This is a genomic window from Cryobacterium tagatosivorans, assembly GCF_004402215.1.
Taxonomy (GTDB): domain Bacteria; phylum Actinomycetota; class Actinomycetes; order Actinomycetales; family Microbacteriaceae; genus Cryobacterium; species Cryobacterium tagatosivorans.
Genome location: NZ_SOEZ01000024.1, coordinates 1 through 57,671, shown reverse-complemented (window position 1 = coordinate 57,671; position 57,671 = coordinate 1). Strand labels below are relative to the sequence as shown.

Here is a 57,671-nt window from a genome sequence, read left to right as displayed (position 1 = left end):
GCGGTTCGCCGCCACCCGCCCGGAGCCGCGGCTCGCGGCAGGATGAGGAACAGGAAGAGCAGGGTGAGCAGCACGACGCCGGCCAGGCCCACGGCCCCGCCCAGCCACGGCAGCCGGCTCCCCGGCAGGGCGGCCGTCGTTCGTGCGACCGCCGCGATCCACGCGGCCGGCAGCCAGGCCGCGCCCAGGAATGCCCCGGCGAGCCAGGGAACCCCGGGCAGGAGCAGGCAGCCGAGGAGCCCCACGACCGTCGCCAGCGGCGCGGCGGGGGCGGCCAGCAGGTTGGCCGGCACGCCGTAGAGCGGCAGGCTGGGGCTGAGGAGCACGAGCACGGGCTGGCAGGCGAGCTGCGCGGCGAGCGGGATAGAGACGAGGGCGGCCAGGCCGGAAGGCATCCAGCGCGACAGCGCGCGGGTCAGCGGGCCGGCGAGCAGCAGGAGGCCTGCCGTCGCCAGCACCGACAGCGCGAAGCCGTAATTCCGGGACAGCCAGGGGTCGGCGGCCAGAAGCACGATCACGACCAGGGCGAGGGCCGGCACGCCGCCGCCGGGCCGCCCGATGCCGATCGAGAGCAGCACGACGGACGCCATCACCCCGGCCCGGAGCACGCTCGGCTCCGGGGTCACGAGAGTCACGAAGCCGGCGAGCACGGCCAGGGACAGGCCGATCCGGAGGCCCCGGCGCAGGCGAAGCGCGCCGCCGAGCAGCATGATCGACGCGATCACGACAGCGCAGTTGGCCCCAGACATAGATGATAAGAGAGGTGGGTGACTAGTTGTGAGGCGGATCGAGTCGCCCAAGAATTGGCGGACGTTGGCGTGGTGCAGGGCCGGTCAACGGTCGCCGTCGCTGGGGTCTTTGGCATGTGCTCGTCGCCGGGTGCAGGTTCTACGAGACCGCCACTGGAACGCTCGTTGTGGGCGGCATCGACAATGCAAAGGAGATCCTCGAGTCGGGGCCGATTTCGAGCAACTCGATGTCACGTGAGGTGAAACATCTTGCCTCCCACGAAGACCACGCCTGCTTAGCTAACTGCGCCGGATGCCCAGCCGAAGAACTGGTTCGCCAACTCCACGACGCCATCAGCCGCGATATTGCCGGCGACGCCGCCGGCAAGCGCCACCGCTCCTGCCTTGACGCTCTGTGCAAAGCTAGCGAGTCGGCCTCGCTTCTCGTCATCGTCGCCCGATTCCGTCAGGATTTTCGACAGCGCGGTGACCGCTTCGTCGGCCAAGAACGACTTCGCCGCAGTCAGTGCGCCGGCCAGATCACCGACCTTTACTGTCACCTTCTGCCGAACTTCGTTTCCTTGAGCTAGGCCAGTCACAGAGCCGTAGATGTTGTTCGTGATATGCGTAACCGCCGCCTCGACCGCGGGCTCTTCGACGGTGGGGCCGCCGACCTCACCGGCATTGGGAAACTCGGATTGGAGATCCAGCGCCATCTCAAGTGCTTTGGTGCGCACGATATCGACGATGCCCTTGAGCGTGGATGGCGGTACGGTCTTGGTCGCGCTGTAGACGCCCCAGTACTCCAAGAAAGGCACCTTCCCCGCGTCGATCCATCCGTTGTACATCCCAACCACTGCTGGATCCCAAGGCACGCCAACATTGTCCGATGCCTCGGCCAATGACTGAATGCCGGCCAGCGGGTCGAAGAAGGAGATCTTAAACAGGCCTTCGAATCCATCAGGCACGCCGTGTGAGCTAAGTGTGTTCGTGCCTTTGGAGCCCATGGGCCCGGTGATAAGGGCTTGGACATTGACGTGCATCGGTCCGCGGTATGACGGAAGGTCGTCCTTTGACTCGTAACCATTCAGTTCGTTCTTCACCCACGTGAGCAACGGAGCTGCCTTGAGACGGTGGGCCACGATCATGAGCTTGCGCAACATCGCTGTGGCCTCACCATCTGATGCTTGGCTGATCACGTCGTCAAGTAAGGTCATGCCCCCAAGCATCTCAGACGCTGATGACATACATATGAGCGATTCCATGCGAGACCTACATTCAATGGCCACGTCCTCCGGCACAGGTCATTCCTGAGTGCCTATCATCCAGTGGCACTACCACCGGCATTCGCCCAGGGCGCGAGAGGCACTGATCTCCAGAGCTCACTGCCAACGTGTTGGAGAGACAGTGGCTAACGTCAACGATCCGGCAATTCCCAGGCTTGCGTCGACTCGTCGGCAGCGCGGGTGTATCGCTCGTCCAACCGCGCTCGGCGACGCGATTGGGCATGGCCGAAGAGCATCGAACGACAGAACGCTGAAGCAGCATGTGACAGCCCTACTTCATGTTGTAATCTCTTGTTAGAAGCGCGGGCAATTGGTCTACCGATTCACATCCGGGGCGCTTCACAGAGTTGGGAGATCTAGGTTCGATCCCTAGCGACGCCACACGAGGCGCTGTAGCTCAATGGCAGAGCATCCCACTTTTACTTTCGTCGGTCGATCGCAGACTGCAGCTCATCATCAGTGAGAGCAAGTGGGGCAAATCCACCTTTCAAGTACCCTCTAAGCGCGCGAAGTGACGATGGGTCCTTCGGGCGTTTGGATCCAACGGAGAAGTACTCATCTGCAGCAATGTCAGCCCAGCTCTCTCGCGAGATCGCAGTTTGCAAACCCAGGTTGACGTCGTACGCAAGGCGTTTGCCTATAGCCAACGTGGCCACCAGACCGCCAACCCCCACCAGGGCTCGAGAGCCGACTGCCGGCACCGCAATTGACTCACCGGTCAGGTTTGACCAAAGGGATTGTTGGCCCGGGGTCATGCAATTGAACGCCTTGACTAGCCTGGTGTCGACCAGCCCACCTGCGTGAATGTGACAGTTCCGCGTGAGGCGGGTGACATGGAAAAGCGCTAGCGCATCCACGTCAAACGTGTGCCCACTGGCCTCGGCGAAATACTCGTGCGCGTTGACGGTCTTCGCGTTCGCCAGCTTCGTCTTCGAGAATTTCCCCGAGGGGATCAGCATTTCCAAGCAACTCTTCACGAAGTCTTCGTGGAGAGCGATTGCATGGGCCATGCCCATGGTGCACATCTCTATCTCTGCTTCGCCCAAGAGCGCCGCAGCTTTGTCCGATCGCATATCAAATCGCGCGACATGCTCAAGTGATGGAAACATCTCGGCCAGCGTGTGACTCGAACCCTTGGTGAGTTGCAGCGTAGAAGCAGCCATCTTCGATCCGACGATGATCGACCAAATACTGTTACTCGAGTCAACCCTCCGCTTTTCAAGCTCACGAAACCGAGCAAACTTCACCTGAGGGAGGGTGCGATACGAGGAGGACACGCCCCCAAGCGTATCGAGGTCAACTCGGGCCGATCCCACCTCGGCACAGTTACCGCATGACACAGTCAACCCATAGGGTCAGTAACGTGCTGGATGACCAAAACCTAATCGTGCGGGAGTATCTGCGCGTCTCACTCGACCGCTCGGGCACAGGTAAGAGCCCCGATCAACAACACGACGAAATCACCGCAGAAGCGCATAGGCGCGGCTGGCAAGTCCACTCCAGCTACTACCGCGATGACAACCGCAGTGCCAGTCGCTACGCGACCAGGCGGCGAGAGGGCTTCGCGCAACTAATCGCAGATCTCGAAGAGGGCAAATTCGAAGCCAATCTGCTGGCGATCTGGGAGTCGAGCCGAGGTTCTCGCAGGACGGGAGAATGGATTGATCTCATTGATCTCTGCCGCGACCACGGAGTGCAGATTTGGGTTCTCACGCACAATCGCGTGTACGACCCGAGTAACTCCCGAGACCGTCGCAGCCTACGCGAGGACGCCTCAGACGCGGAATACGAGTCCGACAAGACCAGCGAACGCCTTCAACGTGACATGCGCGCGGCTGCAAAGGGCGGCCGCCCTCACGGGAAGAACGTGTATGGCTATCAGCGCGTCTACTCGGTGAAGCCCAACGGCCTGCGGGTCCTCGAGAAGGTGGTTGAACACCCTGACCAAGCTTGGGTCGTCAAAGAAGCAGCAGCAATGGTTCTCGCGGGCCGCTCGTACTATGACATCGCAGCCACGCTAAACGAGAAAAACGTCCCGCCTCGACGGCCGGTGCGCGAGGAACACCGCAAAAACTTGGGTTGGACTGCCCCAGCAGTGAAGCAGATGTTGACCATGCCGGTATACACGGGCAAGCGCGTGCACAACCCCACGGAAGGCGAAACCGCGACATACGAAGGCATCTGGCCTCCCCTGATCAACCCGGAGGCTTGGGAGAAACTTCAGCTTGCTATGGGCTCACGGGGCTTTAAGTCCAACAACTGGCCGGCCAAGCATCTACTCTCCGGCATCGCGCTCTGTGGAGAGTGCGGCGCCCGCACGCGTGTCGGCCGGCAGAACGGCGGGGTTCAGAAGCATGACGAGAACGGCGAGCGACTCCCCCGACCTCGCTACCACGCATATCAGTGCATCGGCGTGCCGGGGCGCCCCGGCTTCCACGTTTCGATGCGCGAGGAGCACCTTGACCTGATCATCACGGAGCTCGTGCAGGCTCGCTTGGAGCGCCCTGATTTCCTGGCAACGTTGGGCGAACAGGACGAAGACGTCAATGCAGAGCGCAATGCGGTTCTGGAGGAGATCCGAGGTCACCAGGAGTGGCTCGACCAGGTTGCGATGGAGGCGGAGCGTCGCCGCGACCTGCGGATGCTCACAGAACAGCGCGATCTTGTGGAACCCAAGATCGAAGGTGCACGGAAGAAACTCGAATTGTTGGCAGCAGCTGACCCCCTCGTGCTAGAGCTGGCTCAGTCCGGACGGGTGCGCGAGATGTGGGCTGAACGGGAAGAGTCCGGTGACATCGTGTGGCAGCGCCACGTGATCAGGGAACTGATCGTGCCAAGGATTCACCGCGTACCGCCGGAGGCGGTGGGGCGAAAGGGCCCAAACCCTGGCAGAGTCACCTACGACTGGCGTTAGCTCGGAGCAGAAGCGTCAGAGCCGGCTCCACCTCGGTGCCGGCCCCACCTGGGCGGGGTACGCCGGAGTGGGGACGCCTCTCGCCCTCGATCAGGTCAGGCCGGCGGCCCGGGCCCGTGCGATCCAATTGGTGGCGGTGCGGGCCTGGAGACAAAACGTTTCGGCCACCGCCTTCGCTGGCGGATACCGCACAATCGCCGCGAGGCGATATACAGTTCCAACATCCGTCAGATCGATGCTCACCGATCCCCCGTTAGACGCCTTCCGATATGGCTTGAGCTCGGGTGCGACGAAGTCCACGACGGCAACACTGAGCGCCGAGGCGTCGAGCTGAAATGTACGCGGCAGTATCCAGCGCATGACGCCGAGGGGTGTGACCGTGCGCAGCAGCACTCCTGTCACTTCCTCGTCCTCTGGCGCAACGAGGGAAAACGAGCGCAGTGTGTAGTGGCCGAGCGGCCGACTGTACACAGCTTCAATCTCGAGCTGGAACCCCTCGCCGAGGGCCGCGCCACCCGCTTCGGCTGACGGCACACTGCTCAGCGGCCCCCCGGCGCGCACGAGGCGCGGTATCGCAATACCTGGGTGAACGTCGATCAGCCCGTGTGGCGCACTGACGTGCCAGTTGCGCTCCCGCAGTTCGGTCTCTGGAGTAATGGGCACGAATTGGATCCTTTCCTAGTGTTGACATCTATAGGAAACGCAACTAATGTAACGAACATAACAGAAAAGCAAGATCCGGCGGAGCCTTCACAAATACAATCCATGGCCGGAAAAACTCAATCTCGTTGCGGCGGCCTCTTCGGGACACGACCTTCTTAGGAGTGTTCCGTGATACCCAGTGATGCATCGACACCCACATACGACGACCTGCGTTGCGCGCTCACCGTACCGCAGGCGGAGGACACAAGCGGGCGATCGAGCTTCGTCCTTCGCGACGATATCCGCACCGGACGGCTGCCTGCCTACAAGGTGGGCGGGCGCTGGCGGATCCTTCCTACCGACCTCGATGCCTACCTGGAGGCGCTCGTCGCCCCCTCGCGGGGCACCCGATGACCGCCACGGTCCTTGAGCGAACCGAGACGTCGCCGCCGCCGCCGCTGACGGAACTTGAGGCGATTCGCGCATGGGCGCGCGCTGAGGCCGCTTCTGCCCCTGCTCTCTCTTCCCAGCAGTCGCTACGACTGCGCGGCCTCTTCTTGGGCGGCGGTAGTCACAAGTGAGCGCAATCGGCGGACGGCCCACAGGCCAAGGCCTCGGTGGAGGCCCCACGACCCACACACCCGTGCCAAGCCGCCCATTCGAGTATCCCGGTACACACCAGAACGACGACTCCGCACTTCCGCGAGTCCGATGGGGTCTCGGACAGTCTCCGATTTCGAGGATCGACTCGACCATGGCAACAACGCCCAGCCACTCGGGTGTCGCGCGTGGCCGGCGAGCGAAACGGGGCTCCGCTGTGCGAGCAAACGGAGAGCGGGAGAGCAAGCGGAGAGTAGCAGAATCACCCTTGCTCTCCGCCGAGATGCGCACCACGACTGGGAAGTGCATCACCTGGGAGAGCGGGAGAGCAGGAAAGGGAGATCTCTACGCGGGGAAGTGTGTGTGCATGCTTCTGTGCGTCCGTACGTGCGTTACGCACACGCACACACGTGATGGCCTGAGGAGCGCCTTCTTGCTCTCCTGCTCTCCCACAACGTGGAAAAGGCCGCTGCTAAGGGGCAACACTCGGAGAGCAAAACGGAGAGCGGTCACCGGCCGTGCTCTCCCGCTCTCCTCTGGAGCGTCTACCTCGCGCGCTCGCATGCGTTCGCGCGGCCACCGCGCCATTCAAAGGGCCTCAGCGAGCTTCCATCTATCAGTGCTTGAGCTTGCCCCGGGCTCTGCGCTCGAGTTGCTGCGACTGAAATGTCGCGTCGCGCCGACGTCATTCTGACGTCCCGTAACGCGCCGACTACCTAAACACATGTAGGGCCCCGCAGCAGCTGGAACTGCTCGGGGCCATGAAGGAAAGACGTCCTTAATGACCAATGTAGACGGAAACGACGAGAATCGCGCCGGATTTGGTGACTCTGCCACCGATGTCGACTCGCCCCTCGACAACTACCTGAATCTGACTCGGGAGCACGCGCAGGAGCTTCGCAACAGCGCGATCCCAGCGTCCGTGGCGGCCGAGCAAGGCGTCCGCAGCGCCTACGTGCGCGATGACCTGCCCAAGTATGCACAGTGGATCGCCAATCGTGGCGACGGCGTGTTCCCGACGCTTGTTTTCCCGATGACGCACCCGGACGGATCCGAAACCGGGCAGGTAAAGCCGGCCCCAGACAGCGTGATCACGCGCGAAGGGCTGTTCCGCAAGTACGTGTCCCCTAGCAAGGAGAGCAACCCTCCGACACTGCCGGAGCTTCGCGCCGTGAAGGACCCCGAGGTCGTCCTCATCGTCGAGGGGGTCAAGCAGGCTCTGGCTGCACTCGCTTGGGCCCCTGACACCTGGTCGATCTACCGCATTGCCGGCATCTGGGCTTGGCGAGTCGCTGGTGATGGCGTTGACGGGTCCGGCTCCCCCACGCCGTTCCTGGCCGTCGTCCGGGGATGCCCAGTAGTGATCATCCCCGACGCGGACGCGAAGACGAACATCCGCGTCTACGACGGCGCTGCGGCGCTCGGCGAGGCATGCGAGGGGTACGGCGCTGCGAGCGTCAAGTTCGCTCGGCTGCCCGGAGCCAACAAGGATGGGCTCGACGACCTGCTCGCCCGGCAGTCCAGTGACGATGCCCGTCACGAGCTGATGCAAGCCTGGGTTACGAACGCCAAGTCGCGACCTGCCGATCTGCCCCAGCGGCAACGAGACCAGATGCACAAGGCGATCCGGGACAAGGCAGCCACCGAGACCGCAGACCTCGCAACAACCGGCAACATATTCGACGGCCGCGTCGGCGTTGACGTCAGTCGAGACATGCGGCAGGTGTCCCTGGACCTGCTCGATACACTGATCCAACGCAGCGGCGGCGTGCGGGTGTTCCAGCGCGACGGCGAGTTAGTCCGCGTGCGCCGTAGCCGAGACGGAAAGAATCAGAATGGCGTGCTGAAGGCCAGCGCACTCACTCGGAGTGCGCTGCGTCGCGAGCTACTTGACGTCGTGTACCCGTACACCACGCCGAACGGGTCGATTCTGCCCGCCGGGCTGGCTGACGCGCTGGTCGACCTAGTCGCGGACCACAGCGACCGGTTGCCATGGCTGTCTGGGATCACTCGCTCCCCCCTCGTCCTGACCGACGGCGCTGTCAGCACCACCCCGGGCTACAACCCGGAAAACGGCGTCTTCCTAGACTTGACTCCCGATGTCCAGGGCATCGTCGTGCCCGAGCATCCAACCAACGCGGACATCGCTGCCGCGGTGGCGCTCATCCGCGACGAGCTTTTCGCGATGGATGGTGTGGGCGGGCGCGATGGGTGGGCGTTTGCGTCTGAGGCGGATCAAACGCACGCCATCGCCGGCCTGATCACACCCGTCATCCGGGCGAACGTGGGCAAGGTGCCCATGCTCGTCTTCGACGGAATTCATCGCGGTGTCGGCAAAGGCGGCTGCCTCGACGTCATTCACCGCGTCGCGTTTGGCGTGCCCGCGTCCATCCAGACAACGCCTAAGTCGGACGAGGAAATGGACAAGCGAATCATCGCCAAGCTGCGGGTCAGCGCAGACACGATCAATCTGGACGAGGTCCAGGATAAGGACGGCACATCACGTCTCGATTCGAACTCATTGGGCGCTGTGCTCACCTCGGAGATATATGAGGGGCGCAAGCTCGGGTCGTCTGAGGTCCTGAGCTTGCCGAACATGGCGAGCTGGTACGGGCTCGGCAACAACGTTCAGATCCCCGGCGACATGATCCGCCGCGTGTACACCTGCCGCCTGGCCTCCGACCGCACCGACCTCGAGACGCGGGATAATTTCAGGCACGACCTGGACTCGTGGGTGCCGGAGCACCGTGCAGAGCTCCTACGCGCCGTACTGATACTCGTGCGGGCCTGGTACGCCAGAAACCAACCCGAAGCGCCGAAGCCGTTCGGATTCAAGTCCTTCACGGAGTGGCAGCGGGTCGTCGGCGGCATCCTGCATCTTGCCGGGATCAACGGCTTCCTGTCGACCGTGCTCACGGTCAGAGAGACCGCCGACAGCGAGGCCGTGGACAACGGTGAGCACTGGGTGTGGGTCGCGGGCCGGTTCCCCGTCGGCACACGATTCGGCGCTTCCGAGGTGCTCGCTCAGGCGAAGGCCGACCCGGATGCATCCCCGCCGTACGGCAAGGCGTGGGATGAACTGGATGCACGCAAGCTCTCTATGTATTACGGCCAGCACCCTCGCTGGTATGAAGGAATCCGCATCCGCGAGGACGGGAAGCTACATGCGGGGGGTAAGGCGTACGTCATCGAACAGCTTCCCGCCGGTGTCACCCCGCTACCTACCCCATCTTCTCCCCCGGCCCCTGCCCCGGCCCCTGCCCCGGCCCCTGCCCCGGCTCCCGCTCCGGCCCCTACACCGGCAGGCCCGCGTCCTGCCGCCGGCGCTGCGCCCGGCGAGCTCATCGAGTTCACGGGTCGCAAGGGCTTCACGCAGCGGGTCGCTCGGGCGATGCCTCCGATGAGCGGGAAGACTATCGCAGAGCTTGGCGGTGACGCGTCGTGAGCACCCTTCACTTGGACCTTGCAACCGCCGACGCAGATCGGCTGTGGGACTACGGCCCCGGCTTCGTTCGGCTCGCCGGCTTCGCCGTTGGCGATTCCCCAGTGGTCACGACCACGGACATCACAATGGTGGTCGAGATGATCGAGAAGGCCGACCTCGTCGTCGGGCACAACGTGCTCGGGTTCGATCTACCCGCTTTGGAGCTTTACTACGGCCTCGACCTGGCGCGTCTAGTGCGCGAGGACCGGGTGATGGACACACTGCTGGCTGCCCGACAAAACGATCCACCGCTTTCGGGGAAGGTTGACGCGCGCCGGTACAGCTTGGATGCCCTTGCCAAGCGCTTGGAACTTGGCGGGAAGCCCGCGGGAGACTGCGGCTCCGCGCTCAAGACACTAGCCTGTGAGTTCGAGGGGTACGACAAGATCCCCGTGGATCATCCGGACTACGTGCGGTACCTCGTGCAGGACGTTGAGCTAGTGCGCGAGCTGTCCAAACTCTTGGTTGTCGATGACTATCTGCGGCGAGAACACCAAGTGATGTGGAGACTGGGTCACATTGCGAAGCACGGTTTCCGTGTTGACCTGGATCTTGTGCAGCGATTGATCGCCGAGCGAGCTGCTCGTGTTGAGACTCTGAAGAAGCGGTTGTATACCGTGCACGGTCTGCCGCTGGCGGGCAAAAAGCCGCACACGACGACGGCTGGCATCTTGGCTCTTGAGAAGGCGTTCATCGACCTCGGCGTCACGCCACCTCGGACACCAACGGGTGCGCTGGCGACGGGTAAGGAGGCGCTAACCCAGCTTGAGACCCAGCACCCGGAAAACGTGGGCTTGGTGGAGCTCTGCCAGACACTGCGAACTTTCAACGGGGAGCGGTCGATGGCACAGACGCTGTTGGAGAACTCAAGCTCAGACGGGCGTGTGCACCCCGGTGTTGCGGCGGTACAGGCCACGGGACGGATCAGCATTACCGACCCCGGACTGTCGGTCATGGGCAAGCGTGATCGTGGCAACATCTGCGAGCGAGCGATGCTCTTGCCCGACGTCGGGCACGTGCTCATCGGTGCGGATCTGTCGCAGATCGATGCTCGTGCAATGGCGATGCACTGCCAGGACGAGAACTACATCGCGGCGCTCGCGCCGGGCAAGGACATGCACGACGAGATGGCAGCGGCGGTATTCGGTGAAGACGGTTGGGTCCGTGGCGCCGGCCATCACCCTCGGCGCGGTGACGCCAAGGCGATCACGCACGCAACAACCTATGGCATGGGGCCAGCGGCGCTGGCGGCCAGTGCCGGATACAGCCTTGCCGACGCTGAGAGGCAACTCGCGACGCTGGAGCTGAAGTTTCCAGGCTTGGCTGCGTTCAAGAAGTGGATACGCGCTGATGCCTCCCGTCAGGTAATCGCCAATGCGTTTGGTCGCCGGATGCGGGTTCAGCCGGGCAAGGAATACACCCAGGCGCCTGCGCACATCGGGCAGGGCACAGCACGCGATCTGATGATGGAGGGCGTTTTGCGCCTGCCTGAGTGGTTGTTGCCAGGCTTGCGGGCCATCGTCCACGACGAGATTGTGCTCTCCGTCCCTGAGCACCGTGCCGATGAGGCGGAGGCGGCTGTGCTGGACGCACTTCAATTCGCCTATCGGATCGCGCCGGATGCGGCCTCGGTTCTTGTTCTGGCCGACAGGTCTGATCGAGGGCACGACTGGGCTGATTGCTACCGCAGCGAGAAGAAGGGATGGCCCGAAGTCGCCCGCGACCATCGAGAACTTATGACGTGCACCTATGTGGGCTGCACGTGGCACACCACTGACAACCTAAGCCAGGAAGGAAGAGCAGCATGAATACAACGAGAGGGGCATCAGCTCCGGTTCGCGTCTCCCGTTGGCTGACCGCTGTGGCCACGGTTTTGGTGGCCGGTATTTCCATGCTCGCCTTCGTCCTGTCGTTTGAGGTGTTGCGTGACCTCGCGTTCCGCTCAGGCGTTCCAGCCGATATTGCGTGGGCGTGGCCGTTGATCGTGGATGGCAGCATCGTCACTGCGATGCTCGTGATCTTCGCGTGGCGCGGTCGTTCACGCCGTGCGACAGCGTGGCCATGGGTCACATTGTCGGGATTCGCCACCGTGTCGGTGGTTGGAAATGGTGTGCACACAGCAGCCGTGTACGACCAGGCCCAGGGCATCTCGATGGCGTTCGCGATCTTCGTAGGTGCAATCCCGCCGGTTGGGCTATTGCTCTCCAGCGAGATGCTCGTGCGCCTTCTGACACCGGCAGAAGAGCCTGCCGCAGAGCTAGTGTCTACCGGGGACGCTGTCGTGCCAATGACATCTGTGCCTGTCAGCTTGACAGTGGTGGATGACACGGCGGTCGTGGACACTGTCGCTGCGGTCACCGTCCTCGATACGGGCATGGCAGAGGTTGTCGCGCCTGACGCGGTCACTGTCACGCCTGACGCGGTCACTGTCGCGCCGGCCACTCGTGCGCCAGAGCTTGTCACGCCTGTGGATCAGGTGACGCGCTTGCACGCAGTTGAGTCAATCCCGAATGACCGGGCAGGACAGGTCAATTGGATCGTGTCGCGCGCCACGACAGGGCACGACGTGACAAAGGAAACTCTGGCGCAGCAGTTCGAGGAGTCAGGAAAGCCCCTGACCGACCGGACCGTGTTGCGTCGTCTCGCGGATGCGCGCAAGCAGGCTCCTGACATGTTGCGCGCCAACGGGTGAGTAGTTTCCGAACTGCTGGAACACGAGACGGAGAACTGGCGTGACCAAGGACGAAGCGGGTGCTCGTGGCGGTCGACCCCGGCCAGGTCTATGCACTGGCGATCGCCGCACACCGTCAGGACCCCACGCTCGTCTCGGCTTTCGGGACCGGCAAGGACAGTCACACGTGCCGTGCTTACGGGCAATCGTGCACGACGAGATCGTCTTGTCGGTCCCGACGGACCGTCCTGAGGAGGCCGGGACCGCGGCGCTGAAGGCTCTGCAGTTCTCCTTCGCAATGCACGATGCGGATGTTGCCGTCCAGGTTCTCGCCGCCAAATCCGAGCGCGGTCGTGACTGGGCAGACTGCTACCGAAGCGAGAAGGCAGCGTGGCCCGAGGTCGCGCGCGACCACCGTGAGCAGCCGTCCTGCCTTGACGAACACTGCACGTGGCACATCGATAAGAACGAGACCAGGAGCGCAGCGTGAGGGCCACCGGCTCCGCACCTCGACCCCGCACACCATAGACCGAGCCCCTCTGGGAGGGGCTGACAAACGACAACGAACGAACAATGAAACGGAACCCTCATGAGTGATTTACATAGCACCGCCACCGCGGCGCAGACAGGCCCCTGGGCAACGCGGGTCGAGCCGAGGCGCAAAGCACCGAAGACCGATGAACAGCTCTTCGCCGACGCCGAAAAGCGTATGGGTGTACTCCGCGCGAAGGTGATCGCGAACCGCGATCGGCAGCGCATGGAGCTGGTCGATGACCTGTACGCGAAGTACAGCGTCGAGGCCGTCGCGGACGACATGAGCGAGAGCAAGCGGCTCGTGACGCTCCGAGCCAAGCTCGGCCTGTAGAGGCTGAGTACGCCACGACCAAGCCTCGCATCACCGTTCGGGTGTGTGCGGGGCTTTGTCGTGCCAGGGAGAGAGTCTCGGGAGGGCATCGCCCTCCCGAGCGGGAGGAGTATCGAGGGGGCAGAGCCCGCCTTGATCGAGGTCGAGGGGCAGAGCCCCCGCATGCAAAGGACGAGACCATCGAGCGGAGCGAGATTGGGCGTCCGGTCCGACCGAATCATCGAGCGCAGCGAGAATGATTTCGGTCGGATTGCTTGCCAGTGTCTTGTCAACTAGGCTGTTTCGCACGGGACCAAGCTTCGAAGAAGCGAAGGACCGGATGCGAAACAGGCTTGTTGACAAGACTCACGGAGGGGGCGGGCTATGAGCGTAGCGAAGAGCTGGGAGCGCCCGACGCTGGCCGAGGCGGACACCCCTCAGGTGGTCGCCGAGTCCTCTGCCGTGAGCCGCGGCGCAGCCGCGAGCGAGAGGGCTGACGAGCGCAGCTCGGCCCGCCCGGTCAAGGACGTCGTCATCACCGTGAGGATGACAGCCGACGACGCAGATGACCTGGCGTTCGTTGAAGCCGAGCTCGGCGCAGCGTCGGGACCCGACGCAATCCGCGAAGCGATCAGGCACATCGCGGCGACTTTACGCGATGAGTCGTATCGGTCCGCAAAGGCTCAACGTCCCGTGGCCGTCGTTGACGAGGCGCTGCTCACGGAGGTCCGCGACGCAGTCCGAGACCTCACGACGAGCTACAACGAGCGCACGCGAGAGCTCCACTTCATTGGCCACAACTGGAACCAAATAGCGAAGGTCGCCAACGCGACGGGCAAGGTCGACACCGACGCCCTGCTCGGCGTCGAGCGGGCCTTGGTAGAGATCCGGAGACAGATGACGGCGGATGCCGAGCGCGACGCGAAGGTACTGGCGGTGCTGCCATTCCAGTCGTAGTGATCGGTAAGACGGCGGTCGCCGCGCGCCTGCTGCGATACACCGAGAAAGAGAAAGCCGGGGGCACTGAGCCACGCGTTCTGTACTCCGAAGGAATTCGCTGCCGAGTTCCCACCGCCGAGCGGGAGTTCGCCGCGGTGCGCCGTGTACACGGCAAGCAGAGTGCGAAGCGGAAGGTCCCCGCGAAGTACGAGCTGCCCGAGCCTGGCGAGGTCGCGACGCATATCCGGCGCGCGCGCCCGAACGGGCGAAAGTACTGGGCGGTCGCAGCAGGCAGCACCGCGGCAACGCATGTCCGACGCGAGGGCGACGGCTACGTCGACGAGATCCAGGCGGTGCACGTGATCGTCAGCTTCGGCCTCGACGAGGTGAACCCCGACGATCCCGAGCAGGTGCGACGGGCATTTGAGTTCGTCACAGTGATGATGACCCGGCTCTACCCGGGCGTTCAAATGAAGCTCGTTGGCCAGGCTGACGGTTTGGGTACGGCAACACTCGACGGATCACTTGGCAGAGCGGTGTTCCATGTGCACTGTGTGCAGAACGCCGTCGTCGCCGAGCGGATGGAGGTCGACGGCCAGGTGTGGGAGCCCGGCAGGAAGATGTCCGGCGCGCTCACGGACATCGCTCGGCTGCGCGAGCGCGCTGACGAGTTCATCGCTCAGCACGGCGCCGAGTACGGCGTCGAACAGAAGCTCCCCTCGGTGGCGGAACAGACAGCCGAGAAGCGCCGCACTCGGGACCGACGCATGGCTACCAAGGGTGAGATCTCGAACCACGACATCATCCGCGTCGCCTTCGAAGCCTCGATGGACGACCCTCGCTCTGTTGACCTCGAGGGGTTCGTCGAGGTCATGTCCGAGCACGAGGTGACCGTGAACTACCGCGTCAGTCGCGCCGGTAAGCCCGGCGAGAAGCACGCAGTGTCCTACCGACTGGACGACATGAAGGCGCCAGTCCGCGGAACAACTCTCGGCGACCACTATGCCTTCGACAGCGCCATCCAGCAGCTCGAGGACAATGCCTCTGGCCAGGAGCGTGAGCGGCGCCCCGAGCTGCAGCGTGCGGGCGCCCCAAAGCCTCTTCCTGTGCCGACAGCTCAGGAGCTGGCCGATGCTCAGGCCGTCGTCGAGCGACTCGCCCGCGAGGAGCGCGTAGCGCAGGCCGAGGACCAGGCGGCAGCCGACTTCCTCCCCGCGATTATCGAGGACTTCGACGCGGCGACCGAGGCCCATCGCCTTGGTGACTTCCGCGAGCTGGCGCGCCTTGCGAACGCGACCCGTGAGAAGGATGCTCGACAGCGGACCCGGCGAGCACGGGCCACTGCGATCTCCTCCCCCGACGGCACGGCGCAGGCTCAGCCCGGGATTGCCCCTGAGCCGCGGCAGCCCGCTCCTGCTGTGAAGCCGGCGTCGAGAGAGCAGGTAGAGGCGGCGCTGGAAGAGGCCATCGCGCCGGCCAAGGCCGAGAGCGACAAGATGATCGCGGAGTACCACCGGAACAAAGAGGCGGCGAAGGCTGCCGAGCGCGAGCAGCAGACGCAGCAGGCAGAAGCAGCTCCCCAAACAGCGCCCGAGCGCCAGCCACTGTTCGGGGTGTCACTCGCCGATCTCCGGATGCGCGCCCAGGCCACCCGAGAAGCCGCCATGAACGCCCACAAGCCCGAGGAGGCTTCCGAGGGCACACTGGAGACCGAGACGACGGTCGGCGCGGCCATTACCGGCGTCGAGGCCCCTCCCGCAGCCCCGAGGCTGAACCCGCACACCGCTGCAGAGCGGAAGAGGTTACAGCGCCTCCGTGCTGAGCTCGTCGAGGTCGAGGATGAGCAGAGCCACGAGGGTCCGGCTCTGGGCGGTTGACATCCACGCACTGGCAAGAAGGCGGCCGCGCTGCGCTCACGAAGAAGGATTATTGACTCTTTTCCGAGCAATTTAATCGATTGCGCGCCGACGAGCTGAAGACGTGGCCCGTCCTGATTTCCACTCGTAAACGACTGTTTGCGCTGTTCTCCTGGCCCCGCCCTCGTCGACCAGGCGAAGGTGGATGCTGGCGGCGAATCCGAACTCGAATACCGACTTGATCAGGTTATTTAGTGCTCATCAGGCGCACCTCATAGGTGGTAGCTTCCCTTAGCCACCCAGTCTTGCCTTCCCGCGCGACTGATGCGAGCATTCGAATCATGATGGAATCGCACTCCCCCGCACCAGCCGATTCCCCTGGCGGAACTGGCTCGGAACCGGGGGCGATACATGTCTCGGAGGACGCCGTCCGGCGCCTCGCAGAGGCCGTGGCTCGATTGGCGAACGACCCGGAATACTTCCTGGAAGCACTCACGGACATGCTGCGCGCGATGAAGCCCATCTCACTGGACAAGCTGTCAGATAACGAAGTCCGCTTCCTGATCGAGTCGGGCGCATTCAGCGCTGACGAGTGGGCCGAGACTTCGGCAGCCGTAGACCGAGGGAGTTTGCAGCTCAGCACAACCGAAGCTTGGTTGCTTGCCCTTTTCGCGACCATGTCCGTGGAGGATGTCACAGGCTTTCTCGGTTGGGACGAAAGCGACGTCACTGATGCAGTTGCCGACGGACGGCTCTACGCGATCGAAATTTCTGGCCGGCTCCGCTTCCCGGCTTGGCAATTCGACGTGGGGTCTCCCTCGAAGCTCCTTCTAGGGCTGACTCAGATTATCGGACTCATCACCCCGCGCTGGCATTGGCAAAGCGCCGCGGGATTCATGGCCACACCTCAGCGGGACCTGGTCGCCCGAGGGCGCAAGACCCCGATCCAATGGCTCCGTGATGGAGGCGATGTCGACGACGTGCGTGAGATCGTCGAAGCGTCCGATTGGTCGTGAGTACCTAATGGCCGCACCTCATCAGCGTGCCCGAGGATCAGATCATGGCACGACACGCGCCAGTCGGCACCGCTGATGCCGACCGAAACCCGGGTCGTTATCGCAGGGGACTGGCACGGAAACGTCAACTGGGTTGGCAAAGCCATCCCGTCGATCGCCCGCAATAGCTCAGGCGTCAGAACGATCCTGCACGTGGGAGACTTCGGGATCTGGCCCGGTGCAGGCGGCCGCAAGTTCCTCGACGCCGTTGACTTCTGGTGCGCCCGGGCCGGCATCTCGCGCGTGCTCGTCACACCGGGCAACCACGAGAACTGGGACTGGCTCGAAGAAGCGTTTGTGTCTGAGCCCGGCAACCCAGTGGCGCTCAGCTCAGTCGTTGAAGTCCTTCCCCGCGGTTATCGGTTCGAGATCGGTAACAGGACCTTCGCATCGTTCGGCGGCGCTGCCTCCGTGGACTACGAGATGCGATCAGCGGGTATCGACTGGTTCCCCGGCGAACTGCCCACGGAGCAGGACGTCGAGCGAGCCATCAGCGACGGCCCGGCAGATGTCCTACTAACACACGAGGCCATCGACGGTGGCACCCCGGCCTCGGAAGACATGCTCCGGTCCAATCCGATGCGGTGGAGCCCGGAGGCTCTGAACTACTCAAGCCGGTCACGCGCGCTCGTCACGAGGGTCTGGGACGGGGTCGCCCCGAAGATACTTTTCCACGGCCACATGCATTTAGCGGACGAGGTAGCGCTGCCTTCGGGTCCGCAGGTCATTTCGCTCGGCAGTGACGGTCAGAGGCGGAATCTCGCTCTCCTTGAGCTGTCGACGTTGAACTGGCAATGGCTCGATGGCGGTACAAAATAACTCCACAGTGGGTCATGCCCGTTATGTCGCCTCGCGGAGTGCGATGAGATCGCTCAGGGTCGCTGCGTCGCTGAGGAGAGAGGGACCTTCAACGGACACTCGCCCGACAGCCAACGCGGCGGCGGCAACCTCGAAGACGTGGTGGAGATCGTCGCCGCTTCAGATTGATCGTGCCATCTAACGTCGTCTGGCTGCTGAGCGCTGGCGCGGACCACGCTGCTATACAATCAAAATCTGGGACAGTTTGTGAGCGCCCAGTGGCGAGGACCTCCGACTGGGTCACTCAGCCGCGAAGGAGCAGTGCTCCGGCTCACGCGCACGTCACCATCCTCGTTCTAGATCTCAACGCCCTAAGCACCCTGAGTCGGCAGCATGTGCAATTAGGAGCGCCATGTCTCAGTCCGAACGAAGCCGTGCCGCCCGGATCCGCGCGAAAGCCACCGGCCGGAATTATCAAAAAGCTCTTGAAACAGTTGATGGCGAACCAACCTCCGCTCAGCGTGACTTCGAAGGTGCTTTTCTCAACCGCTTGGGTTTTCTCTGGTACTCGCCCTCACCGGTTAAGTTGTCCACCTCCGGCATCATCGGCGTCGAACCTCTGCATGAAAGTCTGACCGTCCATTTCGGCGAGGATACTGACCTGGATGATCTCAGAGATTGCCTACTTCCGGTGTTGGTCGATGACCCGACAGCCCAACAGCCCCACGACGTTGAGGTAACGGGTCTCCCTGGCCTTCGAACGAGGGCGCACGAGGCAGGCACGAGTCTCTATCGGCCAGGCATCGCGGCAGAGATCGTTCTTGCGGGAATTCACCCAGGTCACCTCGAGCACGATACTCACGGAGTTTTCAGATATGCCGGAAGGGAGCGCCCGCATGCATGGACCCATGAAGAGACGCGCTTTGTCAGGACATACCCCGGCGCTGCCGGGTTACATATTGAAAGTGTGATTCTGAGGCGCATGGGCATCCTGCGCGCAGCAGGCGCCCGGAGCGCCCGCTCATGGCGGTCACACGGCGCGACCGACGTGGTTGTCGAACTTGACTTTGAGGAGGAGTTGAACCGGGAACAGGCTGAACACCTGAGGGATGATTTCATGTCCAAGTACCTTGAGCCGCATCTTGTCCTGGACCGCTACGAAGCGCCACGCAAGCATGCAAGAGCAAGCATTGAAATTTCGACACCGCACACTGGCCAGTCCGTCGAACTCCGGCTTGGATGACGTCCCCGGCCCATCCAATGGCCGCCCCCGACTTGGCCGTGGAAGGAATTGCAGCCCGCGAAGAGGAGGGCGCAGTCGTCGCAGGCGACTGGCATGGAGATATCGACTGGGCCTGCCAAGCCATCCCATCTATCGCCCGCATGCAATTGGCACAAGAACGATCCTCCACGTCGGAGACTTCGGAATCCGGGCCGGCGTGCATGGCCACGTGGTCCCGAGGCAATTCGCCAACGGAACGTTGTGCACCGTGTGCCTGCAACGCCTAGCCAAACCTCGCTCTCCTGGAGCCTTGACGCTGCCATGGCAACGGCTCAATGGCGCAGCGAAGCCGGCCCCTTGTTCGATGCCTTATGACTTGAGTTCCACAGACGGAAAAGCATTCGCGTCGTAGTACTTGATCCAGTTCGCCGTGATGCTTGGCGAGGTCAGTTCTGCTCCCGCGCCGCTACTCGTCGTCGTGATGGCGGGCCAGCCGCCAACCGTTGCCGCGAATCCATCTGTTAGCGCGGCAAACGTGGGCCGGTGGTATCGAACCTGAGCGTCATTCGGAGCCAATATGGGCAAGCCTGTTCTCGTGCAAATGACGGGTCCCGCTGAGAACGCAGCTCGCTTTATCGCCTGGATTCGCCCATAGGCCGCGTTGCGGAGTGCTGTTCGCTTTTGCGTGACTGCGGACGGGTTCGTGACGATTCCGTCCCAACTCCAATCGATTAGCGTTCCATCCTTACGCACAACCACTAGCGTGCGGTTAGACGCCCTTACTGGCACGCCCGTCTTCCATACAGAAGCTGGATCAACTCGAAAATAGTCAATCCCGCACCCGATCTTGTCCACTGCGGCTTCGTGGAGATTCAGCAGGTCCTCCACGAAGTCATGGATCGGACCGAATGGAATCCGCGGAACGCCGTCAAACGCATCGATCACGTTCATCCTTATGAAGTCCTTGGCTGCAGCCTTCGTTGCGAAAGTTGTTCCGCCAATTGCTACCGGAACTCCGGCCATGTTTGCTCCTTGATCGTGTGTAGCTCATTATCCCGGCCTTGATCCCGCCGGTGTCGGCTGGAGCCAACTCGAAGACTGTTGACTGGATGGTTGGGCACTCTGGAGCTGGGATCACGCTCGACGCGCACGGCGACCCCTTTACGATGATCTGGAGAGTGCCTCGGAAGCCCTTCCCTACCGGACCAGGCTTAACTTCGGCCGCGCGTCCTTGATACCAGCGAGTCGGCGTACATGTCGCGGCGTCACATGAAGTTCGCGTGCGATCTGCGCAATCGGAATGCCTGCCTTGTCCAGTGCCTCCAGAGCGTTCTTGAGTAATTCAGGTTGTTCGCCCGGGAAATTCTCCACCGGCTGCGGTCGAATCGTTCCGTCCTTTGTGAGGGAGTTGAGCGTGACGTATGCACGGCGCGCAGTAGCCTCCGAAATGAGCTCGAGCTCCTTTGAACGGAAGACAAGCGACTTTATCGACGCTCCCCATCGAAGGCTGAGCTCTTCGAGCTTGCCAAGGCTAAATCGGGTCGGCAGCTGGGCTCGGATAACGTCCCGCGGCGTCAAGAACTCTGCCGCGAAAGCATCCGCTTCCCGTTCCAGCTCGGCATTCGAACCCGGGCGCCAGCGATGCAACACGATGTGGCCAAGTTCGTGCGCGGCCGAGAACCTGTGACGCATCACGTCGTCTGCTTTGTCAGGCGTAAGCACGATGACCGGTCGAGGAAGTGAACTCGTCGAGAAAGCGTCGATGTGGCTCTTTTCGTCTGAGTTCTCATCCTCCTTCATCGAGAAGAACACGGTGAGAATACCGTGCTGCTCGAGTTCATAAACAAGGAACTTGATCGGTTCGACGCCAAGCCCCCAGTGCTTCCGGACCTGCCGAGCTGCGGTGATGGGATCGGGGCGCGCTGCCATTTCGTGGTCATCTGTCATCGCCCACTGGGGAAGATTCAGCTCGGGAAACTCCACGCTCTGTTCCAGATGGCTGCTGAGCTCCCACACCTGCTCAGCGTAAGAAACGGCTTGCTGCTGCTGCGCTACGGACGTCGCTCGCAGTCTGCGGAATGACGCTTGAGCGACGTCCAGTCGCGCGCGTGGCCGCCCGAGCGCAAAAAAATCCGGGGGAACGTTGAGCGCTTTGGCCAAGGATATCAAAGTGTCAACGCGCGGCGTCGCCTCCCCGCGTTCATATTGTCCGATCGCCGCCGCGGATACTCCGACCGCTCGGTGCAGATCGGTCTTCGTTAGGCGACTCAGTTGGCGGGCCTGAATCAGCCGCGATGGGTCGAAAACCCTGGCGATCTCTTGCAGTGATGTCCGGTCAAAGTCGGAGTTCACAGCGTCAATCATCAAGTATCAGGATCCTTTGGGGTGGTGCGGAGTTTGGTTGACGTACGCGGACGAGTGCCGTCTGCAAACGTTCTTGAATTGACCGCCTTCACTGCTGGTTGTGCTGTGGAGCCCTCAGATTCCACTACGTACGTCAAGCTCTCCGGCGACGCAAATTCGAGATAGTGCGTGCCGGACAGTTTGGCTGGTGCCCAGTAGATCGAGCCGACTCCCGCGGGCGTGCAACTGTAGTAGGCGACTATGAGAGCCTTGCGCTCATCAATCCGATCCTGGTGCGCGAGTGCCTCGCTGATGCTCGCAGGGTCGTCTGGTCCAGGAACGTGGAGAGCGTCGAACAGCGCGGGTTCATTGAACTTGGTGGTGTTCGACTCCCGAAACATCTCCTGACGTTGTTCGGGCATGTACGAAATGCGTACCCGCTGATGGTTTCGAGGCATTTTCGGGCCGACGCGGAGCGGATAGAGATGGACATTCTCGATGGCAATTAGCTTTCTGCGGCTCCCCTTGACTTCGACCTCGCGGAATCCTGGCACTTCGCTCAGCAATCCCACGAACTCCTTATAAACGGCCCGAGACATGCCGGCTCCGTATACGTACCTGTCGCCATCCTTATCGCCATATGCCGCGTCGGCGTCTGCGCTGCGAGTTTGGCCCCGATGAATTCCAAGTGGAATAGCGCGCCGAACCGTCGTGAGGCTTTCGTCAGTGAACTCGCTATGCCAGGGTCTCGCCGGGTGTTGCGTCATTTCGCCTCCACGTTTGGGTAGGTCCATAACGTACCACATAACTTTAGTTTTAGACCCGAATCGATCATAAAAGCAGTACGAGAATCACTACGAAACGCATGGAGCTTCAGTTTCAGTGCAAGAAGGCGCGGGGTGCAACACTTCTCATGGGCTTGGTCGTACGGTCGTAATGGTCTGGGAACGCCCCGTTCAGGTTTCCCTTTGGGCTCCACACGAGCTCGGCCCATGATCGCTGAGCCCGCTCGTGCGCACAGTCCCCCAGACTCGCTCGGGCGTCAAAGGCTGTGGGCCGCCCCGAAATCAGCTTCCGAGGGGCCGGCCCTGACGGAAGCCCCCAGCATTGGGCGGGAACGGCTCACCGTTGTTGAACTCAATGGCCAGCCGCTTGAGCTCGCGTTCGAGCGCACCTTCGAGGAGGGCCGCCATCGAGATGTAGCCGCCCTCGTAGCCTCCCGTGCGAAGCACTGCCATTTGTGCGCGTTCATTTAGAGACGTACGGATCCCGAAAGTGACAGATTTCTTATCGTCTCTTGCTGTCGGCTCGGCCCTTCCTGCTGCGGGTTGAGGCTGCAGTTCCTCCGGCGCAATCGTGGAATCGTTCGATATGTTCCACTCGATTGTCGCGCGCAACTCGATTCGATGTGATTCCTCTGATGATGGCGATGGCGATGGCGTCCGTTCGAAAAGTTCCATGAGTCGCACGCTAACACCCGCGCCACACGGCCCACAACGCCGCGGGCAGACGCCGATAGTAGGGATAAGTGCGATTATCGGGGGTAAAAACCCAGACCCTTGAAGTGAGATGAGGCTGCGCAGAAAAAGGGGTCTGAGCGCGCTGTACCTGTGGGCACTGTTCGTCTTGGCGGACGGCCTAGATCGCCGCAGGTGGCCCCGAGACCGTCCAGGGCAAGGATGTGGGAGCGAGGTCAGGCGGTGAGTGCCGCCGGCGCCCAGGCCGGCCAGGAAGGCTCGCCGATCAGCAGGTCATGTTCATACTCCGCGACGCGGCGGAACGGGTTGCTGGCCGTGCTGTTGTCGAAGAACTCAGTGCGATGAGCCGTCGTGCGGGCCGCTGCGATGAGGTCCCACAGTCGTGCGTACCGCTCGCGAATCTTCTGCTCGGGCACGTCATGACCGCCGTAACGCACGCGTTCAGCAACACGACTCACGGCCACGTCGACGGGAAGCAGGATCACGTGCAGATGCACGAGGTAACCGCGTGCAATCGCATCATCAACGAGGTCGAGTTTGCTCGGATGGCTGAACACCGTCTCAGTGATGAAAGATTTTCCGGCTGCCAGCAGCTGCACGCGCTCGTCGGCCGCGGCGCGAGATGCTTCGTAGGCATGCTCGGACTGGGCATCCGGCCAGCGCTCGGCGGCAATCACGTCGGCGTTCACAAACGGAAGGTGCGTCACCGGTTCCAGAAGGTGGGCGACGTATGTGGACTTTCCCGAGCCGTTCGGCCCGGCGAGGAGGTGAAGGATCGGCACCTGTTAGGCGTCGTCTTGCTGAGCGTGGTGACGTTTGACCAGATGGCCCTGCGCGTCCGCTTCGCTCCATGAGCGTCCGGATTTCGCGAACTCGGTGGCGAGATTCAGCTTGGCCCGTCGCTCGTCCAGCTGCTCATCCCAGCTTGCCCGCACCACCGCCTGGTCACGTTCGCCGAGGTTGTCGTACTTGTAGCCGGCCTCGCCCGCGAGCACGCGCTGGACATCGCGGGGGCTTGTGCCAGGCGACGCCTCGAGCTCGCGCCCGATCCTGGCCCAATGGCTGATCTGCTGCGCAGCACTCCGGCTTGCAACAGCGCCAACTGATTTCGCGGCCTCAAAGAGGTCGCCGTCCACTCGCATCGGCATTGTGGTGCTCATGCTGTGAGTGTAGCAAATTGCTACAGGCGAGTCGAGATGTTTCGATGAGTGATTAGCGCAGCGGGGAGCGCAGTGGGTAGCGCAGTGGGTAGCGCAGTGGGATGTCGCCGGCCATGCTTCGACGATAGGAAGCATCGTGGTCGTCGGCGCGGCTCGCGCGGTGGATAACAATGGCCATGTGACCGTTGGTGCCCCCGCACGTCGCGCAGCGCTGTGGGGCGCTCGAGAATCGGGTGGCGTAGCCGCGCCGGGCGCCGCAGTCAGCGCAGATCCAGGTTCCGCACGCGCGGCAGGGGCGTGTTTCGCTCTGGGGCACTGGTGGTTCGATGAAGTTGGCCATGGAGTCCTTCCGGGCAGGTGTGTCGATCGAAGGTGTCGGGCCGAGCTCCGATGCCCGGCCGCGGCCCAGAGGGCAACTGCGACGGCGCTTGTGGTTTTGCGTTAGCACCCCAGCTCAGGCTGTTCCGTGGGCCAGAGGTGTCTTGTTGCTAGCTGAGTTGCGGTTCTTCGGGGTCAGAGTGCGGTTCATCGTCAGCCAACAACTCCGGGTATTTCACCGTACGCAGGTTGCGCAGCTCGGGATATTTCGCGAACCGGTCGTTGAGATTTGCGGCTGCGGTTTGCGCGCGGCCTCCGCCAGAACCTGCGCCGCTCGAGGAGCATATCGTTTCAGGCGTGGCGACCGATTCCGGGCTACCTCACGGCTGACCGTCGACGGGCTTCTCCCCAACCCGACCGCGATCTGACGCAGGCTCTTCCCGTGCTGCGGTGCATCAGCGATCTCAATCCGCTCACCCTCGGATAGGTATCGCGACGAAATCGTCGGTGGTGCTTTCAGCGAGATCGGCGCGTACGTCTTCGCGCGTCCTTGCGCGTTCGTCACTGTCCGCCCGTGCCGCCATCGCATGCCCGTGCGCCGGTTTATGTTCAGTGTTCGGCACGCCTCGGCGTTGCTGATTCCTTGCCTCATCAGCTGAGCATATTTGTTGCGTGTCTCGACCATCGGCACTGCGCCGGTGCCCTTTTGCCGCGTTCTTGGACTAACTGGCATCGCTTCTCCTGAACCTCAGGTGATGCGACGTTGGCTAGAAACCGCCCAGTTTCGCATGGCCGCTAACATAAGGGTACAAGCCGCACGAGCGCGCTCGTCGGGCAGCGCTGACGCACCGTGAGTCCACGGTTTGTCTGTATGGCATCGATGTCCATCTCAGTGCCGCAGCCGGGACACGGTGGCCCGTCCCAGGGGATGCCGGCGTCATGTTCCATGAGTAGCGTCTGCCCCGTCCCGTTAGGGCACTCCTGAGGTTGTCCACAGGTGACCCTTTGCCGGACAACCGTGCTCACCCCGGACCGGGGCCCGCCACGCTGACCACGCCGCCGTTACCAGCGCGCGGGGCACATCTGGTCCGCAAAGGCCACATCCCGCAGAGCGCGATCCGTCGCCCAGTCGGCTCCGGTGCAGGACAGGATCAACCCGCGCTTGCCCGCGCGCAGAGCGGCTCGGGATTCGCGCTCAGTCATCGGCCCAGTGCTCAACCGCATGTTTATGATGCCTGACAATCCGGCCTCTTTGACGTTGCTCAGTGAGCGGCAGTGCTGCAATTGCATGGGAGCGCGCCAGTTGCAACTGCAGCAATCGATCGATCCGGCCGCACAGGTTCGTCGGCCGACCCACTCACCCGTTCCGGAAGCAGTCACCCCGCGCACCTGGTGAGTACGACCATAGGGTGACTACGAGGAGGCATCTACACACTGCGCGCGCAGCGGAAGCCGATGTGTGTCGTCGCTGAGTCCTCCGACTGGGGCGACCGAGCTGCTGGCCGGTATCGTTGGCAGTATTCCGGGGCGCACAGGTGCGAGCCACCCTTCGTCACCCGCCGCGCCGACGCGTTGGACGCCGCGGCCTCTGCGCTGCCCTTGCCCGAATCCGACGGGCCACACATGCATCCGTCGCCACAACCGCCCCCGGTTTTCGCCGACCCCGCCGAGCCGAGCAAATTCGCCGTGGCGGCTCGCCGGGCGCGATGATCGGGCGTGAACTCCGACGACGTCCACTCCCACACGTTGCCGATCATGTCGACGAGGCCGAACTCGTTGGCCGGGAACGTCCCCACGGGCGACGTGCCGACCCAGCCGGCTGCGCCCGTATTCCGGTAAGGGAATGAACCCTGCCAGGTATTGGCTTGGAGCTCCCCCGCCGGACTCAGTTCGTCGCCCCAGGCATAATCCCGGCCTTCGATCCCGCCACGCGCGGCCCGCTCCCACTCGATCTCGGTGGGGAGTCGCTTGCCGGCCCACGCGGCGTACGCGGAAGCATCCGTGAAGCACACCTGCACGACCGGATGATCGTCACGTTCGGCAAGGTCCGACTCCGGGCCGAACGGCTGCCGCCAGCTCGCACCCGGCTGCCAGGCCCACCACGCCCGCCAGTCGCGCAGGTCCACCGGGCCCGAGGTCGCCTGAAACGCGAGGCTGCCCGGCGCACGATCGGCGTCGCTGAGGTGCGGGTACTCCGCCTCGTCGAGTCGCCGTTCTGCGACCGTCAAGTACCCGGTTGCGTTCACGAATGCGGCGAACTGGCGGTTGGTGACCGGATGCCGGTCCAGTTCGAAGGCCGCGACCGAAGCACGGTGCGCGGGTGACTCCTCAGGGTAGAACGAGTCGGACCCCATGACGAACGGTCCGCCTGAGATCCGGATCATCTCGACGTCCGTCAGCACTGCCATTGTCGTTGCCTCCTCAGTTCACCATCGCGCCGGCAGGGACAGGCTGCGAGGAGTGCGGCGCATCACCGAGGTCCGCCTGAAGCTGCCACAGCCGGACCTTCAGTTCGTCCCGGATCTGAGTATAACGATCCAGGTGGTAGACGTTGTTGAGCTCCTCGGGGTCCTCCTGCAGGTCATACATCTCCCACTCGGGCGGGTACACATGGTCGGACGATCCGGGCAGACCCATGCCGTCGTTGTAGAAATAGATCAGTTTGTACCGGTCGGAACGGATGCCGTAGTGCGCGAGCGCGTGGTGGTGCTGGTCGTCGTTCTCGTAGTAGCGGTAGTAGATCGAGTCCTGCGTCGGTTCGTCCGATCCGGTGAGCTGGGGCCAGAAACTGACCCCCTGCATCCGTTCGTGTGGCTCGACTCCGGTGGCATCGAGAATGGTCTGCGCGAAGTCCACGTTGGTCACGAGTTGCGAAATCGTTCCGGCAGGGGCGATCGCATTCGGATAGCTGACGACCAGCGGCATCCGAATCGATTCCTCATACATGAACCGCTTGTCGAACCACCCATGGTCGCCGAGGAAGAAGCCCTGGTCGGACGTGTACATGAGCAGCGTGTCGTCGAAGTCGCCGCGATCGCGCAACCAGTCGATGACCCGTCCGACGTTGTCGTCGACGGATGCCACGCAGGCCAGGTAGTCCTCCATGTAACGCTGGTACTTCCACAACGCGAGTTCCTCCGGGGTGAGATCCTCGGGCGGCGCGACCTTCAGGTCTTTCAGGTCGAGGTAGTCGGCGACCCGCATCGTGGCGTGACGCGCCGCCATCGACCGGGTGGCGTAGTCGTCGTCAAAGGTACCGGGAACGGGAATCTTCTCGTCGGCGTACATGCCCTTGTGCTTATCGTCAGGTTCCCATGACCGGTGCGGCGCCTTGTGGTGGATGAGCAGGCACCACGGCTCGTCACCCTCGAGGGAGTCGACCCAGTTGAGTGACAAATCGGTGATGATGTCTGTGGCGTAGCCGGGCTCGATCCGCACGCCGTCCTCGGTGAGGATCTGCGGGTCGAAGTACTCGCCCTGTTCCCGGAGCACGGCCCAGTAGTCGAAGCTCTGCGGGTTGTGTCCCTCCCCTTCGCCCATGTGCCACTTCCCGACGATCCCGGTGCGATAGCCGGCCTCCTTCAGAAGCGAAACGAACGTGGGCTGGCTCGCGTCGATCGGGGTGTCGAGCGTCGTGACCTCGTTGATGTGGCTGTGCGTACCCGTGAGGATCGCCGCCCGGCTCGGGGTGCACAGGGCGTTCGTGCAGAAGCAGTTGTCCACGCGCACCCCTGCGTAGGCGATCTCATCGATGCGGGGCGTCCTGTTTACCACGGAGCCGTAGGCGCTGATGGCGTGCGATGCGTGATCGTCGGTGAGGATCAGCACGATGTTCGGCCGTTTGTTTGGGGAGCTCATGGTTCTCGCTTCGTGGAGTCGAATGCCGCTGGCGGCACGGGTTACTTCGAATAGGACGCGTCGTCGAAACCACTGAGAGACGGGTCGTAACCGACCCCTCCGACGTCGTACATGGTCGTCATCCAGTGGTAGAACTTGTCGCCGCGTTCGCGGAGCAGGTCGTACAGACGCTGCATCATCGACTCCCGGATGCGCGCCATGTCGGGCAGCGTGAAGACGTTGTTCAGTTCGTCCGGGTCACGCTGGAGGTCGTAGAGCTCGTTCACCGATTCGGGATTGACGACCAGTTTGTACCGGTCGTTCCGGAGCATCCGCTGGGCGATCGGGAAGTGGTGCCCGTGGTACTCGCACACGATGTCCTCCGCCCAGTCCGGGTGCTCCCCCGAGACCAGCGGCACGAGGCTGCGGGAGTCGACGGCGGGGGCCGGGTCCAGCCCGGCGAGTTCGAGGAACGTCGCCGTGCAGTCAAGAAGGCTGACGAACTCCTCGCGCACCTGGCCGGCCGGCGCTCCGGGAATGCGGACGATGCCCGGGGTCCGGTAGATGTCCTCGTACATCGCCGGGCCCTTGTCGTGCAGGCGGTGCGAGCCGGTGAACTCGCCGTGGTCGCAGCTGAAGAACACGGCGGTGTCGTTGGTGAGGCCGAGGCGTTCCATGGCCGCCATCACCCGGCCGATCTGTTCGTCAATCAGGGTGACGTAGCCCCAGTAGATCGCGATGAGCTTGCGGCTCGTCTCGATGGGCATGGTGTCGAACGCCCAGTGATCGCTGTAGTTCTTCTGCACCGGCGGTTTGCCGACAAAGGTTTCTGCGATCGACTTGGGCAGTTCGATATCGGCGGGGTCGAACTTGTCGAAATACTCGTCCGGCACGACGTAGGGAAGGTGCGGGCCGAAGAAGTGCAGGCCGAGGAAAAACGGCTTGCCGTCGTGGTCGTGGTCGACGGCGTAGCGTTCGAGCATTTCGATGGCGCGGGTGGCCAGATAGTACTCGAACGTCGCCTCGACCGGTTGGTGCAGCCGAGCGGCGAGCAGGTTGCCCGGCCCGCCGTTCGGCAGGGTTCCACGGATCTGATCACTGATCTCGTACGGCGGGAGGCCGTTCGCGGTCAGGTAGGCCAGGTAATCCTCGTTCTCCACCGGGTTGTGCCAGCCGGGCAGGTCAGGCCCATCGAACCCGTAGTAGGCCGCTTTCTTGTCGTTGCCCGCGTGCCATTTGCCGATCAGGCCACAGTTGTACCCGTTGTCGCGCAGCGCTTCGGGAAACGTGTACTGGCCGTCGGGGAGGTCCTCCAGATAGCCGACGTTGCGCTCGTGGTTGGCGAGGAGCTTGTGACGGAACGGTGCCTGCCCGGTGAGCAGACTCGCACGGGCGGGCGTGCAGATCGCGGTGGGTGTGTACCACCGGTCAAAGCGCGTCCCGGTCCGTGCCAGCTCGTCCAGAGCCGGAGTCTCCGCGAGGGAGTTTCCGTAGACGCCGAGCGTGTCGACACGGTGCTGGTCGGTCATCAGGAAGAGGATGTTGCTGGCCGTGGGCACTTACTTGCCTGCCTCTGTGAAGAGGTCGCCGGTGTAGTAGGTGGACGGGTCGACCGGTTCGGGCAGTTTGCCTGCGGAGACGAAGTAGTCGTTCATTCCCTCGAGCCAGTCCACGACAGATCCGTCCTCCGTGAGCTCGTCGAGTTCGGCCGTGGTCATGATCTTCACGTTCTTGGCGTCAGCGGCGACGGCCTTCTCCTCGAGCTGCAGCATGGCGGCCGTCAGCTTGATGGTGTCGTCCAGGTTCTCTGCCCGGTAGTCGATGGCCTCGCGCAGGGCGGCGACCACCTTGGAGACGGTCTCCTCATTCTCCTCGACGAATTTCGGCCCGGAGACGAACGCGGTCGGGAACGACACGGTGTCGGAGAAGTCGTCGTTCTCGGCGAGGATGTTGAGGTCGGGAACCTGCTGCTCAATCGTGCCGATCAGCGGGTACCAGATGCCGGCCGCGTCAACCTGCTTCGAGGCGAACGCCGCGACGACGGTCGATGGGTCCATGGCGACCTTCTCCACGTCGTCGATGCTCAGGCCGACGGACTCAAGGGCGAGGTTGAGGATCATGTCGCCGGACGTTCCCTCGGGAACGGCGACCTTCTTGCCCTTAAGGTCCTTGAGCGATTCGATCCCGGCCTGTGCGATCACGCGATCAGCGCTGCCCAGTGTGTTGATGGAGACGATCTTCGCCTGTCCGGATGCCGGCAGCCACATTGCGCCAGGGCCAATGTAGCCAAAGTCGAGGTCACCTGTGCCGAGCGCCTGGATCTGGAGCGGCCCGTTGGTGAAGACGCTCTCGGTGACCTTGATGCCATGTTTCGCCCACAGACCCTGGTCCTTCGCGATCGCGAGAAGGCTGGCGCCGTTGAAGTCGGCGATGTAGCCGAAGTTGACCGGAGTGAGTTCTTCGGGGGCGGCGTCGCCACCACCTCCGCCTGCAGAGGTGGAGGCACACCCGGTGAGGGCCAGTGCGAGTGCTGCAACGGCGGCGACGATGCCCCGTTTGGTGCGTGAGTGTGTCATGAGTTTCCTTGGGTCAGGCCGTCAGGATGGACGGCGTGGAGACGGCGGATGTGCCGGTGTTCTGGTGGTAAACGGAGTGCCATACGCGGTTGCGGAGGGCGGTGAACTCAGGACTCAACCGCATCTCCTCGGTGCGCGGATAGGGAAGGTCGACGTCGACGATGTCGAAGATGCGGCCGGGACGGGCTGCCATCACGACGACCCGGTTGGCTAGGAAGACGGCCTCGTCGACGTCGTGGGTGATGAAGACGACGGTGCGCTTATCCTGGCTCCATGTGTCGAGGAGTTGCTCCTGCAGTTTCACGCGAGTGAGAGCATCCAGCGCCCCGAACGGTTCGTCCATGAGGAGGATCGTCGGGTCGACCGCGTAGGCGCGGGCGATGGCGCAGCGCTGCTTCATACCGCCGGAGAGCATCTTCGGGAGGGCGTCGGCGAACTCGCTCAAGCCGACCATCTCTATGAAGTGCTCGGCCTTCTCGCGGCGTTTCTTCGCCCCGAGTCCCGCAGTCTTCAGGCCGAACTCGACGTTCTTGCGCACGGTCAGCCACGGGAAGAGCGCGTACTGCTGGAAAATGACGCCGCGGTCCGGGCCGGGTCCGGTGACGACCTTGCCGTCGACGACGGCTTTGCCACTGGTCGGCTCATCGAGCCCGGCGAGCAGATTCATGAGCGTGCTCTTGCCGCAGCCGGACGGCCCGACGACGGTGACGAACTCGTTGTCGGCGATATCGAGCGACACGTTGTCGAGGGCGACGAACTGTTCACCGCCGAGGTCGAAGGTCTTCGTGATTCCCTGTACGGAGATGCGGGCGTCAATGCCCTGCGCGGCTCCGGTGAATGAGGCGGTCATCGGCGTTCCTGCCATCCAGTCAGTTTGCGTTCAGCGAAGAGGAGAACGCGGTCCATCAGCAGACCGAGGATGCCGATCGTGATGAGGCCGACAAAGATCGTGGGTAGGTCGTAGTACATCTGCGCCTGTTGCATACGGAACCCGAGTCCCTGTTGCGCGGCGATGAGCTCCGCAGCGACGAGGGTCGACCAGGAGGCCCCGAGCCCGACGCGCATGCCCACGAGGATGAACGGGGTCGATGCGGGCACCACGACCCGCAGGAAGATCCCTCCGTCCTTGCTGCCCAGCACCCGCGCGGCATTTATGAGGGTGCGGTCGACGTTCACGACGCCCTGGAACGTTGAGATTACGCAGGCGAAGAACGCGGCGAGGAAGATCACGAAGATCTTCGGTTCTTCTCCGATGCCCATCAGCACGATCGCCAGGGGGATGATCGCCAGCGGCGGGATCGTACGGAAGAACTGGACCCAGGGTTCGATCAGGCCGCGAGCGATGGTGTACCAGCCCATCAAGAATCCGACCGGGATGGCAACAAGCGTGCCGAGGGCGAAGCCGATCAACACGCGGGTTAGGCTGGCGGAGATGTCGGTGAGGAGTGTGCCGCTGGCAACGAGGCTGCCGGCGCGTTCGACGACAGCAACCGGCGTTGGGAGACGGAACCCGGCCAGAGAGAGCGCCCACCAGAGGAGGACTCCGGCGACGACACTCACGATGTTCAGGGTCAGGAGCAGCTTGCGGTTCTTGGCACCGGTCTTCGGAGTCTTCTTGACCGGAGCGCCGGGCAGGCCGACGGTGGCGATCGCTTCGGTCGCGGTCATGCGCGCTCCTCCCGATGCGAGGCGCGCCCGTGGGTGCGGATGGTCATGAAATGCTCCTTTGCATGGGGCTCTGCTGAGACTCGTCGTGCTTGGTTTCGGGGTAGCTGGCGAGCAGCGGGGACTGGTGGAACAGCGCGGCGATCGCGCCGAGGGCGCCGTCGTCGTCGCCCAGTTGGGCCAGGCGGATGCGCGGTGCCGCTTCGGGGACGGGCAGGAGTTCATAGGCGATAGTCGCGACGGCCTGCTCGAAGATCACTTCGGCGATCTGCACCACTTCGCCACCAATGACGATCTCACCGGGGTTCAGGGCGACTGCCACCGAGCCAATTACCCGGCCGAGAGCATCCCCGACCTCGCGCAACACGCTGGTCACGATCGGGTCACTCTTCGCGACAGCCGCGCGCAGGTCGTCGAAGGAGCTGATCGGCACGCCCTTGGCCGTGCAGCTCGCGAAGATCGCGGGGACGGAGGCGATCGTCTCAAGGCAGCCCCTCTTGCCGCAACGGCACTGGATGCCATTCGGACTGACCGAGACGTGACCGAACTCGCCGGCGAACCCGGATGCTCCGGTGACGAGCTGGCCTCCGACGACGAGGCCACCGCCAATGCCGTCGGAGAGACGAACGTAGAGGAGGTTCCGTGCGCCTGCGCCGCTCCCCCAAATCGCCTCGGCGAGTCCGGCAAACCTGGTGTTGTTGTCGATGATCACCGGCACGCCGAACTTCTCGAGGAATGAGCCATAGACAAGGTCGCCTGCAGGACGGAAGGTCTGACTTCCCGGCAACGGGGTGGATTTGGGCATCCGCGGGGAGTGGGGTCCGGGGAAACCGATGCCGATGCCCTGCAGCGCACCATAATGGACGTCGGATTCCGCGCCGATCCGTTCGATGAGGCGGAAGCAGCTGTCGAGACGTTCCGGCCAGGACGAGTCGGCTCCGTAGAACTCGGCGCCGGAGGCGATGATCTCGTGTGCGGCGTCAGACACAGCGACGCGCACGCGGCGATGACCGAAGTCCACGCCCATGAACTGCCCGGCGCCGGGGTCGAGGACGAGGCGTTCGGCGGGACGTCCGCGACCGGCGCGGGCATCGGCATCCGTGTTCGCGATCTTGATCGCGCCACGCTCGAGTAGAACGCTGGTGATCTCGGAAAGAGTCGTTCGAGAGAGCCCCACACGGCTGGCGATTTCGCCCCGGGTCAGCGCTCCGTGCTCCCGGAGAACCCGCAGAACGCGGTCTTCGTGAGTCTGGCGGATGAGTGTATGCACTCCAGCGGGCTTGAACACATTGCAATGATATGGAGGCCGAATTATTCCGTCAACAGTCCGACATAATTCGGTTCAAAAAATGTCTGGGATGCTGCAGAATTCGTTTCGCCGCGGAAACACGCGGCAGGGACCGATCCCCGAGTCCGGGCTTGTGGCTTGTGGGTCGGTGAACGGTCTCAAAAGAGTGAATTTCGCCAGTCGGATGGCACCGGTGACGGCTCCTTTTCGGGCATAGTCTGAGCGCGGTTACGACGGACTGCGGAAGGACCCCATGGTGACGAAACGATTCCCCTCGGCTGTGTTCGCGCACGGAGAGGAGCCCGACGCGCGGTTCAGCCTTGCGAACGAACGAACGTTCCTCGCCTGGATCCGCACGTCGCTCGCGCTCATCGCCGCCGGCGTCGCATTAGAAGTGTTGCAGCTGCCGATCGAGCCGGCCCTCCGGCTGGCGGCGGCGTTCCTCTTCCTTCTGCTCGGCGTCGTCGCCCCGGCGCACGCCTGGCTCAACTGGATCCGCACCGAACGCGCCCTGCGCGAGAGCAAGCCCCTCCCCGGGCTTGGGTTCTCCGGCATCCTCGCCGCCGGCGTCATCCTGTGCGGGCTCCTCATCGGCATCGGGTTGCTGTTGTGACCTCGACCGAACTCTTCGACGAGGGGCTGCAACCCGAGCGCACCCACCTCGCCTGGCAGCGCACGCTGCTCGCGCTCGGTCTGGGGTGTGCGATCTCGGCTCGGCTGACGGCACCTCATCTCGGCCTGCTCGGAGTTGCCGCGTCCCTCGCGGGGCTCGCCGCGGTTGTGGTCGTCGCCTGTGTGCTGGTTCGGATCCGTTATCGTCGGATTACTCACTCTTTGCGCTCGACGCAAACCCTCGCTCTGGTGAGCGCGTGGCCGCTCGCGCTGGTCGCCCTCGCGACGCTGGCACTCGCTGTGCTCGCCACCCTATTCGTGGTGTTCGGGCTACTGCTGGCCTGAGGTTGGCCGCTCCGCCACGAACGCCGAATGCTGCAGTTCCATGTGAATGCTGCAGTTGGACGCAGCATCCCGGACTCGTCACGCATCCGGGCCTGCGCCCGACTCTGCCCGTTTGCCAAGAGGCGACGACGCGGATGGTGCCGACTTCGCCCGCGCGCGTCCGCCGCCTAGGCATGAGAGTCCAGTCCCTCGAACCAGGCGAGCACCTCGCGCCGGAGGTACCGGACGTGAAGCCCCCTGCGCCGCCACGGCGGTCCGCTGCGGGTATGGTGCAAAGCGGCCCGCAGTCGGCCGAACCAACGCGTAGTCAGCCGAGTCGACCGCGGCCGTCGTCGCCGAAACGACCTGGGCGAGGCGTTTGTGGACGTCAAAGTGGCCATTTGGGACGCAAACACGGTGTGTGGATACACGAAAACCCCTCTCCAACCTCGTCGCGCTTCCCTCCTTCTGCGACGCCTTCGGCTACGGTTCGGAGAATGTGCCGGCGATGACGATGAGTGGCTCGGGCCGGGTGCGGGCGGCGAGGCCCTTGGCGATCACGGGGGCCACGAACTGGAGGATGCGGGCGCCCACCGCGGTCGTGACCACATCGGCGTTTGGCGATCTTGGCGATCACCTCCGCCGCGTGGCATTTCGAGTTGATGTCGCGGTAGTTGTCGACCACCTTGGTGACGGCGCCGTCGCCGGCCTCGATCACTTGGTAACTCGACTGGCTCTGGAGGGCGCCGACGAGGTAGTCGCTCACGTCTGCGAAGACGACTTCGTACCGGCTCTCGTGCAAACCCTGGGCGACAAAGTCCCGCCCGATCTTGCCCGCTCCGAAATGCACACCTGTCTTGCGCATGCCCCCGATCCTACGGCCGGGTCCTCTCCGCTTCGAGTTCGGCGTGAAGTTCGGCCACGATTTCCGGCCGCGCCTCCCAGAGGTCGCTCTGCTCCCCCGGATCGGAGACCAGATCGAACAGCGTGCCCCGCTGCGGGGGCTCGGCGGGATGGCCGACCGGTTCGCTGAATCCGCCCGAGCCGGTCGAGAATACGGCCTTGTATCGCCCCCTGCGCACCCCGAACGAGCCATCGTTCGAGTGGTGGACAAGGGTCCGGTCCACACCGTCAGCGGAACCGCGGAGTAGATAGAGGATGCTGCGGCCATCCTCCGCCGCCCCCTCCGGCAAGGCGCAGTCCGTGGCTGCCGCGATCGTCGGCAGGAGGTCGGTGAGGCTGATCGCCTGCTCGATGACCCCCGATTCCGGGATGCCGGCGGGCCAATGCACCACGAACGGTTCGCGGTGGCCGCCCTCCCAGATGTCGGCCTTCTGGCCGCGCCAGGGTCCGTTGGGCGCATGCGCCGGATCACTCTCCTCCGGAAACCTCGTGGGAGCGCCGTTGTCACTCGTCACGATGAGGAGCGTGTCGTCGAGCATCCCGAGTCTCTCAAGAGCCTCGACGACCTGCCCGACAGCCCAGTCGACGACCCCAACGCAATCGCCGCGGACACCCGCTCGCGAGGTTCCCGCCGCGAATACCGGCGGCACGTTCGGCCTGTGCGGCGCCGCCGTCGCCAGATAGAGGAAAAACGGCGTGGTGCCCGCCGTCTCGAGCCAGTCGACTGCCTGCCGCACCACCCGTGCGTCGACGTCTGAGTCCACCCAATCGTCGGCGGCCAACCCCGGCCGCTGATTGCCGACGAGTTGCTTCTGCGCCACCAGCGCTCCCAGGGGGCGGTCCTGGTCGATGAAGCAGTAAGGCGGCATGTCCAGGGAGCCTGCGGTACCGAAGAAGCGATCGAAGCCGAGTTCGAGCGGACCACCCGTCAAGGGCACCGAGTAGTCGATCTCCGGCTCCGGATTGAGTGGATCCCAGGCTGCAGATTCGGGCGTGGAGAACGCGTCGCACACCGAGCCGTCATTGCTCGTCCACCCCAGGCCGAGGTGCCATTTCCCGAAGGCTCCGGTGCGATAGCCGTTCGCCCGCAGAAGGGAGGCGATCGTCGTTCGGCCCGGCTCGATGATCGGCGGACTGAACGGACCGAGCACGCCGCTCTTCAAGGGCCCACGCCAGCAGTACCGACCGGTGAGCACGCCGTACCGGCTCGGAGTGCACACCGCGGACGAGGAGTGGGCGTCAAGGGCTCGCACACCCTTCGCGGCGAGTCTGTCGATCTGCGGAGTGTCGATGTGGGTCGCGCCGTAACAGCCTAGGTCGCCCCAGCCCATGTCATCGGCAAGGATCAGCACGACATTCGGCGGGGCCTTTCGCGTGTTCATCCCAAGGACCTCGCGCAGCGGAAACCGATGTGCGTGGTCGAGGAGTCCTCCGACTGGGCGGACCGGGCGGCCGGGCGGTAACGCAGGCAATACTCCGGCGCGCACAGGTGCGATCCGCCCTTGAGGGCCCGCTGGTTTTGGTCCGCCGACCTGGCGTGGTCGTCGACCGGACCGCACGAACAGGTCGGGGCCTCGTGCCGGGCGTTGTATTTCGAACTCGTCCACTCCCAGGTGTTTCCCGTCACATCGACGAGGCCGTATCCATTGGAGTCGAACGAGCCGACCGGTGAGGTTCCGACCCATCCGTTGGCTCCCGTGTTCAGGTAGGGGAACCGGCCCTGCCAACTGTTGGCCTTGAGTTGATCGGGATGCTGCGGCTCGTCCCCCCACGCGAAACGCGCGCCCTCGAGCCCGCCCCGCCCGGCGAACTCCCACTCGGTCTCGGTGGGCAGCCGCACCCCCGCCCAGTCGCCGTACGCGAGCGTGTCCGCATACGCGACCTGCACCACGGGATGGTCGAGCTTGTCTTCAACTGAACTTCCCTCGCCCAACGGCTCCCGCCAGAACGCCCCGGGGCGCCACGCCCACCATTGGCGCCAGTCGGCGAGGTTCACCGGCCCGGCGGTCGGAACGAACACGAGCGAGCCGGCCCGAAGATCGGGGAGTTCCGCGCCGGAGAAGTCGGCAGGATCGAGTGGTTTCTCGGCGACCGTCACGTATCCCGTCGCTTCCACGAACAGTGCGAAGTCGCGATTGGTCACGGGAGCGCGATCGATCTCGAACGCCGCAACGCTCGCCTCGTGCACCGGTCCCTCCTCGGGATAGAACTCCTCGGAACCCATGAGAAACCGGCCCGCGGGTATCAGGACCATGTCGCGCGCGCTCTGGCGCCCGCTCACCGCCAACCCCCGGTGACTGCGACACCGATGACGAAGATCCCACCGAGCACCGCGATGAGAAGCGCCGCGCTGGCGAGACCGGCAAGCGGTAGTGCCGCTCCACCGTGCGGCGTGCCCGAGTGGAGTGCGGCGTGAACGCGACGGTAGCGCTTCGTCGCTCCGACGTACACGGCGGCGGCGAAGCCGATACCGACGATGCCGATCGAACTCATGGCGGGCCAGGGCCCTGTGATCGTCAGGCGCACCGCGACGGCGCAGCCGAGCCCCAGCGCGAGCGCAGTGCGGCGCCAGGCCAGCAGCGTGCGCTCCGGCTGGAGCCCCGCGTCGAACGGCGCTTCGATTGAGGTCACACCAGCAACCCGACGACGATGACCAGCGCCCCGATCAGCGCGCCCGTTGCGATGACTGCGGTGAATCCCGCCCCGGGGAGTGCCTTCGCCAGGCGCAACGACAGCTCGACACGCGACCAGCCGATCCAACTCTGCACCGCTGCAAGGGCACCGAGTGCGATGAAGAGGATGGCCATGCTCAGCCGGATTGGCGGTGCAGTGGGGATCTGCAGCGCCTCCAGTGCGACGCCCAGCGCAATGAGCGCGAGCGACGTGCGAATCCACGCCAGGGACGTTCGCTCGTTGGCGAGGCTGAACCGAGGGTCAGGCTCGTCGCCGAGGCGATAGACGGAATGCGGGAACCGTTGCGGTCCAGTCATCTCACTCTCCTTCCGCTTGCATCCAACAACGCGGGAATCGGCTGGCTGGGATGCGGCTCGTCGCCGAGTTCACTCTGCCTGAGCCACATCCTCCGCTTCAGATCCTCACGAATCTCACGGTAGTCGGGATCGTGGTAGACGTTGCGCACCTCCTCCGGATCCGCCTGGAGGTCGTAGAGCTCCCACTCGGGCGGATAGGTGTACCGGCCGGTGCCCTGCATGCCCTCGCCGTCGTTGTAGAAGTAGATGAGCTTGTGGGTCTGCGTGCGGTACCCGTAGTGCGCCGGTGCGCGGTGATTGGCGTCGTCGTTCTCGAAATAGCGGTAGTACATGCCATCGACGGGCTCGGTGGCAGCGCCGGTGAGATCGGGCCAGAAGCTCCTGCCGTGCATGCGCGGATGCGCTTCGACTCCGGCAACCTCGAGGATCGTCTGGGCGATGTCGACGTTCGTCACGATGCCGTCGAAGACCTGTCCGGCCTCAAGCCCGCCCGGGTACGAGAGCACGAACGGCATCCTCAGCGACTCCTCGTACATGAACCGTTTGTCGAACCAACCATGTTCGCCCAGGAAGAAGCCCTGGTCCGAGCTGTACATGAGCAGCGTGTCCTCGAACAGGCCTCGGTCCCGCAGCCAATCCGTCACGCGACCCACGTTGTCGTCGACGGAGGCGATGCAGGCGAGGTAATCCTCCATGTACCGCTGGTACTTCCACAGGGCCATCTGCTCGTAGCTGAGACCTTCGGGAACGGGCTGCTTGAGGTCTTCCTCGGCGAGGAACTCAGCGATCCGCATCGACGCCCGACGAGCCGACGCCGAGCGCGTGGACATGTCGTCGGTGAATGTCGAGGGCACCGGAATGTCCTTGTACATCCCGGCGTGCTTCTCGTCTGGTTCCCACGGCCGGTGGGGCGCCTTGTGATTGATGAGGATGCAGAAGGGCTCGTCTCCCCCGAGGGACCCCAGCCAGTCGAAGGAGAGGTCGGTGATGACGTCGGTCGCGTATCCAGGGACGGTGCGGAGTCCATTGGCCGAGAGGAACTGGGGGTCGAAGTACTCGCCCTGGTCGATGATGACATCCCAGTACTCGAAGCCCTGCGGGTCGTGATCGCCGCCGTGCCCCATGTGCCACTTCCCGACGATCGCGGTGCGGTAGCCCGCCTCGCGCAGGAGGCTGATGAAGGTCGGCTGGCTCGCGTCGATGGGCGTCTCGAGGCCCTTGACACCGTTGACGTGGCTGTAAGTGCCCGTGAGGATCGAGGCGCGCGAGGGAGAGCACAACGAGTTGGTGGCGAAGCAGTTCTCCAGCAGCCAGCCGTTCTCGGCGATCTCGTCGATACGCGGCGTCACGTTGACCACCGATCCGTACGCGCCCACAGCATGGGCGGCATGGTCGTCCGTCAGAATCATCACAATGTTTGGTCGGCGGGCGGCGCTCACTTCAGTCCTCTCTGTTGCTGTGCTCGGGTGCGGCGCTCGCGGCCGGCGGGACTTTCGCCGCCCGCTCGGCCCGATGCTCGAGCACCGTGGTCCACGGGATGACACCTACCGAATCGGCCCAGGCCTGCCATTGCGCGACAAGGCCCTCCAGGAGAGCTGCCTCGATCTGCGAGAGATCGTTCAGTTCCGCACGGTCGACGCTCATATCGTATAGCTCCCACGGCCCGTTCCAGGTTCGAACGGACTTCCACCTGCCCATGCGTATTGCGGCGTTGCCCACGTGCTCCCAGTAGAGCGCGTGGTCGTCGGCACTTTCACCGCCTCGCCACACGGGCAGCATGCTCGAGCCGGGGCCGCCGGCCGGGGACAGGCCTGCGGCATCGAGGAGCGTCGGAAGCACGTTCGTCAACTGGAACGGGGCAGCGACGACGGATCCGTCGGCCAGCCCACCAGCCGGCCACGAGGCGATGAAGGGTGTCGCGATGCCTCCCTCGTGCACCCAGCGCTTGTAGTAGCGGAACGGTGTGTTGGAGAGATTCGCCCAGGCGGTGCCGTAGCTCGCATAGGTGTCAGCTGGACCGGGCACGATGTCGGGTTCGTTTCCAATGCGCATCGGCCGCCCATCCATCGCATGGGACGGTTGGCGCTGGCGGAACAGGGGTGCATCGGCGGGCGGCATGCTCTCGGCACACGCGCCGTTGTCCGAGAGGAACACCACGAGGGTGTCTTCGGTGAGGCCCGCGGCTTCGACGGCGTCCAGGACAGTGCCTATTCCGCGGTCCATGCTGTCCACCTGGGCGGCGTAGACGCTCATCCTGCGCGCCTCCCAATCGTGGTCGGCCGCGTCATCCCACGCTGTCTGGCTCGGATCGCGGTCACTCAGCGTGGACTCAGAACCGAGGATGCCCGACTCGACGAGTCGACGCCTCCTCTCGCTCCGCAGCTCGTCCCATCCGCGCGCATACACCTCGTCGTAGTCGTCGACGATGTCGGCAGGAGCGTGGAGAGGCCAGTGCGGTGCGGTATAGGCGAGGTAGAGGAAGAACGGCGTGCTCGCCGCCGCGCTCGTGCGCACGAATCCGGCAGCGTGCTCGCTCACGGCGTCCGTGAAGTAGTAACCGGCGCCCGGGATCTCGAGCCGCGCTTCTCCGCGGTACAGCTCTCGAGGGTGGAAATAGTCGCCCGCCCCGCCGAGGATCCCGTAGAAGTCGTCGAATCCACGCCGCGTGGGCCAGCTGTCGTTCGGCACAGTCGTGTCACTCGACAGGTGCCACTTACCCGAGAGACAGGTCGCATAGCCTGCGGCTTTGAAGTGCTCTGCGGCGGTCGCGTGATCGCGGCTGAGCGTTCCAGGGTATCCCCATGGCCGATCGTCGTCGTTGAGGATGCCGATACCCGTCTCGTGCGGGTGTCGGCCGGTGAGCAGGCTCGCCCTTGAGGGGCTGCAACGGGCCGTGTTGTAGAACTGGCTGAGCCTCAGGCCCGAGCCGGCGAGCCGGTCGAGGTTGGGAGTCGCTATCTCGCCGCCGAAGCTGCCCAGGTCGGAGAACCCCATGTCGTCGGCGAGGATCAGGATGACGTTGGTCACGACGCGTCGACCTCCAGGTCGAGCACGGACCGTTGGTGGCGCTTCTTCGCGATCGCCTTCAGCACGACCGGAACGATGGCGATGAGCGCGGTCATGATGATGATCGTCGTCGAGATCGGTCGATCGAAGAGGTAGAGCGGATCGCCGTCGGCGAGGGACACTGTCTGCGTCAGCGAGGACTCGAGGATCGGCGCGATGACGAAGGCGAGCATCACGGCGACACGCGAGATGCCGAGCTTGGCCATCAGGTAGCCGATCACACCCATGACGAGGAGCCAGAAGACGTCGACTAGCTGCCCCCGTGTGGCGATCGTGCCGATGATGGCGATCACGACGACGAAGGTCAGCAGCAGGTCACGAGGAATGCGCAGCAGGCTCGTGAACATGCCGACGAGCGGCAGGTTGAGCGCAAGCAGCGCGAGGTTCGCCGCATAGAGCCCCGCGATAAGGGTCCAGAACAGCACGGGCTCGTTTTCCATGAACAGCGGGCCCGGGATGATGCCCTGCACGGTGAACCCGGCGAGGAGAAGAGCGGTTGGACCGTTGAAAGGAAGCCCAAGGACGAGCAGCGGCACCATAGAGCCACCCGCAGAGCCGTTGTTTGCCGCCTCGGGTCCGGCGACGCCCTCAACAGCCCCCTTGCCAAACTCATCCTTGCGCTTGGATATGCGCTTCTCGAGGGCGTACGAACCGTAAGAGGACACCGCCCCCGACGGTCCGGGGATGAGCCCGAGCACGAAGCCGATGATGCCGCCGCGGAAGGCTGGACCCACCGATCGGCGCAGTTCCGTGCGGTTGGGCCACAGGCTGCGGAAGGGGACCTTGGGCATCGACTGCACCGTGCCCCTCCCCTCGGCGAGGAGCAGGATCTCCGAGATACCGAAAAGACCCACTGCAACCGAGGTGATCTCGATGCCCTGGAGGAGGGGGGTAAGGCCGAAGGTGAAACGCACGTTGCCACTCGTGGCGTCCAGGCCGATGGTGGCCAGAATGAGGCCGAGGCCAACGGCCGCGAATGTCATGATGGTGGACCCGCCCGTCAGCCGGGAGAGAGCGACGAGGGCAAAGATCGCGAGCATCAGGTATTCGGGGCTCGCGAACTGCGTCGCGAAATCGCTCAGCGGCCCAGCGACGACCATGAGGAGCACTACGGCGAGCGTCCCCGCGAGGAACGAGCTCAGGGCTGCGATCGCCAGCGCGGCACCCGCCCTCCCTTTCTTGGCCATCGGATAGCCATCCAGCGTGGTCACGACGGAAGAGGCCTCGCCAGGCACACCGATGAGAATCGCGGAGGTCGACCCTCCATATTGCGCGCCGAGGTATATGCCGGACGTCATGATAAGACCCGCGGCGGGGTCAAGCGTGAAACTGATCGGCAGCAAGAGCGCCATGGCACCCACGGGTCCGATGCCCGGGAGGACGCCGACGATGCTCCCGATGAGCACGCCGACGAGCAGGGTAAGCAGCAGGATGGGGTTGAAGACCGCTGCGAAGCCCTCGAGGAGGTTCGAGATCAGATCCATGAGGAGATCGCCAATCGGAAGAGGCCGGTGGGGATACGCAATCCCAGGAGTTCGACGAACAGGAGGTCGGTGCCGATGCCCACGGCCAGGGCGATGATTACGACCTGCCACCACGGCCGCTTGCCGAACAGCACGACGAGCAGCACCGTGAGGATCATCACGGTGATGATGTGGCCCAGAAGGCCGACGATCGCGAGATACATGGCGATCGAGCCGAGGATCGCCACGAGTCGCAGCGAGAGATGACCCGTGCCCCGCTCCCATGCGTCGGTGCGGCGGCGCAGTGCGAGTCGCACGAGGTCGATGGCCAGGAACACCACCATGATCGTGCCTGACACGACCGGGAAGAAGCCCGCGCCGGGGTCACCCTCGTCGTTGATGAATCGCATCTGCGAGGCAGTTACGAGGTAGACGATTCCGATCGCGACCAGTGCTGCATCGAAGGCGATCCTGGCCGCGTCACCGGGATTCCACACCGCGACGTCGGGCCCGGTGTCGGTGGTGGGCCCGGGTTCCTCACCCGGGCCCACCACCGTTGCGGGACCCTCGAGATTGTCCTGAGGGTTCGACATCGGATTACTTCTTCAGGTCCATCTCGTCGATCAGCGCGATCGAGTCGGCATCGGTCTGGGCAGCAACGTCCGCGAACTCATCCCACCCGACGAAGGACGGGATGCCGAACGTCTTGGTGATGTAGTCCTGGTAGGACTTGCTCTCGACAGCGCGGCCGACGGCATCCGAGAGGATGGCAACGACGGCCGGGTCCATCCCAGCGGGGCCGAAGAGTCCTTCCCAACCGTTCCAACGGTCCGTGTCGTAGCCCTCGTCGGCGAATAGCGCAACGTCAAGGCTGTCAGGGGCATCGAAGGCTCCGACGTAGATGAGGTCTCCCTTGTCGACGTACTGCACCACCGGACCGAACTGCGCGACGGAGACGTCGACCGTGCCGTTCACGGCGGGTAGCACCATCTGCCCGGCGTCGAAATAGACCGGCTTGACGTCGATGCCCGCCGCCTGCTCGAGCAGCGCCAGCTGGAGGTCCTGCCCGGACGCGCGATTACCCAATCCGACCGTGAACTTCCCGGGGCTGGCCTTGGCGGCCTTGACGAAGTCCGCAATGGTCTCGATTCCGCTGTTGGGGCTCGTGAACATCACATTTGCAGTCGTGCTGGTCTCGGCGATCGGGGTGAGGCTCTCGAGACCCTGGAACGGAGTGTCGATGAGACGGCTCTGAACCGAGATGCCCGTCGCGGCGACGTACCCGATCGTGTAGCCGTCCGGGGCAGCGGAGGCGAGCTCGAACTGGCCGATCGTCGAAGAGCCACCTTCGATGTTCTCGACGATGACGCTCACCCCGAGGTCGCTCTCGAGTTCCAGGGCGATCACGCGAGCACTCGCGTCAGGGCCGGATCCGGCCGGGAACGGCACGATGAGGGTGATGGGTGACTCCGGGAACGGATTCTCCGGGGATGCGCTCTCGCCGGTCGACGGGGTGGCTGAACACGCCGCAAGGCTGAGGACGGCGAGCAGCGCTAGGGGCGCTGTGGCCTTGGCACGGAACATGGGGAACTCCTCTTCATTGAGTTAGCTAGCCGTGGGTACGGCGGGCCATGATCTGACGACGATGGATCGAAAACCTTGGTCGATTTATTTGTTCAAGTGGAGAAAATAACACTAAAGTAACTTATGCGTCAAGATGGGCGACCGGGCAGACCTTGCGGAAGGATGAGCGATGGCGATGATTGCGAAAAATGAACGAAGCCCGCACGAGGCACTGATACTGCGCCTGCTGCGTGATGAGCCCCCGCATTCACGCACAACGCTGTCCGACGCCACAGGGCTCTCCCCCACCACAATCACCAAGATCGTGGGACCGCTCATCTCACGCGGACTACTGACAGAGCGCGAAGTTGGCGTTCGGGGTGTGGGCCGCCCCGCACTCATCCTCGTCCCCGTCCCGGATGCGGTAACCGTTGTCGGCGTGCAGCTGGGCGTCGGCACGATCAAGGTGGGCCTGACGGATGCGCGGGCCAGCGTGCGATCGGCCGAGGCACGTTCATTCGACCCAACTGCTCCGGTTGAAGACGTGATCGAGCTAATCGCGAATACCGTCTCCTCCGTCCTGGAAGCCGACGATGGCGCACCGTGCTTGGGCGTCGGCATCGGGGTGCCCGCGCCCGTCGACGAAGCGCACCGGCGCATCGAGCTCTCGATCAACCTAGGCTGGAAGCAGGTGCCGATATCGGACATGCTGGAGGCGCGCCTCCACCTGCCGGTCGTGGTCGATCACAACGTGCGGTCCATGGCGCTCGCTGAGGCTCGATACGGCGAACACGAGGTCAACAGCATCGCCTACGTCTACGTCAAGACCGGTCTGGGCTTCGGGGTCGCCGTCAAGGGCCAGCCCTTCTACGGCAGCCCGGGTGGTGAAAGCTATCTCGGCCACACCCGCGTCGTCGAACAGGGCGAGCTGTGCTCATGCGGCGCCCGAGGATGCCTTGAGACGATGGTCTCTGAGCCGTACATCCTCAGGCGCCTCGCCGCTATCGATCCGACTTTCGATCCCGCGGGCAACGTACTCGCGATCCTGCACGAGTGGGCCAGCCGCGGTGAGCCGGCCGCGGTCGAACTCGAGGACAACATCATCGGACACATGAGTAACGCAGTCGCGACGGTCGTCAACCTGTTCACGCCTGGACTTCTCCTTCTCGGCGGAATCTTCGCGATTTCGCCGGCGCCCATGATCTCCGCGATCCGCGAGCAAACCCGCGAGCAGATCTTCCCCCTGCTCCGTGACGCGCTACGGGTCGAGTCCGCGGACGCGTCGCTGGAGTCGGCCGTGAGCGCGGGAGCATCTGTAGCCCTTGAGGAGTTGCTGTACCGATGACCGATCGCTGGAACATCCTGCTCATCACCGCCGACGACCTCGGGGGTGACACACCCTCGAGCTTCGGGGGGCCTCCCGGCGTGATGCCGGCGGTCGACGGTCTCGCGGGCGAAGGCATGGCCTTCCATCGGGCGCACGTCGCCGCCGCCGTATGCCAGCCAAGCCGCTCGGCGATGCTTACGGGACTGTGGCCGTACCGCAACGGTGCTGAGGGCTTCGAGCCCATCGCCGACGGTATCCCGGTGCTCACCGACTACCTGCGCGAGGTCGGGTATCAGGCCGGCATCCTGGGCAAGGTCGACCATCTCCAGCCGGTCGATCGGTTCGGATGGGTGACCTGGATATCGATGCGAGAACTGGGAATGGGACGGGATCCACAGGCGTACTCGAGCGCGGCAACGAGCTTCTTCGCGACGCACGCCGACGAACCGTGGTTCCTCATGGCCAACGCCCACGACCCGCACCGCCCGTTCGACGGGAGCGCAGACGAGACTGCGAGGTTCGGCGAAGAGGACCTCGCTCGCATACCGGCGCCATCCCAGCGATACCGCCCGGGCGAGCATCCAGTGCCGGGCTTCCTCCCGCGCCTGCCGGGCGTGGAGCAGGAGTATGCACAATACCTCTCGTCCTCGAGACGTTGCGACGACGTCGTGAAGGCACTGCTGGTCGCACTCGACCACTCGGGCCAAGCCGACCGCACGATCGTCATATTCCTCTCTGACAACGGGATCGCCGTGCCTTTTGCCAAGGCGAACTGTTACCTGCAGAGCACCCGCACACCCCTAGTGATCCGTTGGCCGGGGCGCACCACACCGGGGGCAGCGGACGAGGAACACTTCGTGTCGGCACTCGACCTCTTCCCGACCCTGTGCGAGGCCGCGGGCATCCCGACTCCGGCCGGTCTCGACGGCCGATCCCTCACGGGCCTCATCGACGGCGCTTCGGAGGCCGATCGCGACCTGGCCTTCACCGTGTTCCACGAGACTTCGGCAAAACGCCGCTTCGAGATGCGGTGCGTGCAGGACAGCGACTTCGGCTACATCTGGAACGCCTGGTCCGACGAAGGTGTCGAGTACGAGGCCGAGAACATGGAAGGCATGACCTGGTCCGCCATGAGCGGCGCGGCCGCCGAAGATCCCGAAGTCGCCGCCCGAGTCGAGTTCTACGTGCGGCGCGAACCGGAAGAGCTCTATCAGCTCACCACCGATCCGAACTCGCTTGTGAACCTCGCCGGAGACCCGGCATTCGAGGCCGAGGCCACGCGACTGCGCGCCACGATGGCCGAGTGGCTCGAATCGACCGGCGACTTCCTCGCCGAGCGCTATCGGAGGGACCTCGCCGCCTGAGGGCGACTAGTTCTAGGTCCCGTGGGTCAGGTTGCCCTGAATCGTCGTTCAACGAACGTGATTCTGAAGTCGCAGTTTGTCTAGGGTTCCGATCGGGGGCACTAATCATGTAATCGTGTCGCATGGTCGCTCCTCTAGCATTCGACGATCGGTGGCCCTCGTCTCAGATGATCAGAGGGTACCTGTGCTGTTTGTTCGGCTCCTTGCCGGAGCGCCTGCTCACAGTTGCGTCCCCGTGAGTGGTGTGGCTCCCCGCGGGGCGTTGCTGGTCGAGCTCGTCGAGACCGCAATTCCGGGGACCGCGGCCGTCCCAGAGATGAGGCCCAGTCGTGCCCGCGGCGGTCTCGACCGGTTGTCGAGCCAGTCGAGACACGATCAATGGTGGGCGGGTCTCGGCGGGTTCGCCAGGGGCGCGCCCGCCTACGCATCGGGCGGTGAGTCCATCACGGTACCAGGATGGCGCGTCCGCGGACCTTGCCGGCGTCGAGGTCGCTGATTGCCTGCTGGAAGTCGCTGAGCGCATATTTTTGTGTGTGGAGCTTGACGGCGCCGCGCGCGGCGAGGGCCATGAGGTCCTGCAGGTCGTTGTAGGAACCGACGAGATTACCGATGATGTTAATTTCCGCCGACACGATGTCGATCGTGGGTACGTTGATGTTCTCGCCGTAACCGACCACGTAGTAATCCCCTGCCCGGCGCAGCATCGCAACGCCGTCGGCTGTTGCGCCGCCCTCACCGACGAAGTCGATGAGGGCTTCGGCGCCCCGGCCCTCGGTAAGCTCAAGTACGTGTGTGACCTGCGTCCCATCAGAGATGACACCGGCGTCGGCCCCGATCGACTTGGCCAGGTCGAGGGCAGCCTGGTTGCGGTCGACGACGATGATACGGGCGGGGGTGAGCGCCTTAAGCACCTGGATCCCGATGTGGCCCAGGCCTCCTGCGCCCACAACGACGCAGGTATCGCGCGAGGTCAGCCGTTTGGCTGCCTTGGCCGCCGCGTGATAGGCGGTGAGGCCGGCATCCGCCAGGGCAGCGACGTCCGCCGGTTCCAGCGAGTCGTCGATTTTGACGACGGAGCGCGCGGACGTGCAGAGGTACTCGGCGTAGCCGCCGTTGGAGTCGATGCCGGGAAATTTGCTCTCCTCGCAGTGCACGTCATCGCCCGACCGGCAGGCCCGGCACAGCCCGCACGTGACGAGGGGATGGAGGATGACCTTGTCGCCTTCTTTCACGTTGGTGACGGCGCTGCCGATGGCGTGCACCCAGCCGGCGTTCTCGTGGCCGATCGTGTACGGCAGCTGGACCTGTGATTTCTCTGCCCACTGGCCCTCGAGGATGTGCAAGTCGGTGCGGCACACGCCGGCTCCCCCGATCTTGACGAGGACATCCCACGGGCCGGTCACTTCGGGGATGGGGGCCTCTGTCATCTGCAGGTCTTCGTGGTAACCGACGACCTGGACGGCTCGCATGGTCCTCATGGGTGGATCTCCTTGACTGTGATCGGAAGTAGCTGGTGATGTTCGGCCGCCTCGGGCCGGTAAGCCTGGTCGGCTTCGGCTTCGGCGTAGCGGGTGCGCAGCAGACCGCGGCAGAAGTGCGCATTCCCGTCGATGGATACGCGCGTCGAGCGCGCACGCCGCAGTGCCATCGGCACGTCCTCGGGTGCGTAGGGGTGGCCCTCGTGGTCGACGAGGACGACGGCGTCGGGGCCCTCGGGCAGTCCGAGGACTGCCCGCCGACGCAACAGCGAATCAGTGTGCTTCGCGGGCGGCAGTTCGCGCAGCCGTACCGTGCCTACGGCCGTCTCGGCGAGCGAGGGGTCGGAGCGCAGCAGGTCGCTGAGGCAACGTTCCATCGCTGCGGTGTGCGCTTTTCGGCGGAACGTCCACCGCAGCTCGTCAAGAGACTCCTCGGCCTCGTGCCGGAAGGTCCCTCGGTAGCCGGCGTCAGCCGCGAGGCCCACGTTGATGATCTCGGAGTCGTGGTGATCGTCGAGTTCGACGACCACCTTCGCCATTCCCTTCAGCGCCGCGACGGCATCCTTGGCATCGGAGGCCATCAGGTAGGCGAAGTTCGGCGAGCAGAACGAGGTGGGCAAGCGCAGATGGATGACGGCCTGCGCCCCTTCCGCATCCGCTGTGACGGTAACCGACCGGACGAACCCGAGGTCGGTGATCGGCTCGTCCAGTTCGGGATCGACGACGGCGTCCAATGCACGACGGACGTCCTCCTCCCCCAACGCCCCGGAAACCCTGATTTCCGGCTCGGAAAGCGTGACGATCACAGGGCGCCTGCCAGGTCCACCCGCTCTGGTTCACGGGGTCCGGTCTCCGGTTCTGCCGCGCGTGGCAGTTGGAGCTCGGCGGGGACGGGGATGTCGTACATCTTCGCCGCGTTGAGTCCGAGGATCTTCTTCTTCTGGTCGGTGGTGATCGGGCCGTACTCCGTCATGTCCTCCGGGATCTGGAAGTCGACGAAGCGCTCGATCAGCCAGCGTGGTGTCCACAGGGCGTAGTCGCTGGAGAACTGGAGGCGGTCCTCACCCACCCAGTACAGGAGTTCACCGATGATCTGGGCGAAGTAGCGCGGCCGTGTGTGCATGAAGGGCATCGCGACAGCCAGTCCGCCATGGACGTTGGGCTCCTGCGTGGCGATCCAGCAGAAGTCTTCGAGTCGCGGCAGTCCGACGTGCTCGACCACGAAATTGAGATCGGTGAAGTCGGTGGCTGCGTGGTCGATGTCGGCGACGTCGAAAGCGTCGCGGTCGAGCGGGCGGATCGTCGGACCCTTATGGACGTGAATGTTCTTGATGCCAAGCGTGCGGCATTCCTCGAAGTAGCGGTAGGCCCATGGGTCCGAAAGCTTGTAACCGCGCGAGGCGCCGTTCCACTCCGCTGTGTAGAGCTTGACGCCCTTGAAGCCCATCTTTTCGTGGTCTGCGCGTAGCCGGTCGAGGCCGGCCTCTCCATCGCGGGGATCGAAGTTGTGGTTGTAGGTGAGCTTGTCGGGATTGGCTGCGGCGAGGTCATAGGCCTCCTTGGTCTGTCCGAAGCCGCTCTTGTAGAATTCGCCGAGATGGGCCGGCTGGAAGATCGCGTGATCCACGTATCCGTCGTCGAAGATGTCCTTCATGAGGCGCTGACCGCCCTGGTAGAGGTACTCCTCGTAGGTCCACACCTCCTCCTGGGGAGAGAGGTTGCGGTGGTAGTCGTAGAAGCAGTCAATGAATTGCTTGCCGTGGATATTGCGTTGATTCTCCGGCCGAGCGTCCCACAGGGCGATGTGGGCGTCGACAATGAAGTAACTTTCGCCATCTTTGGTATACATGCGTTGTCTCCTTCTCGCGACTGCCTTAGTCGCGACAACATCGACAGTAGGCAGACGCAGGACATGTCGACCTGTGCCGCGTGTCTCACTTTGAGACGGACAACGGCGACGCCTCCGGCACAGGAGGGCTACTCTCGATGTACCGAGACAAGGAGGTCGGCGATGGCGCCGAACCTGGACATAGGGCTCCCGACGCCAATGCGCGGGCCGCACGACGGTCAGGTCGTCAGTGCGGCCAAGCGAGTTCAAGCGTCCTGGCAACGCAGTGAGGACTATGGCGTCTCGGCCGAGACCGTGGACCCTGTATGGGCCGGTTCGGTCGCGACCGACTCGCTGTTCTTCCAGTGCGGACAGGATGTGCTCAGCGGCCTTCATGGGATTCTCGCCAACGAGCCTGTGAGCTTGATGCTCACCGACGCCGACGGGCTTGTCCTCAACCGATTCAGTGGCGACACCTCGCTGCTGCGGGCACTCGACAAGGTGCACCTGGCGCCGGGCTTCGCGTTTTCTGAACGCGTGGCCGGAACGAACGGAATGGGACTTGCCTTGGCGGACCGGACCGCCAGTCTGGTACGAGCCGAAGAGCACTACACGGCAAGCCTGCGCACCTACACGTGTGCCGCTGTCCCGGTGCTCGACCTCCGCAGCGGCCGGCTCGAAGGCAGTGTGAACATTACGACCTGGTCGCGTTCGTCACCGGAACTCCTGCTGGCGCTGGCGCAATCGGCGGCGAGCAACACCTCGGCGCTCATGCTCGCCCGGTCACAGGGACGGACGGTCAAACCGGAAGCCCGGGGCGGGGTCTTCCGGGTGCAGCGCGGCGGCCTGGAACCGGGTTCGGGGACACTTCGGGACCTTTCCTCGATGTGGACAGGGGCTCTTATTCAGGCGGTCCATGCGCTGGCAGCGGGCCGGGTGCTCGCCGCAGTCGGCGAGCACGGCACCGGGCGAGCCACACTTCTGGGGCAGGCCCTGCGTCAAGTCCACCCGACGAGCCGCATCCTGTGCGCCGCCGCTCCCGCACCCGAGGATGTCGACGCCTGGCTGTCGTTGTGGGTGCCAGAGCTGTCAAAACCCGAAACCGCTGTCATCGTCGAGAACGTCGACCGCCTGCCGGCGTGGGCAGCGCAGGAACTGCAGGCCCATGCACTGGGCGCCCTGCAGTCGCGGCCGGTGTCCACGGCGGGGACCCCTCCGGTCCTTGTCTGGGCAGTCACCGCTGAAGAGTTCGATGCGATTCCCCAGCCACTCGCCGCCCTAGTTGAGACAGTGGTGCCGGTCCCGGCCCTGCGTGAGCGCGGCGGCGCCGACATCCTGTCGCTGGCCCGCTATGCGGCCCGGCAGACCCGCCTTCGCGAAGTCGATTTCACCCCGGCTGCGGAGCGCGTGTTGACCGCCTACGACTGGCCCGACAACATCGACGAGCTCTTTCGGATTGTCCACACGGCAGCGCTGCGCACGGACACCATCGACGTGCGGCACCTGCCATCCGCACTTATCGGGCCCCGCGGCCGGCACCTCACGCGGATGGAGTCCATTGAGCGCGACGAGATCATCCGATGCCTCTTACGCCCCGGCATCACCGTTGGCGCCGCCGCCGCAGAGCTGGGTCTCAGCAGGGCGACAATCTACCGGCGGATGGCCAGACTCGAAATAGTCTCGCCCAAGTAGCGCAATCTCACTGACCTGCGGTGCGCGTCTCATTTTGAGACAGTCACCGTCATCAGGCTCGCCACCGGCGCAATATTCTCAAACCACCGGGGCGCGGGAAATGAGCTCCGGGAGGCCATCCGGCCCGCATCGACAATGACGTCAAGGAGTACCCCATGCCTGCAAGAAGTCCCATCCGCACAGTCATCAGCCCCGGTCGCTACGTCCAGGGGCCGGGAGCCATCGCTCGTTTGGGAGAGTTCCTCGCGCCCATCGGAAGCACACCCCTGATCGTTGCCGACGACGCCGTCTGGGGTTTCGTGGGACATGACGTAATTTCGTCCCTGAAGGCGGTCGGGCTGCCCGTCACCCGGGAGACGTTCCGCGGAGTCCCCTCAGCAAAAGAGATCGATCGCCTCGTCGAAGTGATCAAGAGCGCGCGGACGTCGTGGTCGCCGTAGGCGGCGGAAGCACGATTGATGCTGTCAAAGCATCCGGGTTTCTCGCGGGTATCCGATGGGTCACCGTACCCACGGTCGCTTCAACGGATGCGCCGACGTCGGCGTTGGCCGTTGTCTACACGGAAGATGGTGCATTCGAGGAGTACCGCTTCTTTCCTCGCAACCCGGACCTCGTCCTGGTCGACTCACAGATTGTTGCCAACGCCCCGGCGGCCTTCCTCGCAGCGGGTGTCGGCGACGCTTTGGCCACATGGCTCGAGGCGCGGGCAACCGCTGCATCCAACTCGCTGACCATGGCCGGGGGCCTTCCCACCCTCACCGGCACTGCCCTGGCCCGACTGAGCTGGGATATTCTCTGGGAGAACGCACTGCCGGCTCTCGACGCAGTACGCGACCACCTTGTCACCCCGGCAGTCGAGAAGGTCATCGAGGCGAATACCCTGCTCTCGGGCCTGGGATTCGAGTCCGGTGGTCTGGCCGCAGCCCACGCCATCCACAACGGACTGACGGCAGCACCGCAAACACACGGACTGGCCCACGGGCAGAAAGTGAACATCGGTTCGCTCACGCAGCTCGTGCTGGAGGGTGCACCGACCGGCGACATCCGTGACTTCATCGAATTCACTACGCGGGTGGGCCTGCCCACTACTCTCACCGAAATTGGACTGACGGTTGAGAACACCCACGAGCTCGAACTGGTCGCCAACGCAGCGACGGCGACAGGCGAGACCATTCATGCGATGCCTTTCGAAGTCCGGCCGGCCGATGTGATTTCGGCCCTCAAATCAATAGAGCGTTTCTCCCGCCGGGTCCGCGAGGAAGCAGGCCTCCCTGCGCCGAAGCCATACGTGGCCGCGCACTGACGCGTGCATGGGGTTTTCCTCCGCAATCGGACTGAAGTCCCTGATGACCTGATTGGTCGGTAGTCGCCCGCTTGAGTTGAGCGGCCGAAGCCGTGATCGTGGCCGTGATCGTCGCTGTATTCGATCGGTCGTTAATATTCATCGCCGACCGGCGGTTCCCACTGCCCAAAAATTTTCCCGCCGGGAGCCGGACGTCGGACCCGGCATGACACCGCAGGGCTGGCGGGGAGCAGCCCGGGCGCGACTCGCTCGTCGCCAACGGCCGACCATCACGTCGGCTGACCTCAGAAAATGAAGGAAACAAAGATGTCTCTTGGAATTGTCTTTTTGTCGGAAGTATTCGGTACGGGGATGCTGACGTTGCTCGGCTGCGGTGTGGTCGCCAATGTGGCGTTGAAGGGAACGAAGGGTAGCAACGGAGGGTTTTTGATGATCACGTGGGGGTGGGGCATCGCCGTTTTCGCTGGCGTCTACGTCGCCGCGCTGTCCGGCGCCCACCTGAATCCGGCCGTGACGCTAGGACTCGTCTTGAACGGCACGAAGGAGTTCGTCCCCGGAATCCCGGTCGATTTCCTTTCGACGATCACCTACTTCGGAGGCGAATTCATCGGGGCATTCCTGGGTGCTGTGGTCTGCTGGCTGTCCTACAAACAGCACTTCGATGCGGAGCCGCTGGCGGCCAACAAGCTGGCTGTATTCTCTACGGGACCAGCCATCCGCTCGAACGGGTGGAACCTGCTCACCGAGTTCGTCGGCACCTTCGTGCTGGTCTTCGTCATTCTTACCTTCGGCGGAACTCCATCCGGCCTCGGTCCGCTGGCGGTGGCACTTCTGGTGGTAGGCATCGGGCTTTCCCTGGGTGGGCCAACGGGCTACGCCATCAACCCCGCACGTGACCTGGGCCCTCGCATCGCACACGCCATTCTTCCCATCGAAGGCAAACGCTCAAGCGACTGGTCCTACGCATGGATCCCTATCATCGGCCCGCTGGCCGGCGGCGGTGTGGCCGGTATCGTGGCCTCGTTCATGCCAATAGTCTTCACGGCCGCGACGTAACTGTAGGTTACCTAGGACGTCGCATCGGCGGCCAGCCAGACTCTGGCTGACTGTCCCGCGCGCGTCAGGAGAGATTCGTGAGCAAGGCCCGACCAGCGATGGGTGACCCGGCCTCGAAGATCGCCCCTCCCGCTGATATGTAGTGCTCTTTGTCAAGTGCGCATTTTTGAGCGGCGTCCGTGATGCTTGTCGGGTGGAAGGTCGGATCGGGGTGGGAGCGTTCTTCTCCCGCCTCGATCCGAACGTTCCACCATGCTTTTTCGAGGAGTCCTATCCGGCGCAGCCAAGATTCGGCGGCTGGCATTGCGTCTCTGACTTCCTCTCCGCGGACAGCGGGTCTTCCACCGATAACCGCTGATCGGCAGGATACTGCGTAGTCCTATTCAGTGCTGCCCAGGCCGCTCATGGCTTAGGTCGTGACCGGATGGATGTTTTCCCGGCGGAATCGTAGCTCTCGGCGAATGTGGTCACCTGCTGGCCACCGACGTGGGGCCGCGGGTGGTGGATCTATTTCCCCCCACCGCTCGGAGGAATCGCGCTCAGCGCCTCGTCTCGTACCTGGTTAGGACCACGCCGCCGGGAAACGTCCGCGTCTCCACCAGGTCCAGGTTCACCCAGCTGTCCAGCGCGGTGAAGAACGGCGTGCCGCCGCCCACCAGGACCGGATAGGTGGCCAGCGCATACTCGTCGATCAGCCCGGCCCGCATGGCCGCCCGGCGAGCGTTGCGCCGCCGAGGATCTCGCGCAGGCCAGTGACGATCCCGCCGGTGTCCAGCCGCACAGAGTCCGCGTACGCAGGCCGATGCCCGTAATCGGTACGAAAGCCGATGCGGGCAGGTATGGTGGTGGCGAGACTCACAAGACTCACAGATCCAACAAGACTCACAAGACTCACAGCCACTCACAAGGAATCCACCATGGAGAACCCATTCCGGCCCTCAGCCGGCGCGACACCGCCGGAAATCATCGGCCGCGCAGGACTTCTCGACGAGTTCGACTACGGCCTACGCCTGGGTTCAGGGGCGCCGGGGCTCCTCACCATCTTCACCGGTGCCCGTGGCATCGGCAAGACCGTCATGCTCGGTGCCGCCCACGATATGGCCAGGGAACGCGGATGGGCCGTGATCTCCGAGACGGCCACCGGCGGCTTTATGGGGAGGATCGGCGAATCCATGCGCCAGCTGGCCGAAGAACTCGGCACCGGACCGCAGGGTCGCCGGATCACGGCGGTCTCCGTCGCCGGTTTCAGCCTCACGACAGAGCTCCCGCCCGAACGCCAGGTCGCCTGGCGGAACCTCGCTGAAGAACTCCTCCGGCTCANCGCGTGGCGGAACCTCGCTGAAGAACTCCTCCGGCTCATCCAGGGCCGTGGTACCGGTCTGGTCATCACCGTGGACGAAATCCACGCCGCTGACCGTGCTGAACTGGCGCAGCTGGCCGCCAGTGTCCAGCACCTGATCCAGGACCGGCTTCCCATCGGACTGGTCTTCGCCGGCCTGCCGGCCGCGGTGTCGGACCTGCTCAACGAAGGCGTGGCGACGTTCCTCCGCCGCGCCGACAAGATCGACCTGCATGCGGCCGCAGTCCGGGATGTGGAGACATCGTTCGCCGACACGTTCGCGGCGGCGGGGTTCAATATCTCACCGGCCCTGGTCCGTCAGGCCTCTGAAGCGACAGGAGGATACCCGTTTCTCATCCAGCTGGTCGGCTACTTCCTCTGGCGGGAAGCCGAAAACAACGAGGGATCGCTGGATGCTGAGGCTGTCGGCAGGGCCATTGAAGCCGCCCACCGACGCAACGCACGCACCGTGATCGAAGCTGCTCTCTCAACAGCCTCACCCAAAGACATGGAATTCCTTCATGCCATGGCCAAAGACGACGGACCCTCGGCCGCCGGCGACATCGGGCAACGGCTGGGCGCCAAGACAAACCTTGTCGCCAACTACCGGACACGGCTCCTGGCCGCCGGACTCATTGAATCGGTAGGGTACGGCACAGTCGACTTCGCCATCCCCGGTCTACGCCGGTATCTCAGTTCGAAGCCCACGGGCTGAGCCGCCCACCGGATCTGACAAAGTCACATTCTGGCACCGCAGTCATTGATCGAGGGCATCCGAGAACCGCGCGCCCAACCCAGCCCGCACCGGGACGCCCGCGCTCGACAGGGTGGAGTGCCCCTGATGGGCACGGCCGACGGGCTGCTCAACATGCTCGCTCTTAGGCGATGGTGTACGTGACGGTGGTCGTGTACGGGTTCAGGGCGCCGCTGGACCCAACGGCGTAGTTGGACCGGAAGGCGTTGGCGGGAATGGCCAGGCTGAACGAGGGGGTCAGGGTGTAGGTCCCCTTGTGCGTTGCCTCTGCCGCTACCAGGGCATGGGACGTCGTGAGAGCAGGTGCGGTGATTCCAGCTGCGGCGTCAGAGCCAGCGCCCGCGGTGATCGCGCCCGGGGTGATGGTCAGATTACCGACCGGAAGGGTGCGGGCGACCAATTCCGTGGTCCCCGCCGCGCTCGTGGGGACCGTGGCGCTGACCGAAACTGTCCAAGCCGCGCCAGTCCCACGGGCGTCAGTGATGCTCCACTGCGTCGAAGAACCCGTCGCCGCCTGGGTGTTGGATCCGTCAAAAGCGTCACGCCGCTCAGTGTGGCGCCCCGTTGTGGAAGTCAGGGTTCCACCGGAAACGGTGGAGTCCACAACGTCAGCCATGGCGGGCATGAGTCCGACGGTGACCAGGAGGGCGGCGGCAGCGAGCTAACGCACCAGAGAGGATGGTGTCGGCCTCGTCGCTGGCCTGGGGTCCGGGTGAGTCTCGTTGGTGAGGAATCCGGCTCCCGGGCCCTCGCATCGCCCCTTCGGCGGTCTGTGCTCATTGCCGCTGACGCGCGGGTTCCCGCCTTCCGTTGCGTTTGTGCAGATTGAGCCCGCGTGCCTGGGCCATGTCTCCGCCGGTCGCACTTTCGTCTGACGAGTCGCCTTCCCCTGAATGGGGGTCCTC

At 64.0% G+C, this 57,671-nt stretch carries 51 protein-coding genes and 3 pseudogenes (1 of these 54 running past the window's edge); 20 read left to right on the top strand and 34 right to left on the bottom strand.

The window, feature by feature from the left end:
• From E3O23_RS04795 to E3O23_RS04785, 3 genes are all read right to left on the bottom strand, one after another.
• Positions 1-749, bottom strand: partial view of a ComEC/Rec2 family competence protein gene (locus E3O23_RS04795; RefSeq protein ID WP_134488683.1) — the 5' end (the start) only. Its footprint begins 844 nt before the window's first position; 749 of the gene's 1,593 nt are visible here — the first part of the coding sequence; the start codon lies at positions 747-749; its stop codon lies off the left edge, out of view.
• 275 nt (positions 750-1,024) lie between these two features.
• Positions 1,025-1,945, bottom strand: a complete 921-nt coding sequence (locus tag E3O23_RS04790; RefSeq protein WP_134488681.1) for an AbiTii domain-containing protein — start codon at positions 1,943-1,945, stop codon at positions 1,025-1,027.
• A 488-nt stretch (positions 1,946-2,433) separates the two neighbouring features.
• Positions 2,434-3,261: a hypothetical protein gene (locus E3O23_RS04785; RefSeq protein ID WP_134488679.1), complete on the bottom strand. Its 828-nt coding sequence runs from the start codon at positions 3,259-3,261 to the stop codon at positions 2,434-2,436.
• Between the two features lie 116 nt (positions 3,262-3,377).
• Between E3O23_RS04785 and E3O23_RS04780 the strand changes: the two genes are divergently transcribed.
• Positions 3,378-4,928 (top strand): recombinase family protein, encoded by a 1,551-nt coding sequence (locus E3O23_RS04780; protein ID WP_166790409.1) that lies wholly within the window; start codon positions 3,378-3,380, stop codon positions 4,926-4,928.
• Between the two features lie 90 nt (positions 4,929-5,018).
• On the opposite strand, the gene E3O23_RS04775 is transcribed toward E3O23_RS04780, so the two are convergent.
• Positions 5,019-5,591: a hypothetical protein gene (locus E3O23_RS04775; RefSeq protein ID WP_134488675.1), complete on the bottom strand. Its 573-nt coding sequence runs from the start codon at positions 5,589-5,591 to the stop codon at positions 5,019-5,021.
• A gap of 168 nt (positions 5,592-5,759) precedes the next feature.
• Between E3O23_RS04775 and E3O23_RS04770 the strand changes: the two genes are divergently transcribed.
• From E3O23_RS04770 to E3O23_RS04720, 11 genes are all read left to right on the top strand, one after another.
• Positions 5,760-5,984 carry a helix-turn-helix domain-containing protein gene (locus E3O23_RS04770; RefSeq protein WP_134488673.1) on the top strand — a complete coding sequence of 75 codons (225 nt, stop codon included), beginning with the start codon at positions 5,760-5,762 and terminating at the stop codon, positions 5,982-5,984.
• A gap of 967 nt (positions 5,985-6,951) precedes the next feature.
• Positions 6,952-9,615 carry a toprim domain-containing protein gene (locus E3O23_RS04765; RefSeq protein WP_134488671.1) on the top strand — a complete coding sequence of 888 codons (2,664 nt, stop codon included), beginning with the start codon at positions 6,952-6,954 and terminating at the stop codon, positions 9,613-9,615.
• Positions 9,612-11,462 carry a DNA polymerase gene (locus E3O23_RS04760; protein WP_134488669.1) on the top strand — a complete coding sequence of 617 codons (1,851 nt, stop codon included), beginning with the start codon at positions 9,612-9,614 and terminating at the stop codon, positions 11,460-11,462. The genes E3O23_RS04765 and E3O23_RS04760 overlap by 4 nt, the downstream gene beginning before the upstream one ends.
• On the top strand, positions 11,459-12,346 hold the full coding sequence (locus E3O23_RS04755) for a DUF2637 domain-containing protein (RefSeq protein WP_134488667.1): 888 nt from the start codon (positions 11,459-11,461) through the stop codon (positions 12,344-12,346). Before E3O23_RS04760 ends, E3O23_RS04755 begins: the two co-directional genes overlap by 4 nt.
• Before the next feature lie 187 nt (positions 12,347-12,533).
• The gene (locus tag E3O23_RS04750; RefSeq protein ID WP_134488665.1) at positions 12,534-12,815 is read left to right on the top strand and encodes a hypothetical protein; all 282 of its coding nucleotides are present in this window, start codon (positions 12,534-12,536) and stop codon (positions 12,813-12,815) included.
• A gap of 99 nt (positions 12,816-12,914) precedes the next feature.
• Positions 12,915-13,190, top strand: a complete 276-nt coding sequence (locus E3O23_RS04745) for a hypothetical protein (RefSeq protein ID WP_134488663.1) — start codon at positions 12,915-12,917, stop codon at positions 13,188-13,190.
• Positions 13,191-13,553: 363 nt separating this feature from the next.
• Complete coding sequence (mobC, locus tag E3O23_RS04740) at positions 13,554-14,126, top strand: plasmid mobilization relaxosome protein MobC (RefSeq protein ID WP_134488661.1); 573 nt, start codon at positions 13,554-13,556, stop codon at positions 14,124-14,126.
• Between the two features lie 137 nt (positions 14,127-14,263).
• Positions 14,264-15,985 carry a hypothetical protein gene (locus E3O23_RS04735; protein WP_420897637.1) on the top strand — a complete coding sequence of 574 codons (1,722 nt, stop codon included), beginning with the start codon at positions 14,264-14,266 and terminating at the stop codon, positions 15,983-15,985.
• Positions 15,986-16,305: 320 nt separating this feature from the next.
• Positions 16,306-16,980 (top strand): hypothetical protein, encoded by a 675-nt coding sequence (locus tag E3O23_RS04730; protein WP_134488657.1) that lies wholly within the window; start codon positions 16,306-16,308, stop codon positions 16,978-16,980.
• 75 nt (positions 16,981-17,055) lie between these two features.
• Entirely contained in the window at positions 17,056-17,838 is a 783-nt protein-coding gene (locus E3O23_RS04725; protein WP_134488655.1) for a metallophosphoesterase family protein, read from the top strand.
• A gap of 391 nt (positions 17,839-18,229) precedes the next feature.
• On the top strand, positions 18,230-19,060 hold the full coding sequence (locus E3O23_RS04720; protein WP_134488653.1) for a hypothetical protein: 831 nt from the start codon (positions 18,230-18,232) through the stop codon (positions 19,058-19,060).
• Positions 19,061-19,408: 348 nt separating this feature from the next.
• Here the strand turns inward: E3O23_RS04720 and E3O23_RS04715 are convergent, their stop codons facing one another.
• The 14 genes from E3O23_RS04715 to E3O23_RS04650 form a co-directional block, all read right to left on the bottom strand.
• Positions 19,409-20,062, bottom strand: coding sequence for a DUF3223 domain-containing protein (locus tag E3O23_RS04715; RefSeq protein WP_134488651.1), 654 nt, complete (start codon positions 20,060-20,062; stop codon positions 19,409-19,411).
• Between the two features lie 174 nt (positions 20,063-20,236).
• The gene (locus tag E3O23_RS04710; RefSeq protein WP_134488649.1) at positions 20,237-21,403 is read right to left on the bottom strand and encodes an XRE family transcriptional regulator; all 1,167 of its coding nucleotides are present in this window, start codon (positions 21,401-21,403) and stop codon (positions 20,237-20,239) included.
• Positions 21,403-21,954, bottom strand: coding sequence for a hypothetical protein (locus tag E3O23_RS04705; protein WP_134488647.1), 552 nt, complete (start codon positions 21,952-21,954; stop codon positions 21,403-21,405). The genes E3O23_RS04710 and E3O23_RS04705 overlap by 1 nt, the downstream gene beginning before the upstream one ends.
• Positions 21,955-22,449: 495 nt before the next feature.
• Positions 22,450-22,842: a hypothetical protein gene (locus E3O23_RS04700; protein WP_134488645.1), complete on the bottom strand. Its 393-nt coding sequence runs from the start codon at positions 22,840-22,842 to the stop codon at positions 22,450-22,452.
• A 233-nt stretch (positions 22,843-23,075) separates the two neighbouring features.
• The gene (locus tag E3O23_RS04695; RefSeq protein ID WP_134488643.1) at positions 23,076-23,642 is read right to left on the bottom strand and encodes an ATPase; all 567 of its coding nucleotides are present in this window, start codon (positions 23,640-23,642) and stop codon (positions 23,076-23,078) included.
• A gap of 3 nt (positions 23,643-23,645) precedes the next feature.
• Entirely contained in the window at positions 23,646-24,020 is a 375-nt protein-coding gene (locus E3O23_RS04690; protein ID WP_092322592.1) for a TA system antitoxin ParD family protein, read from the bottom strand.
• 553 nt (positions 24,021-24,573) lie between these two features.
• Positions 24,574-24,927 (bottom strand): helix-turn-helix domain-containing protein, encoded by a 354-nt coding sequence (locus tag E3O23_RS18845; protein WP_420897638.1) that lies wholly within the window; start codon positions 24,925-24,927, stop codon positions 24,574-24,576.
• A gap of 838 nt (positions 24,928-25,765) precedes the next feature.
• The gene (locus tag E3O23_RS04680) at positions 25,766-26,746 is read right to left on the bottom strand and encodes a formylglycine-generating enzyme family protein (protein ID WP_241983326.1); all 981 of its coding nucleotides are present in this window, start codon (positions 26,744-26,746) and stop codon (positions 25,766-25,768) included.
• A gap of 13 nt (positions 26,747-26,759) precedes the next feature.
• Complete coding sequence (locus E3O23_RS04675) at positions 26,760-28,196, bottom strand: sulfatase family protein (RefSeq protein ID WP_134488640.1); 1,437 nt, start codon at positions 28,194-28,196, stop codon at positions 26,760-26,762.
• Positions 28,197-28,237: 41 nt separating this feature from the next.
• On the bottom strand, positions 28,238-29,734 hold the full coding sequence (locus E3O23_RS04670) for a sulfatase family protein (protein ID WP_241983325.1): 1,497 nt from the start codon (positions 29,732-29,734) through the stop codon (positions 28,238-28,240).
• Positions 29,735-30,751 carry an aliphatic sulfonate ABC transporter substrate-binding protein gene (locus tag E3O23_RS04665; protein ID WP_134488638.1) on the bottom strand — a complete coding sequence of 339 codons (1,017 nt, stop codon included), beginning with the start codon at positions 30,749-30,751 and terminating at the stop codon, positions 29,735-29,737. It abuts the gene before it with no gap.
• Between the two features lie 13 nt (positions 30,752-30,764).
• Positions 30,765-31,601: an ABC transporter ATP-binding protein gene (locus tag E3O23_RS04660; RefSeq protein ID WP_134488636.1), complete on the bottom strand. Its 837-nt coding sequence runs from the start codon at positions 31,599-31,601 to the stop codon at positions 30,765-30,767.
• The gene (locus E3O23_RS04655; protein WP_134488634.1) at positions 31,598-32,419 is read right to left on the bottom strand and encodes an ABC transporter permease; all 822 of its coding nucleotides are present in this window, start codon (positions 32,417-32,419) and stop codon (positions 31,598-31,600) included. Before E3O23_RS04655 ends, E3O23_RS04660 begins: the two co-directional genes overlap by 4 nt.
• Before the next feature lie 43 nt (positions 32,420-32,462).
• Entirely contained in the window at positions 32,463-33,704 is a 1,242-nt protein-coding gene (locus E3O23_RS04650) for an ROK family transcriptional regulator (protein WP_134488632.1), read from the bottom strand.
• Positions 33,705-33,957: 253 nt separating this feature from the next.
• Here E3O23_RS04650 and E3O23_RS04645 point away from each other — a divergent pair, with 253 nt between their 5' ends.
• Positions 33,958-34,317 (top strand): YidH family protein, encoded by a 360-nt coding sequence (locus tag E3O23_RS04645; RefSeq protein ID WP_134488630.1) that lies wholly within the window; start codon positions 33,958-33,960, stop codon positions 34,315-34,317.
• On the top strand, positions 34,314-34,661 hold the full coding sequence (locus tag E3O23_RS04640) for a DUF202 domain-containing protein (RefSeq protein WP_166790406.1): 348 nt from the start codon (positions 34,314-34,316) through the stop codon (positions 34,659-34,661). Before E3O23_RS04645 ends, E3O23_RS04640 begins: the two co-directional genes overlap by 4 nt.
• Positions 34,662-35,123: 462 nt before the next feature.
• Here the strand turns inward: E3O23_RS04640 and E3O23_RS18675 are convergent, their stop codons facing one another.
• The 11 genes and pseudogenes from E3O23_RS18675 to E3O23_RS04590 all read right to left on the bottom strand — a co-directional run bounded on the left by E3O23_RS18675 (position 35,124) and on the right by E3O23_RS04590 (position 44,646).
• On the bottom strand, positions 35,124-35,249 hold the full coding sequence (locus E3O23_RS18675; protein WP_255453289.1) for a hypothetical protein: 126 nt from the start codon (positions 35,247-35,249) through the stop codon (positions 35,124-35,126).
• Positions 35,250-35,268: 19 nt separating this feature from the next.
• Positions 35,269-35,505: pseudogene (locus E3O23_RS18840) on the bottom strand (mannitol dehydrogenase family protein); the annotation flags it as partial.
• Positions 35,506-35,515: 10 nt separating this feature from the next.
• Positions 35,516-36,895 carry a sulfatase family protein gene (locus E3O23_RS04630; RefSeq protein WP_166790404.1) on the bottom strand — a complete coding sequence of 460 codons (1,380 nt, stop codon included), beginning with the start codon at positions 36,893-36,895 and terminating at the stop codon, positions 35,516-35,518.
• 26 nt (positions 36,896-36,921) lie between these two features.
• A complete protein-coding gene (locus E3O23_RS04625) occupies positions 36,922-37,797 on the bottom strand; it encodes a formylglycine-generating enzyme family protein (RefSeq protein WP_134488624.1) in 876 nt (291 codons plus the stop codon).
• A 23-nt stretch (positions 37,798-37,820) separates the two neighbouring features.
• Positions 37,821-38,174 (bottom strand): DUF202 domain-containing protein, encoded by a 354-nt coding sequence (locus tag E3O23_RS04620; protein WP_166790403.1) that lies wholly within the window; start codon positions 38,172-38,174, stop codon positions 37,821-37,823.
• Entirely contained in the window at positions 38,171-38,533 is a 363-nt protein-coding gene (locus tag E3O23_RS04615) for a YidH family protein (RefSeq protein WP_134488620.1), read from the bottom strand. The genes E3O23_RS04620 and E3O23_RS04615 overlap by 4 nt, the downstream gene beginning before the upstream one ends.
• Positions 38,530-39,942 (bottom strand): sulfatase family protein, encoded by a 1,413-nt coding sequence (locus E3O23_RS04610; RefSeq protein WP_134488618.1) that lies wholly within the window; start codon positions 39,940-39,942, stop codon positions 38,530-38,532. Before E3O23_RS04610 ends, E3O23_RS04615 begins: the two co-directional genes overlap by 4 nt.
• Before the next feature lie 31 nt (positions 39,943-39,973).
• Positions 39,974-41,560 (bottom strand): arylsulfatase, encoded by a 1,587-nt coding sequence (locus E3O23_RS04605; RefSeq protein ID WP_241983324.1) that lies wholly within the window; start codon positions 41,558-41,560, stop codon positions 39,974-39,976.
• Positions 41,557-43,083, bottom strand: a complete 1,527-nt coding sequence (locus E3O23_RS04600) for a tripartite tricarboxylate transporter permease (RefSeq protein WP_134488616.1) — start codon at positions 43,081-43,083, stop codon at positions 41,557-41,559. Before E3O23_RS04600 ends, E3O23_RS04605 begins: the two co-directional genes overlap by 4 nt.
• Positions 43,074-43,655 carry a tripartite tricarboxylate transporter TctB family protein gene (locus E3O23_RS04595; RefSeq protein ID WP_134488614.1) on the bottom strand — a complete coding sequence of 194 codons (582 nt, stop codon included), beginning with the start codon at positions 43,653-43,655 and terminating at the stop codon, positions 43,074-43,076. The genes E3O23_RS04600 and E3O23_RS04595 overlap by 10 nt, the downstream gene beginning before the upstream one ends.
• 4 nt (positions 43,656-43,659) lie before the next feature.
• Entirely contained in the window at positions 43,660-44,646 is a 987-nt protein-coding gene (locus tag E3O23_RS04590; RefSeq protein ID WP_134488612.1) for a tripartite tricarboxylate transporter substrate binding protein, read from the bottom strand.
• Positions 44,647-44,815: 169 nt separating this feature from the next.
• Here E3O23_RS04590 and E3O23_RS04585 point away from each other — a divergent pair, with 169 nt between their 5' ends.
• Positions 44,816-45,970: an ROK family transcriptional regulator gene (locus E3O23_RS04585; RefSeq protein ID WP_134488610.1), complete on the top strand. Its 1,155-nt coding sequence runs from the start codon at positions 44,816-44,818 to the stop codon at positions 45,968-45,970.
• Positions 45,967-47,316: a sulfatase family protein gene (locus E3O23_RS04580; RefSeq protein WP_134488608.1), complete on the top strand. Its 1,350-nt coding sequence runs from the start codon at positions 45,967-45,969 to the stop codon at positions 47,314-47,316. The genes E3O23_RS04585 and E3O23_RS04580 overlap by 4 nt, the downstream gene beginning before the upstream one ends.
• A gap of 443 nt (positions 47,317-47,759) precedes the next feature.
• On the opposite strand, the gene E3O23_RS04575 is transcribed toward E3O23_RS04580, so the two are convergent.
• From E3O23_RS04575 to E3O23_RS04565, 3 genes are read right to left on the bottom strand one after another with little or no spacing between them, the layout of a single operon-like run.
• Positions 47,760-48,794 (bottom strand): NAD(P)-dependent alcohol dehydrogenase, encoded by a 1,035-nt coding sequence (locus E3O23_RS04575; RefSeq protein ID WP_198415134.1) that lies wholly within the window; start codon positions 48,792-48,794, stop codon positions 47,760-47,762.
• Positions 48,791-49,600, bottom strand: a complete 810-nt coding sequence (locus E3O23_RS04570; RefSeq protein WP_241983323.1) for an iron-sulfur cluster assembly protein — start codon at positions 49,598-49,600, stop codon at positions 48,791-48,793. Before E3O23_RS04570 ends, E3O23_RS04575 begins: the two co-directional genes overlap by 4 nt.
• On the bottom strand, positions 49,597-50,643 hold the full coding sequence (locus E3O23_RS04565) for an amidohydrolase family protein (RefSeq protein ID WP_134488606.1): 1,047 nt from the start codon (positions 50,641-50,643) through the stop codon (positions 49,597-49,599). Before E3O23_RS04565 ends, E3O23_RS04570 begins: the two co-directional genes overlap by 4 nt.
• Before the next feature lie 162 nt (positions 50,644-50,805).
• Between E3O23_RS04565 and E3O23_RS04560 the strand changes: the two genes are divergently transcribed.
• The 3 genes and pseudogenes from E3O23_RS04560 (at position 50,806) to E3O23_RS04550 (ending at position 54,673) form a co-directional block, all read left to right on the top strand.
• On the top strand, positions 50,806-52,314 hold the full coding sequence (locus E3O23_RS04560; protein WP_134488604.1) for an AAA-type ATPase lid domain-containing protein: 1,509 nt from the start codon (positions 50,806-50,808) through the stop codon (positions 52,312-52,314).
• 155 nt (positions 52,315-52,469) lie between these two features.
• A pseudogene (locus tag E3O23_RS04555) lies at positions 52,470-53,617 on the top strand (glycerol dehydrogenase).
• Between the two features lie 306 nt (positions 53,618-53,923).
• Positions 53,924-54,673, top strand: a complete 750-nt coding sequence (locus E3O23_RS04550; RefSeq protein WP_134488761.1) for an MIP/aquaporin family protein — start codon at positions 53,924-53,926, stop codon at positions 54,671-54,673.
• A gap of 539 nt (positions 54,674-55,212) precedes the next feature.
• On the opposite strand, the pseudogene E3O23_RS04545 reads toward E3O23_RS04550, so the two are convergent.
• Positions 55,213-55,457: pseudogene (locus E3O23_RS04545) on the bottom strand (dihydrofolate reductase family protein); the annotation flags it as partial.
• Between the two features lie 43 nt (positions 55,458-55,500).
• On the opposite strand from E3O23_RS04545, the gene E3O23_RS04540 reads away from it, so the two are divergent.
• Positions 55,501-56,727 (top strand): ATP-binding protein, encoded by a 1,227-nt coding sequence (locus E3O23_RS04540; RefSeq protein ID WP_478213506.1) that lies wholly within the window; start codon positions 55,501-55,503, stop codon positions 56,725-56,727.
• Between the two features lie 163 nt (positions 56,728-56,890).
• Here the strand turns inward: E3O23_RS04540 and E3O23_RS04535 are convergent, their stop codons facing one another.
• Positions 56,891-57,382, bottom strand: a complete 492-nt coding sequence (locus E3O23_RS04535) for a WxL domain-containing protein (RefSeq protein WP_241983322.1) — start codon at positions 57,380-57,382, stop codon at positions 56,891-56,893.
• Between the last annotated feature and the right edge of the window lie 289 nt (positions 57,383-57,671).

Coding starts and splice junctions, on each gene's coding strand:
- E3O23_RS04790 (WP_134488681.1), bottom strand. CDS start 1,945: ATGACCTTACTTGACGACGTGATCAGCCAAGCATCAGATGGTGAGGCC.
- E3O23_RS04765 (WP_134488671.1), top strand. CDS start 6,952: ATGACCAATGTAGACGGAAACGACGAGAATCGCGCCGGATTTGGTGAC.
- E3O23_RS04755 (WP_134488667.1), top strand. CDS start 11,459: ATGAATACAACGAGAGGGGCATCAGCTCCGGTTCGCGTCTCCCGTTGG.
- E3O23_RS04745 (WP_134488663.1), top strand. CDS start 12,915: ATGAGTGATTTACATAGCACCGCCACCGCGGCGCAGACAGGCCCCTGG.
- mobC (WP_134488661.1), top strand. CDS start 13,554: ATGAGCGTAGCGAAGAGCTGGGAGCGCCCGACGCTGGCCGAGGCGGAC.
- E3O23_RS04730 (WP_134488657.1), top strand. CDS start 16,306: ATGATGGAATCGCACTCCCCCGCACCAGCCGATTCCCCTGGCGGAACT.
- E3O23_RS04725 (WP_134488655.1), top strand. CDS start 17,056: ATGCCGACCGAAACCCGGGTCGTTATCGCAGGGGACTGGCACGGAAAC.
- E3O23_RS04720 (WP_134488653.1), top strand. CDS start 18,230: ATGTCTCAGTCCGAACGAAGCCGTGCCGCCCGGATCCGCGCGAAAGCC.
- E3O23_RS04715 (WP_134488651.1), bottom strand. CDS start 20,062: ATGGCCGGAGTTCCGGTAGCAATTGGCGGAACAACTTTCGCAACGAAG.
- E3O23_RS04710 (WP_134488649.1), bottom strand. CDS start 21,403: ATGATTGACGCTGTGAACTCCGACTTTGACCGGACATCACTGCAAGAG.
- E3O23_RS04700 (WP_134488645.1), bottom strand. CDS start 22,842: ATGGAACTTTTCGAACGGACGCCATCGCCATCGCCATCATCAGAGGAA.
- E3O23_RS04690 (WP_092322592.1), bottom strand. CDS start 24,020: ATGAGCACCACAATGCCGATGCGAGTGGACGGCGACCTCTTTGAGGCC.
- E3O23_RS18845 (WP_420897638.1), bottom strand. CDS start 24,927: ATGCGATGGCGGCACGGGCGGACAGTGACGAACGCGCAAGGACGCGCG.
- E3O23_RS04680 (WP_241983326.1), bottom strand. CDS start 26,746: ATGGCAGTGCTGACGGACGTCGAGATGATCCGGATCTCAGGCGGACCG.
- E3O23_RS04675 (WP_134488640.1), bottom strand. CDS start 28,196: ATGAGCTCCCCAAACAAACGGCCGAACATCGTGCTGATCCTCACCGAC.
- E3O23_RS04665 (WP_134488638.1), bottom strand. CDS start 30,751: ATGACACACTCACGCACCAAACGGGGCATCGTCGCCGCCGTTGCAGCA.
- E3O23_RS04660 (WP_134488636.1), bottom strand. CDS start 31,601: ATGACCGCCTCATTCACCGGAGCCGCGCAGGGCATTGACGCCCGCATC.
- E3O23_RS04655 (WP_134488634.1), bottom strand. CDS start 32,419: ATGACCGCGACCGAAGCGATCGCCACCGTCGGCCTGCCCGGCGCTCCG.
- E3O23_RS04645 (WP_134488630.1), top strand. CDS start 33,958: ATGGTGACGAAACGATTCCCCTCGGCTGTGTTCGCGCACGGAGAGGAG.
- E3O23_RS04625 (WP_134488624.1), bottom strand. CDS start 37,797: ATGGTCCTGATACCCGCGGGCCGGTTTCTCATGGGTTCCGAGGAGTTC.
- E3O23_RS04615 (WP_134488620.1), bottom strand. CDS start 38,533: ATGACTGGACCGCAACGGTTCCCGCATTCCGTCTATCGCCTCGGCGAC.
- E3O23_RS04610 (WP_134488618.1), bottom strand. CDS start 39,942: ATGATTCTGACGGACGACCATGCCGCCCATGCTGTGGGCGCGTACGGA.
- E3O23_RS04600 (WP_134488616.1), bottom strand. CDS start 43,083: ATGGATCTGATCTCGAACCTCCTCGAGGGCTTCGCAGCGGTCTTCAAC.
- E3O23_RS04595 (WP_134488614.1), bottom strand. CDS start 43,655: ATGTCGAACCCTCAGGACAATCTCGAGGGTCCCGCAACGGTGGTGGGC.
- E3O23_RS04590 (WP_134488612.1), bottom strand. CDS start 44,646: ATGTTCCGTGCCAAGGCCACAGCGCCCCTAGCGCTGCTCGCCGTCCTC.
- E3O23_RS04585 (WP_134488610.1), top strand. CDS start 44,816: ATGGCGATGATTGCGAAAAATGAACGAAGCCCGCACGAGGCACTGATA.
- E3O23_RS04580 (WP_134488608.1), top strand. CDS start 45,967: ATGACCGATCGCTGGAACATCCTGCTCATCACCGCCGACGACCTCGGG.
- E3O23_RS04575 (WP_198415134.1), bottom strand. CDS start 48,794: ATGAGGACCATGCGAGCCGTCCAGGTCGTCGGTTACCACGAAGACCTG.
- E3O23_RS04565 (WP_134488606.1), bottom strand. CDS start 50,643: ATGTATACCAAAGATGGCGAAAGTTACTTCATTGTCGACGCCCACATC.
- E3O23_RS04560 (WP_134488604.1), top strand. CDS start 50,806: ATGGCGCCGAACCTGGACATAGGGCTCCCGACGCCAATGCGCGGGCCG.
- E3O23_RS04550 (WP_134488761.1), top strand. CDS start 53,924: ATGTCTCTTGGAATTGTCTTTTTGTCGGAAGTATTCGGTACGGGGATG.
- E3O23_RS04535 (WP_241983322.1), bottom strand. CDS start 57,382: ATGGCTGACGTTGTGGACTCCACCGTTTCCGGTGGAACCCTGACTTCC.